49 protein-coding genes (2 of these 49 cut by a window edge) are annotated in these 57671 nt (G+C 35.4%); 21 read left to right on the top strand and 28 right to left on the bottom strand.

What is annotated here, in order from left to right; genetic code table 11:
• The 9 genes from HN014_RS06400 to uvrC all read right to left on the bottom strand — a co-directional run.
• Positions 1-904: the start of a TonB-dependent receptor gene (locus tag HN014_RS06400; protein WP_176028059.1), read on the bottom strand. The gene continues 1724 nt to the left of window position 1, outside the view; only the first 904 of its 2628 coding nucleotides appear in the window; it begins with the start codon at positions 902-904; the stop codon falls past the left edge of the window.
• 177 nt (positions 905-1081) lie between these two features.
• Positions 1082-2719: a glucose-6-phosphate isomerase gene (pgi, locus tag HN014_RS06395; protein ID WP_176028058.1), complete on the bottom strand. Its 1638-nt coding sequence runs from the start codon at positions 2717-2719 to the stop codon at positions 1082-1084.
• A 9-nt stretch (positions 2720-2728) separates the two neighbouring features.
• A complete protein-coding gene (locus tag HN014_RS06390; protein ID WP_176028057.1) occupies positions 2729-3979 on the bottom strand; it encodes a peptidoglycan DD-metalloendopeptidase family protein in 1251 nt (416 codons plus the stop codon).
• 4 nt (positions 3980-3983) lie between these two features.
• A complete protein-coding gene (locus HN014_RS06385; protein WP_176028056.1) occupies positions 3984-4952 on the bottom strand; it encodes a tryptophan 2,3-dioxygenase family protein in 969 nt (322 codons plus the stop codon).
• Positions 4953-5729 (bottom strand): DUF3108 domain-containing protein, encoded by a 777-nt coding sequence (locus HN014_RS06380; RefSeq protein ID WP_176028055.1) that lies wholly within the window; start codon positions 5727-5729, stop codon positions 4953-4955.
• A gap of 394 nt (positions 5730-6123) precedes the next feature.
• Complete coding sequence (gene hppD / locus HN014_RS06375; protein ID WP_176028054.1) at positions 6124-7263, bottom strand: 4-hydroxyphenylpyruvate dioxygenase; 1140 nt, start codon at positions 7261-7263, stop codon at positions 6124-6126.
• Between the two features lie 153 nt (positions 7264-7416).
• Complete coding sequence (locus tag HN014_RS06370) at positions 7417-8574, bottom strand: homogentisate 1,2-dioxygenase (RefSeq protein ID WP_176028053.1); 1158 nt, start codon at positions 8572-8574, stop codon at positions 7417-7419.
• Positions 8575-8738: 164 nt separating this feature from the next.
• On the bottom strand, positions 8739-11030 hold the full coding sequence (locus tag HN014_RS06365; protein WP_176028052.1) for a patatin-like phospholipase family protein: 2292 nt from the start codon (positions 11028-11030) through the stop codon (positions 8739-8741).
• A gap of 9 nt (positions 11031-11039) precedes the next feature.
• The gene (uvrC, locus tag HN014_RS06360; protein ID WP_176028051.1) at positions 11040-12839 is read right to left on the bottom strand and encodes an excinuclease ABC subunit UvrC; all 1800 of its coding nucleotides are present in this window, start codon (positions 12837-12839) and stop codon (positions 11040-11042) included.
• A gap of 162 nt (positions 12840-13001) precedes the next feature.
• On the opposite strand from uvrC, the gene HN014_RS06355 reads away from it, so the two are divergent.
• Genes HN014_RS06355 through HN014_RS06340 form a run of 4 tightly spaced genes read left to right on the top strand, consistent with a single transcriptional unit; the run spans position 13002 to position 15852 of the window.
• Entirely contained in the window at positions 13002-13439 is a 438-nt protein-coding gene (locus HN014_RS06355) for a RimK/LysX family protein (RefSeq protein ID WP_254884109.1), read from the top strand.
• Positions 13429-14301, top strand: a complete 873-nt coding sequence (gene rimK, locus HN014_RS06350) for a 30S ribosomal protein S6--L-glutamate ligase (protein WP_176028049.1) — start codon at positions 13429-13431, stop codon at positions 14299-14301. Before HN014_RS06355 ends, rimK begins: the two co-directional genes overlap by 11 nt.
• A gap of 5 nt (positions 14302-14306) precedes the next feature.
• A complete protein-coding gene (locus HN014_RS06345; protein ID WP_176028048.1) occupies positions 14307-15308 on the top strand; it encodes a succinylglutamate desuccinylase/aspartoacylase family protein in 1002 nt (333 codons plus the stop codon).
• Positions 15283-15852, top strand: coding sequence for a 5-formyltetrahydrofolate cyclo-ligase (locus HN014_RS06340; protein WP_176028047.1), 570 nt, complete (start codon positions 15283-15285; stop codon positions 15850-15852). Before HN014_RS06345 ends, HN014_RS06340 begins: the two co-directional genes overlap by 26 nt.
• A gap of 33 nt (positions 15853-15885) precedes the next feature.
• Here the strand turns inward: HN014_RS06340 and HN014_RS06335 are convergent, their stop codons facing one another.
• From HN014_RS06335 to ileS, 4 genes are all read right to left on the bottom strand, one after another.
• Complete coding sequence (locus HN014_RS06335; RefSeq protein WP_176028046.1) at positions 15886-16494, bottom strand: lipoprotein signal peptidase; 609 nt, start codon at positions 16492-16494, stop codon at positions 15886-15888.
• A 54-nt stretch (positions 16495-16548) separates the two neighbouring features.
• A complete protein-coding gene (locus tag HN014_RS06330) occupies positions 16549-17166 on the bottom strand; it encodes a hypothetical protein (protein WP_176028045.1) in 618 nt (205 codons plus the stop codon).
• Positions 17167-17275: 109 nt separating this feature from the next.
• The gene (locus HN014_RS06325) at positions 17276-17659 is read right to left on the bottom strand and encodes a TraR/DksA C4-type zinc finger protein (RefSeq protein WP_176028044.1); all 384 of its coding nucleotides are present in this window, start codon (positions 17657-17659) and stop codon (positions 17276-17278) included.
• A 4-nt stretch (positions 17660-17663) separates the two neighbouring features.
• Positions 17664-21068, bottom strand: coding sequence for an isoleucine--tRNA ligase (gene ileS, locus HN014_RS06320; protein WP_176031047.1), 3405 nt, complete (start codon positions 21066-21068; stop codon positions 17664-17666).
• A gap of 151 nt (positions 21069-21219) precedes the next feature.
• Here ileS and HN014_RS06315 point away from each other — a divergent pair, with 151 nt between their 5' ends.
• Positions 21220-22005, top strand: a complete 786-nt coding sequence (locus HN014_RS06315; RefSeq protein WP_176028043.1) for an amidohydrolase — start codon at positions 21220-21222, stop codon at positions 22003-22005.
• 15 nt (positions 22006-22020) lie between these two features.
• Here HN014_RS06315 and HN014_RS06310 read toward each other — a convergent pair whose 3' ends face one another.
• Positions 22021-23646: an Ig-like domain-containing protein gene (locus HN014_RS06310; RefSeq protein ID WP_176028042.1), complete on the bottom strand. Its 1626-nt coding sequence runs from the start codon at positions 23644-23646 to the stop codon at positions 22021-22023.
• A 55-nt stretch (positions 23647-23701) separates the two neighbouring features.
• Positions 23702-24382: a ComF family protein gene (locus HN014_RS06305; protein WP_176028041.1), complete on the bottom strand. Its 681-nt coding sequence runs from the start codon at positions 24380-24382 to the stop codon at positions 23702-23704.
• A gap of 80 nt (positions 24383-24462) precedes the next feature.
• Here HN014_RS06305 and HN014_RS06300 point away from each other — a divergent pair, with 80 nt between their 5' ends.
• The 3 genes from HN014_RS06300 to HN014_RS06290 all read left to right on the top strand — a co-directional run bounded on the left by HN014_RS06300 (position 24463) and on the right by HN014_RS06290 (position 30247).
• Complete coding sequence (locus HN014_RS06300; RefSeq protein ID WP_176028040.1) at positions 24463-25344, top strand: hypothetical protein; 882 nt, start codon at positions 24463-24465, stop codon at positions 25342-25344.
• A 141-nt stretch (positions 25345-25485) separates the two neighbouring features.
• Positions 25486-27021: a glycine--tRNA ligase gene (locus tag HN014_RS06295; RefSeq protein WP_176028039.1), complete on the top strand. Its 1536-nt coding sequence runs from the start codon at positions 25486-25488 to the stop codon at positions 27019-27021.
• Positions 27022-27250: 229 nt separating this feature from the next.
• Positions 27251-30247: a GEVED domain-containing protein gene (locus HN014_RS06290; RefSeq protein WP_176028038.1), complete on the top strand. Its 2997-nt coding sequence runs from the start codon at positions 27251-27253 to the stop codon at positions 30245-30247.
• A gap of 6 nt (positions 30248-30253) precedes the next feature.
• On the opposite strand, the gene HN014_RS06285 is transcribed toward HN014_RS06290, so the two are convergent.
• Positions 30254-30607, bottom strand: a complete 354-nt coding sequence (locus tag HN014_RS06285; RefSeq protein ID WP_176028037.1) for a hypothetical protein — start codon at positions 30605-30607, stop codon at positions 30254-30256.
• Positions 30608-30785: 178 nt separating this feature from the next.
• On the opposite strand from HN014_RS06285, the gene HN014_RS06280 reads away from it, so the two are divergent.
• The 4 genes from HN014_RS06280 (at position 30786) to HN014_RS06265 (ending at position 33713) form a co-directional block, all read left to right on the top strand.
• The gene (locus HN014_RS06280) at positions 30786-31070 is read left to right on the top strand and encodes a hypothetical protein (protein WP_176028036.1); all 285 of its coding nucleotides are present in this window, start codon (positions 30786-30788) and stop codon (positions 31068-31070) included.
• A 1-nt stretch (position 31071) separates the two neighbouring features.
• Positions 31072-31734, top strand: coding sequence for an ATP-binding cassette domain-containing protein (locus tag HN014_RS06275; RefSeq protein ID WP_176028035.1), 663 nt, complete (start codon positions 31072-31074; stop codon positions 31732-31734).
• Positions 31735-31943: 209 nt separating this feature from the next.
• Positions 31944-32708: an exodeoxyribonuclease III gene (locus HN014_RS06270; RefSeq protein ID WP_176028034.1), complete on the top strand. Its 765-nt coding sequence runs from the start codon at positions 31944-31946 to the stop codon at positions 32706-32708.
• Between the two features lie 45 nt (positions 32709-32753).
• Positions 32754-33713 carry an OmpA family protein gene (locus tag HN014_RS06265; protein ID WP_176028033.1) on the top strand — a complete coding sequence of 320 codons (960 nt, stop codon included), beginning with the start codon at positions 32754-32756 and terminating at the stop codon, positions 33711-33713.
• A 70-nt stretch (positions 33714-33783) separates the two neighbouring features.
• Here HN014_RS06265 and HN014_RS06260 read toward each other — a convergent pair whose 3' ends face one another.
• The 3 genes from HN014_RS06260 to HN014_RS06250 all read right to left on the bottom strand — a co-directional run bounded on the left by HN014_RS06260 (position 33784) and on the right by HN014_RS06250 (position 38411).
• Positions 33784-34176, bottom strand: a complete 393-nt coding sequence (locus tag HN014_RS06260) for a hypothetical protein (RefSeq protein WP_176028032.1) — start codon at positions 34174-34176, stop codon at positions 33784-33786.
• Between the two features lie 602 nt (positions 34177-34778).
• Entirely contained in the window at positions 34779-36182 is a 1404-nt protein-coding gene (locus HN014_RS06255; protein ID WP_176028031.1) for an HmuY family protein, read from the bottom strand.
• 90 nt (positions 36183-36272) lie between these two features.
• Positions 36273-38411, bottom strand: coding sequence for a TonB-dependent siderophore receptor (locus tag HN014_RS06250; protein ID WP_254884108.1), 2139 nt, complete (start codon positions 38409-38411; stop codon positions 36273-36275).
• A gap of 251 nt (positions 38412-38662) precedes the next feature.
• Here HN014_RS06250 and HN014_RS06245 point away from each other — a divergent pair, with 251 nt between their 5' ends.
• Positions 38663-38962: a phage repressor protein gene (locus tag HN014_RS06245; RefSeq protein WP_176028030.1), complete on the top strand. Its 300-nt coding sequence runs from the start codon at positions 38663-38665 to the stop codon at positions 38960-38962.
• A gap of 160 nt (positions 38963-39122) precedes the next feature.
• On the opposite strand, the gene HN014_RS06240 is transcribed toward HN014_RS06245, so the two are convergent.
• Entirely contained in the window at positions 39123-39440 is a 318-nt protein-coding gene (locus tag HN014_RS06240; RefSeq protein ID WP_176028029.1) for a hypothetical protein, read from the bottom strand.
• 379 nt (positions 39441-39819) lie between these two features.
• On the opposite strand from HN014_RS06240, the gene HN014_RS06235 reads away from it, so the two are divergent.
• The gene (locus tag HN014_RS06235; protein ID WP_176028028.1) at positions 39820-40851 is read left to right on the top strand and encodes an aldo/keto reductase; all 1032 of its coding nucleotides are present in this window, start codon (positions 39820-39822) and stop codon (positions 40849-40851) included.
• A gap of 172 nt (positions 40852-41023) precedes the next feature.
• Positions 41024-42166, top strand: a complete 1143-nt coding sequence (locus HN014_RS06230; protein WP_176028027.1) for a hypothetical protein — start codon at positions 41024-41026, stop codon at positions 42164-42166.
• A gap of 49 nt (positions 42167-42215) precedes the next feature.
• On the opposite strand, the gene radA is transcribed toward HN014_RS06230, so the two are convergent.
• The 5 genes from radA to panC all read right to left on the bottom strand — a co-directional run bounded on the left by radA (position 42216) and on the right by panC (position 47069).
• Positions 42216-43583: a DNA repair protein RadA gene (gene radA, locus HN014_RS06225; RefSeq protein ID WP_176028026.1), complete on the bottom strand. Its 1368-nt coding sequence runs from the start codon at positions 43581-43583 to the stop codon at positions 42216-42218.
• A 109-nt stretch (positions 43584-43692) separates the two neighbouring features.
• Positions 43693-44841, bottom strand: a complete 1149-nt coding sequence (locus HN014_RS06220) for an alpha/beta hydrolase (RefSeq protein ID WP_176028025.1) — start codon at positions 44839-44841, stop codon at positions 43693-43695.
• A gap of 40 nt (positions 44842-44881) precedes the next feature.
• Positions 44882-45847, bottom strand: a complete 966-nt coding sequence (locus tag HN014_RS06215) for a lysylphosphatidylglycerol synthase transmembrane domain-containing protein (protein ID WP_176028024.1) — start codon at positions 45845-45847, stop codon at positions 44882-44884.
• Between the two features lie 3 nt (positions 45848-45850).
• A complete protein-coding gene (panD, locus tag HN014_RS06210) occupies positions 45851-46201 on the bottom strand; it encodes an aspartate 1-decarboxylase (protein WP_176028023.1) in 351 nt (116 codons plus the stop codon).
• 19 nt (positions 46202-46220) lie between these two features.
• Positions 46221-47069, bottom strand: coding sequence for a pantoate--beta-alanine ligase (gene panC / locus HN014_RS06205; protein ID WP_176028022.1), 849 nt, complete (start codon positions 47067-47069; stop codon positions 46221-46223).
• A 110-nt stretch (positions 47070-47179) separates the two neighbouring features.
• Between panC and HN014_RS06200 the strand changes: the two genes are divergently transcribed.
• The 5 genes from HN014_RS06200 to HN014_RS06180 all read left to right on the top strand — a co-directional run bounded on the left by HN014_RS06200 (position 47180) and on the right by HN014_RS06180 (position 53601).
• Positions 47180-47989 (top strand): glycogen/starch synthase, encoded by an 810-nt coding sequence (locus tag HN014_RS06200; protein WP_176028021.1) that lies wholly within the window; start codon positions 47180-47182, stop codon positions 47987-47989.
• A gap of 17 nt (positions 47990-48006) precedes the next feature.
• Positions 48007-49662 carry a DUF4270 domain-containing protein gene (locus HN014_RS06195; protein ID WP_176028020.1) on the top strand — a complete coding sequence of 552 codons (1656 nt, stop codon included), beginning with the start codon at positions 48007-48009 and terminating at the stop codon, positions 49660-49662.
• Positions 49663-49681: 19 nt separating this feature from the next.
• The gene (gene glmS, locus HN014_RS06190; protein ID WP_176028019.1) at positions 49682-51529 is read left to right on the top strand and encodes a glutamine--fructose-6-phosphate transaminase (isomerizing); all 1848 of its coding nucleotides are present in this window, start codon (positions 49682-49684) and stop codon (positions 51527-51529) included.
• 257 nt (positions 51530-51786) lie between these two features.
• Complete coding sequence (atpD, locus tag HN014_RS06185) at positions 51787-53295, top strand: F0F1 ATP synthase subunit beta (RefSeq protein WP_176028018.1); 1509 nt, start codon at positions 51787-51789, stop codon at positions 53293-53295.
• A gap of 12 nt (positions 53296-53307) precedes the next feature.
• Positions 53308-53601: a F0F1 ATP synthase subunit epsilon gene (locus HN014_RS06180; protein ID WP_176028017.1), complete on the top strand. Its 294-nt coding sequence runs from the start codon at positions 53308-53310 to the stop codon at positions 53599-53601.
• 34 nt (positions 53602-53635) lie between these two features.
• Here the strand turns inward: HN014_RS06180 and HN014_RS06175 are convergent, their stop codons facing one another.
• Positions 53636-54532, bottom strand: coding sequence for a lysylphosphatidylglycerol synthase transmembrane domain-containing protein (locus HN014_RS06175; RefSeq protein ID WP_176028016.1), 897 nt, complete (start codon positions 54530-54532; stop codon positions 53636-53638).
• Positions 54495-55466 carry a glycosyltransferase family 2 protein gene (locus tag HN014_RS06170; protein ID WP_176028015.1) on the bottom strand — a complete coding sequence of 324 codons (972 nt, stop codon included), beginning with the start codon at positions 55464-55466 and terminating at the stop codon, positions 54495-54497. Before HN014_RS06170 ends, HN014_RS06175 begins: the two co-directional genes overlap by 38 nt.
• Before the next feature lie 183 nt (positions 55467-55649).
• Between HN014_RS06170 and HN014_RS06165 the strand changes: the two genes are divergently transcribed.
• Positions 55650-57329 (top strand): glycosyltransferase family 39 protein, encoded by a 1680-nt coding sequence (locus HN014_RS06165; RefSeq protein ID WP_176028014.1) that lies wholly within the window; start codon positions 55650-55652, stop codon positions 57327-57329.
• A 31-nt stretch (positions 57330-57360) separates the two neighbouring features.
• On the opposite strand, the gene HN014_RS06160 is transcribed toward HN014_RS06165, so the two are convergent.
• Positions 57361-57671: the 3' portion of an NAD-dependent epimerase gene (locus HN014_RS06160; RefSeq protein ID WP_176028013.1), read on the bottom strand. Its footprint extends 712 nt past the window's final position; the window shows 311 of its 1023 coding nt (coding positions 713-1023); the start codon falls outside the window, past its right edge; the stop codon is at positions 57361-57363.

Genomic DNA, 57671 nt, shown 5'->3' with positions numbered 1-57671 from the left:
CGGCAGAGAAGTAATAGTTTTGTCCTTGTCCGAAGGTTCCTTCTGCCCATTTTCTATGAGATTGCCAGTAATCTAATAAGACAGAAAAAGCCCAACCATTATCACTTAGACCGGTATCATATCCGATAGTCCCTTTGAAATAACTGTCATTTCCTCCTAGGAATCTAGCAAAACCACCTTTGGTTCTGTCAGCGGCTTTCATTACTATATTCACAGTACCTCCTACAGAAGAGATTGCTAATTTAGAAGATCCAAGACCTCGTTGTACCTGTACTGCATTGGCAATATCAGTAAGACCAGACCAGTTACTCCAGTATACACGACCATCTTCCATACCATTGATGGGCTGTCCGTTTAGAAGGATGGCAGTATTTGTATCGTCGAAACCTCTTATATATAAGGAACCATCACCAAAACCAGTCTGGTTGGATACGAATACAGAAGGCGTACTTTTTATAATTTCTGGTAATTCAACATTTCCGACAGCTTTTTCTTGAATCTCTTGCTCTGTTACTGTAGAAACTGCAATAGGAGTTTTTCTGTCTTCTGCAAGGTCAATAATTCCTGTGCTAACGATGATAACCTCGTCTAATGAGTTATCAGGAGATATTTTTATAATTCCTAAATCAACATTTCCGTTAGATACATCAAATGTGATGTTTGTGGAAGCAAATCCCACATAAGAAATGTTTAATGTACCTGTTGAATTCGTAGGTTTGATAGAGAATTTACCGTCAAAATCAGTAGAGGCTCCATTGGAAGTTCTTACTTCCAGTATATTGGCTCCCGGTAGTGGCGCATTTGTAGATGCGTCGTGTACTATTCCTGTAATTGTACCTTGTGCGAACATCCCGATGACAGGGGACAGGAGAATTACAAAAAATAAAAAAGTAACTTTTTTCATTAGTATAAAATTGATGTGAATTGTTTGTAGCAAAAAAACAAATCTTTGATCGGCTCTGTTTTATCAAAACGTTAAGAAATATGCTGTATTCTTTTACGGTTTTAGAGTAATACAGAAAGGTGATGTACGGATTTTATTTTTTTGCCTGGATTTATTGAATGTTTGTTAAATGTATCCTTAATTTATATATTCAGTTAGTAGGTTTGTAGTAGATTGGTCGTGCTTATTAACTGTTTTTGTGTTGATTTCTTGTTCTATTCTTATAGCCAATTGTTTGCCTAACTCTACGCCCCATTGGTCGTAGCTGTAAATGTTCCATATAATACCTTGTGCAAAGATACGATGTTCATACAAAGATACCAATGCTCCAATGCTTTTTGGAGTCAATTTGTTGATTAATATGCTTGTAGAAGGCTTGTTTCCTTTGAAAATTTTATAGGGGATTAATTTCGCTATCTGTTCTTCAGGTAAGGTTGTCGTATTTAGTTCTGAAGAAACTTCTTCTGTACTTTTTCCATTCATTAAAGCTTCTGTCTGAGCAAAAAAATTAGCAATTAGTTTATCTTGATGCTTTTCTTCCTGAAATAGAGATTCTTTAAATGCGATAAACTCAGTAGGAATTAATTTTGTTCCTTGATGAATCAGTTGGAAAAAAGCATGTTGCGCATTCGTTCCTGTTGCCCCCCAGATTATAGATCCTGTTTGGTAGCTTATAGGATTTCCATCTCTGTCTATGCTTTTACCATTACTTTCCATAAATGCTTGTTGCAGATATGCAGGGAGTTTATGAAGGTATTGTGAATATGGAATAATTGCTTCTGTTTCTGCTTCAAAAAAGTTGTTGTACCATATACTGATCAAAGCTAAGATCACCGGGATGTTTTCGTCAAAAGGACTTTCTTTGAAATGAGTATCCATCTCAAAAGCTCCTTCTAGTAAAGTATTGAAATGGTGATATCCTATAGATAAACTTATTGATAGTCCAGCGGAGCTCCATAAAGAGAATCGTCCGCCAACCCAATCCCACATTGGGAAAATATAATGCTGATTTATACCAAAAGAAGTGGTGTTTTCTGTATTGCAAGAGACAGCCACAAAGTGGTGAGAAATATCCTTTGTAGATGATTTTTGTAAAAACCATTCTTTGCAGGTTTGTGCGTTGGTGAGGGTTTCCTGAGTGCTAAATGTTTTGGAAACAACAACAAATAAGGTAGTCTCCGGGTTGAGTTTCTTTAGTGTTTGTTGTACATGGTCTCCGTCTACATTGGATATAAAATGAGAAGTTAGGTGATTCTGATAAAATGCTAATGCTTCAGTAATCATATGAGGTCCCAAATCAGATCCTCCAATTCCGATATTTACAATATCTGTAAAAGCTTTTCCAGAATAGCCAGTGTTTTTACCAGAAATAATGGCTTCAGTAAATTCTTTGATTTGTGATTTTACTTTTTTTATTTCTTGTGTAATGTTTTTTCCATCAACATGTATTGTTTTATTTGCAGGAGTTCTGAGGGCTGTATGTAATACAGCTCTTTTTTCTGTTTGATTTATAGGTGCTCCACTGAAATAGAGGTTGATGGCTTCTTTTAATTTTGTTTCTTCAGCGAGTTGAAGGAGTAGTTTTTTTGTAGTAGCATCTATTCTGTTTTTAGAATAATCGACGAAGAAATCATTCCATTTAATGGAGAGTTCGTTAGCTCTGTTTTTATTTTCTTTAAAGAAGGTAGTAAGATGTGTATCTTTTATGTTGTCAAGGTGTTTCTGTAACGCTTTCCAGGCAGAAGTTTTTGTTGGGTCGATTGAAGCTAATGACATTTGATACGGTTATAAGATTTCTTCTTCATCAAAGGTAAGGCTATCTAATTTATTTTTGAAGGGTTCTATGTGTTTAAAAAAAGCAGGGCGTTGTGCTTCGGGAAGAGGTTTAGAGGTAGGAAGTTCTTCTCGTAGCGGATCGACCTGTTTCCCGTTTTTCCAAAAGCGATAGCAAACATGAGGTCCAGAAGTATTTCCGGTCATTCCTATATATCCAATGACGTCTCCTTGTCGTACATAGTCTCCGACTTTTACTGCTTGTCTACTCATGTGTAGGTATTGAGTGTCATAAGTGGCATTGTGTCGTATTTTGACATATTTTCCGTTTCCTCCTTTGCGCTCTGATTTGGTGACGATTCCGTCTGCAGTGGCTAAAATAGGAGTCCCTATTGGGGCAGCAAAATCTGTCCCTCTATGTGGTCTTATTTTATTTCCGTAGAATTTGATTCTTCTCTTAAGATTAAATCGAGAGGAAATTCGGCTGAATTTTACAGGAGCTTTTAAAAAAGCCCGACGTAAGTTTTCTGCCTTCTGATCAAAATAATCGGCGGTGTTATGAATCGTGTCGTCTACAAACTGATAGGCATAGATAGGTTTGCTTCTATGTTCGAAATAAGCAGCTTTTATTTCCCCAATTCCTGCAGGGATGGTATCATCTATAAATTTTTCGGTATAGATTACTTTAAAACGATCCCCTGCCTGTAATCGAGTAAAATCAATAGTCCAGGCATAGATGTCAGCCATTTTATAAGCGACTAAAATACTTAGGTCTTTATCGTCAAAAGTTTTTGAGAGATTACTCTCAATAACTCCTGAGGCTGTTCTCTCTACTACGGATACCGGTTTTTCTTTCTTCTGAGCAATAATACTGTCAGTAAAATCGACCACAGTATATTCTATTTTTGAGTTTTGATAAATGAATACCTGTGCTTTTTCTGTTGTATCTTTAGATTTTAGTAGGGTGTAAGGTTTTCCTGCCCTTATTTTAGTGACATTAAAGGTGTCTTTAATAGCATTGGTAATCTGAAACACACGTCCTCTTCCTATACCATGACTATCCAGAATGGCTCCGAAACTATCTCCAGACTTTATAGTGTCTCTAACAACTGTGTAGTCGTTTAAATTATATCCGAATTCTTTTATGATTCGGGGAGCTGTGGCAACAGTTGCAGGAGGGGTTATTTTTTCTTCCTTTTTTTCTTTTTGACACGATGAACATATAACTGCTATAAGCAGTAAAAGGCAACCTAATCTATTCAAATTACTATTTTTTTTGGGGGTTAAACCTGTGAGTTACCCACTGTTTACCCCAATTCTCTTTTTCCTCTTGGGTCCAAAGATCGGGAAAAAACATAATTCTTTGAAAACTCGGAGGTAAAAAACTTTTCCAATTGGTTCCTCCGGTAGCGATTAGTTCTCCTTTGTTTTTATTCAGATATCGATAAGCAGCTCCTATATGCATTAGACACCATTCTATATTCGCATTGACATCATATTTTTTTAATTCTTTTATAAGAAGAGGGTTGTTTCTCTCTTTTTCGGGGAGTTGAAGGTATTTATGGTATACAGTGTTCCCCTGAACCTGATGTGCAATTCTCATCATTCTGGGAGTATATCTGTATTCGAACTGTTTTAACGTTAGGGTCTTTTCTCCTGTTTCGGAATCAGTGGCTCCGGATTTCCAATACAGGTGTTCGTATAACTCTTCTAAGGAATCTTCTGATGAGAGTTGTTCTCTTTTATTCGTATTTACCAGATGGAGTAAAGGAGCAGAGTAAATTTCAATAAGTCTGAATTGTACCGATTGGAATCCGCTGGCAGGAAGTAGTGACATTCGGTATTTTAAAAATTGCTCTTTGTCCATTCCCTTAATCATTATATCAAAGGAGTTGATCAGCACTCTGAAGTATCTGTTAATTCGTTCTAGTTTTGTGGTGAAAAACTTAGCTGTCTGAAGTTTATCATCAATAATTTGTTTGAGTTCGTGAATGATTAGCTTGAAATGAAGCTCTGTTATTTGATGGTAGGTGATAAAAATTTCTTCGTCCGGGAAATGGGTTCTGGGAATTTGTAAGCTTAGTAATGTGTCCAGATGGATGTAATCCCAGTATGTGAGATATCTGTCATAAAGAAGACCATCAAGGTAAGAGCCCAGATCTTGTCCGGAGTTTCTGAATTTTTTTTCGAGCTGATGTATTTTTTCAGCAATTTCGGGTTTTACAGATTCATTCATTTAATCTACAACTATTTTGAAAGGGTGTTTGAGACCTTTAAAAGCATCAAGGTCTGCTTGTATAGATCCTACTAAAATGTCTGCTTTGATTTTTACAGGCATTCTGTTATCGTCGTCACTTATCCATACAGTTAAGCTCTCTTCTTCTTTGAAAACTCTTTCTGCCTGGACATAGGGTCTGAATTTAAGACATTTTATTTTGCCCATTTTGGTTTTGATGGTCTCTCGACCTAGAAACTTGAGCTTAAACTTGTAATTTTCATTATCAAAAAACATATTGACATACTTCTCGTCTCCTTTTTTTAGAGAAGTAATATCAATGTTATTTCTCAGATAATAAAAAGAAGACATCATATCCTGAATATTTGATTTGGTATGAAATGTTTTTTTGGTGTTGTATTTTTTGTCAAAAACGAAAGCCTCATTTTTGGTGTGATCAAAATTGATTTCTATATCTTTTGTATGACCTCCTTCATTGATTTTTCGAATAAATCGGTAAGGAGATACTTTATTGCGGTCAATATAGGTTTCGTAATAGTCCTCTACTTTGAAAAAAAGACTTAAAACTCCAGAGGACTTTCCTGTTCCTACAACATGGTATACTGGTTTACTGTTCAGGGTTTCTGCTTTTACTTCCAGTGTAGCGTAGCTGGCAGTGAATATTCCATAATGTATTCTGAATCGAAACCATTCACCGGCATCAAACGATTTGTGTACTTCTTGTGCATGAGAGAAGTTGGAAGCGAGTATAAGGAGTATGATAACTATTTTTTTCATAATCATTAGAGGTCTTGATTAATTAATCGTTATGTGTTTGACTACCTGTTTGCAATATCTATTCCAAAAGTAATGTTTAATCCTTGTGATAAGAAAGTAATTCGGTGTTAAATGTATTAAAAAATAAACAAAAAAAGAGAGCCACCACAGCTCTCTTCTGTTTTTATTAACCAACTAAAAACTTAAATTATGAGAATAATTGTTGTTTTTGTATAAATGGTAACCAATCCACTTACATTTGCAAAATTCAACTTTTTTTAAATATTTATCAATCGAAAACGTTTTTTTATTTCAATTTTAACAAAAAATTAAGCCAAATTCGACAATTCAACAATATTCACAATGCTTTAACAAAAATGCTTCGAATATAAAATCATTCGATGCATAGGGTTGTTTAAAGTGTTCCTCTGCTTTCTTGTTCTCTTTCTATAGCTTCGAATAGCGCTTTAAAGTTTCCTTTTCCGAAAGACTGTGCTCCTTTTCTTTGGATTATTTCGAAGAACATTGTTGGGCGATCCAATACAGGTTTTGTAAATATTTGTAACAGATATCCTTCATCGTCTCTGTCAATAAGAATTCCCAGATCTTTTAATGGCTGTAAGTCTTCGTCGATTTCTCCAACTCTGTCTAGTACAGTATCATAATAAGTAGCAGGAACAGTAAGGAAATCAATTCCTCTTTGTTGTAATTGAGTTACAGTTTCTATGATATTATCAGTTGCTACAGCAATATGTTGTACTCCAGCACCATTATAAAAATCGATGTATTCTTCGATTTGAGATTTTTTTCTTCCTTCAGCAGGTTCGTTAATAGGGAATTTGATACGTCCGTTTCCGTTACTCATAACCTTACTCATCAATGCAGTGTACTCTGTAGAGATATCTTTATCATCGAAAGACACAAGTTGAGCAAACCCCATAACATTAGCATAAAATTCACACCAGGTGTTCATCTCATTCCATCCTACATTTCCTACCATATGGTCGATATATTTTAACCCGGTATCTTGTGTTTTGTATGGTTTATCCCAGGCTTTGAATCCAGGAAGAAATGCTCCGTTATAATTCTTTCTTTCGATGAAAATATGGACGGTTTCCCCATACGTGTGGATTCCTGATCGTACTACTTTTCCGTTTTCGTCTTCTTCGGTAACAGGTTCTAAGAAAGGCTTGGCTCCACGTTTTACAGTTTCTTCGAAACTCTTAGTCGCATCGTCTACCCATAGGGCTACCACTTTTACTCCGTCTCCATGATCATTAATGTGCTTGTTTATAGGACCGTCTTGTTTTAAAGGAGAGGTTAATACAAGGCGAATTTTTCCTTGCTGTACTACATAGGAAGTACTGTCCTGATTTCCTGTTTCTAATCCCGAATAAGCAACGGGTTGAAATCCCCATGCAGTTTGATAATAATAGGCAGACTGCTTTGCATTGCCTACGTAAAGTTCTACATAATCTGTTCCTAAAAGAGGTAAGAAATCTTCTGCCTCTGATACTATTTTTTCTAAATCCTGTGGTGTTTTATTTGTTGACATGTTTGTTGCTTTTATTTTGTTTTTATGAGTAATTATAATACGGTGCAGTATCCATTGATTGTATTTATGAATACATTGTTGATCTAAAAACCTACCACATAGCTCTTAGATGCGGATAAATATGTATGTCGATATTAAACATAGGTATATAAATTACTCTAACCAAGATTTATAGTATTTTTCATCTGCAATACCCATGGCTTCTTTCGTAACCATTAAGGGTTTGAAGGTGTCTACCATTACTGCCAGCTCGTCAGTTTTGGTTTTTCCAATACTTCTTTCTGCTGCTCCCGGATGTGGACCGTGGGGAATTCCTGCAGGGTGTAAGGATATGTGACCAGCATCAATATCATTTCTACTCATAAAATCACCATCTACATAATAGAGAACTTCGTCACTATCTATATTGCTGTGATTATAGGGAGCAGGAATGCTTTCGGGATGATAGTCGTATAGTCTTGGTACAAAAGAACAGACAACAAAAGTATCTGTTTCGAATGTTTGGTGTACTGGTGGTGGTTGATGAATTCTTCCTGTTATAGGCTCGAAATCATGAATAGAAAAAGCATACGGGAAATTATATCCATCATATCCAACAACATCAAAGGGATGTGTCGCATATATCATATCAAAAATTTCATCTTGCTTTTTAACTTTTATTAAAAAATCTCCTTTTTCATCATAGTTTTCTAATTCATAGGGCGCTCTGATATCTCTTTCGCAAAAAGGAGAATGTTCCAATAACTGCCCAAACCAGTTTCTATATCGTTTCGGAGTGTAAATAGGGCTTCTGGATTCTACAATAAATAGACGATTATCGGTAGTGTCAAAGTCTAGTTTATAAATAGTACCTCTGGGAATAAGGATATAATCTCCATATTTGAAATCGAGATTCCCAAGGTGACTTCTGAATTTACCACTTCCTTTATGGATAAATAGTAATTCATCAGCATCTGTATTTTTGTAGAAATAAGATGTTGTTGATTGTTTGGGTGCCGATAAAGAAATGTGCACATCACTATTGGTCAATACAATTTTACGACTTTCCAGATAATCATTTTCTGGAGCGATCTTAAAACCGTGTAAACGGTATGATTGAATATTGTTTTTTATAGCAATTTCAGGAGCGACATTGTAGCTTCCTGATATTTCTTTTACTTGTGTTGGGCGATGATGGTGGTACATATTTGTAGCCATTCCATCAAAACCAATTGTTCCAAAAAGTTGTTCGTAATAAAGGTTTCCGTCAGGTTTTTTGAATATGATATGACGTTTATGAGGGATGTTCCCTAATTTGTGGTAAAAAGGCATGATATAAAAGTTTACAAGTTTAACTAACTATTTGTTTTAAATACAGGAAATAAAACAATGCCTCACTCAGGGTTTCTTTTGATGAGGTAGTGCAGTAGAAGTAGTAAATTTTGCCAACTTGATTTCATGGTGTTACAAATATATAAATATTTTACAAACTATACTCAAAACCAAAAACCTACACTAAAATACCATTGGCTTTCTTTTAATTCAGGTGAATATGAATGTTTTACCTGTACGGGACCGGCAAAGGTGTCTATCCCATATCCAATAGCAAAACCAGAATAATCGATAGGTAAAGAAAAGACTTCTTTAGCACTACTGAATATTTTATCTCCTACATTGGCAGCATTTACAGAAAAATTCAAATGATTTTTTTTAGCAAATTCATAATCTAATGTTAGGAGTCCCTTTAGGAAACTTTTGGTTGTAAAAGAGATATAATCATATCCGTATAAAGGAATAAGATTATTAATTGTCTGCGCACCAAATCCTCCAAGAGCAAAATCAAGAGAAGAGATGTCGGTACTTCCTATGAATGATCCTGCTTCTACTTGCACATTCATAGAGAGTTTGGAAAAAAGAGGAGTGGCATACCCAAATTTGCTTTTTAAAATAGAATAGGGTTTAAAATCCTTTAAGAATAAAAAGTCTACATCAGAGACAAATAGGTATGTATGGATATCTGAGTCGAATAAGAGCCCTTTTGAAGGGAAGTATTTATTGTTGTACGTGTCTAATTTTAGATAACTAAACAAGCTCCAGTAATTTGTATTGTCAAAAACGGTTCTTGGGAGTTGGTTCTCGTCAGTTCCAATGGTCTCGGATACAATTACAAGTCGTTTAGCCTCTCCTCCGATTCCCAAAGAGAGGTTTTGATTAAGAAGTGTTTCTGCATATACTTGAGTATTGAAATCTGTATAGTCAATATCCACGGTGTTGATCCCGATTCCTGATATATCAGTATATTCTTTAATAAAATCAAAAGGAACCGTTTTTTTTAAGGTGTTAAAACGGTGTTTGATTCCTACACTCCAGTAAAAACCATTATCAATATAGTAATCGAGATTATACCGAATATTGTCTCCTAATGCCAGGTCAAAAGAAAGTACATCATTATTGAAGAGTATTTTTTTTCTGGTTACATTAATAAGAGCCGCAGTTTTGTATAGGTTGTCATAATGCACAGCAAAGCGCAACAGCATTTTGTTTTCACTTTCTTTTAGATCTAAAGAGAGGGTGTTGTCTGTCAGTTTATGGTTGATTCTGTCAAAATTCCCCGTGGCAGATAGGTTATTGAACCCCTGATTAAGTTTGTTGAATGTAGTAGTAGAGGGAGTTTTTAATTTCAATTTTCCTTTTATATAAGCTCGGGTATATTGTTTATTCCCTGTTATAGCTAAGTTTTCTATTCTCAGGGAATCGGTTCCTTTGGGAATGCTTATGCTAGGCTTTTTTTTGCGACGTTGTTGTTGTTTTATTTGTTTTAGTTGCTCTAATTTTCGCAATGCAGCTTTTTCTCCATTGGCGATAATAGCATCGCGCTGATCAAAAGATAAAATAGAGAATTGTTGTACATCGGGCTTAATGTATATATCAGTAGAAGATACTTTGCCTTTCATATCTTTGATGGTTCTGAAGTTGCTGATTTGCAGCATGATATTGGCTACAGAGTTAAGGTTTTTTCTGGACATGAGGCTGTCTTGCACATCTACTCCAATAACAACTTGAGCTCCTTTTTTCTTAATTTCTTTTATGGGATAATTATTCGCAACCCCTCCATCTGTCATCAGGATACCATTTAATTCTACAGGGTCGTAAACAGAGGGAAGTGCTCCACTAGCAGAAACGGCGTCAGGGAGGTATCCTTTATCCAAAAGCACTTGTTCTCCCGTTTCTAAATTAGCAGCCATACAGAAAAAAGGAACCGGGAGTTTGTCAAAATCTGTAATATGACTAACGTGAGAAGTAAGTTGTGCAAATTGATTGTATAAGTTTTGTCCTTTAGATAAACTTTTTGGGAGACCAATTTTAAACCGATCAAAAGGAAGAGAAATTGCGTATTTTTCGGCATCTTCTTTTTCATAAAAAGTTTTGGCTTCCCGGGGAATATTATCCTGAATCAGCATATCAAAATCCACAGATCGAAAAATAGAATCGAGTTCTTTGGCATTATACCCTGCAGCGTATAGAGAGCCGACAATAGCTCCCATACTGGTGCCTCCTATGTAGTCGATTCGTATACCAGCGTCTTCTATGATTTTTAAAGCACCAATATGAGCTAGTCCTTTTGCTCCCCCTCCACTGAGGACAACACCGACTTTTAGATCGTTTTCTGTCTGAGTACTGTCATTGGGTATGTTTAATGAGAGATCTTCTTGTGAGAAGCTTAAAAAAGGGACTACTAGTAGAACAATCCAAATAAGTGCTGATAGTGTTGTTTTTAGTAGTGACATTAGTACGGTTTATTCTTTTTTTGAAAGATAATAATTATAAACTTTTAGGGCTTTGGAATTTCCGATTACTTCGGAAAGTTCTTCTTTAGATGCTTTTTTAATGACGGCTAATGACCTAAAATGTTTCAGTAGTTCCACGACTGTTTTTTCTCCGATGCCGGGAATGTTTTCTAATTCAGTGTTAAGAGCAGCTTTACTTCTTTTTTGTCTATGGAAAGTAATTCCAAAACGATGGGCCTCATTCCTCAAGTGTTGGATTACTTTAAGGCTTTCTGATTTTTTATCCAGATATAACGGAATAGAATCTCCTGGATAATAGATTTCTTCCAGGCGCTTGGCAATTCCGATAATGGTAATTTTTCCTCGAAGACCTAATGTTTCTAAAGCTTTTAGTCCAGAAGAAAGTTGTCCTTTTCCTCCGTCTACAATGATTAACTGAGGCAAGGGCTGTTCTTCATCCAGTAATCTTTTGTATCTGCGATATACAACCTCTTCCATAGAAGCAAAATCATTAGGGCCTTCCACGGTTTTTATATTGAATTTTCGATAGTCTTTTTTACTAGGCTTAGCATTTTTAAAAACCACGCAGGCAGCTACTGGGTTTGTTCCTTGTATATTCGAGTTGTCAAAGCATTCTATGTGTGTAGGAGTAACCGGAAGTCGTAAATCCTTTTTGATCTGTGCTAATAATCGATTTACATGTCGATCAGGATCCGTTATTTTTATTTGTTTAAAACGTTCTTGACGGTAATATTTTGCATTTCTAACAGAGAGGTCTACTATTTTCTTTTTATCACCTAGTTGAGGAACAGTTACTTTTATGGTATCCCCTACATTGACCTTAATGGATGAAAAAATCTCTTTGGACCTGGAGTTAAACCGCTGTCTGATTTCAATAATAGAAAGCTCCAGAAGCTCTTTATCGCTTTCACTGAGCTTTTTCTTTATCTCCATGGTATGAGATCTGATAATTGAACCATGTGAGAGTTGGAGAAAATTGACATACCCATAAGATTCATCGGATATGATAGAGAACACATCTACATTATTAATTTTTGGATTGACAATGGTAGAACGTGCCTGGTAATTTTTTAGAACGTCTATTTTCTCTTTGATTTGCTGAGCTTCTTCGAACTCCATATTTTCGGAGTGAAGCATCATTTGTTTCCAAAACTGATGTAAGGATTCTTTGAAGTTTCCTTTGATAATCTGTCGAATCGCTTCTATGTTATTGATATAGGCTTCTTCACTTTGCATATCCTCGCAGGGGCCTAAGCAGTTCCCCAAATGATACTCCAGGCAAACTTTATATTTACCATTTTGAATTTTATGAGGTGATAAATCGTAATTGCAGGTCCTTATAGGGTATAATCCTTTTATCAATTCTAATAAAGTGTGAACAGTTTTTACGCTGGTATAAGGACCAAAATATTCAGAGCCATCCTTTATGAGATTTCTGGTTAGGAATACTCTTGGGAATCGTTCTTTTTTGATGCAAATCCATGGGTAGGTTTTGTCATCTTTCAACATGACATTGAATCGAGGTTGGTGTTTTTTTATAAGATTATTTTCTAGTAGTAAGGCATCTGTTTCTGTTTCGACTACTATGTGTTTTATGGTGTTAATCTTTTTGACCAGTACATTGATTCTGTAGCTATCATGGTGTTTAGTGAAATAAGAAGATACCCTTTTCTTTAGGTTTTTTGCTTTACCAATATATAGGAGTTTGTTGTCCTTATCATAATATTGATATACTCCGGGACTAGAGGGTAATGTTTTAATTTGTATGTCTAAAGAAGGTGTATCCATATTTCTAGGGTAAAAATAATGTTTTGACGTTATTTTGTAGTTATGAATACTTGTTTTTTGAATAAAAAGATACGAATATCTAATTAAGCGGGAAGCAAGCGAAATAAGGTGTTTGAAGCGTTGTGTTTTTTTTTATTTTAGTAATTTATAATTTGAATGTTTTTGGAGAATAAAAAAATTATAATAGGAAGAACAGATAAAGCAGATTTTCCGCTGTTGGAATTGTACGGTATTGATATAAAGATTGATACCGGAGCATACACCTCTTCTATTCATTGTTTACACATAAAAGAAAAGAAGAAAGAGCTTCAGTGTTGTTTTTTGGATCAGAGTTATCCGGAGTATAACGGGAAGCAATTTGTTTTTAAAAATTATGATATTACCGCTGTCAAGAGCAGTAATGGCGAAATAGAAGAACGCTATGTGGTAAAAACAAAAATATGTTTATTTAAAAAGGTTAATCCAATAACACTCACATTATCTTCGCGCAGAGATATGCGTTTTCCGGTTTTATTAGGGCGTAAATTTCTCAGTGGTAAGTATATTGTTGATACAGCATTAGAGGATCAATCATATAATTTCTGTACGAATGAATATTAAAATTCTATCGCGAAATGCGAGTTTATACTCTACGGATGTATTAGTGCAGGCGGCGATAAAACGAAAGCACAATGTTCAGGTAATTGATCCGCTGAATTGTGATTTGGTAATGGAGAAAAAAAAGCCGGAGATCTATTACAGAGGTAAAAAACTAGATCATGTAGATGCGATCATTCCCAGAATAGGTTCTTCTATAACCTATTATGGAACAGCGGTAGTGCGACAATTCGAAATGATGAATGTATTTACAACTGTAGAATCTCAAGCGCTGATCCGTTCCCGGGATAAATTAAGAAGTTTGCAGATACTGTCTAAAGCAGGACTGGGACTTCCTAAAACGGTATTTACCAACTATTCCAGGGATATTGATGGGGTGATTGCACATGTAGGAGGAGCTCCATTGATTATTAAGTTACTAGAAGGAACTCAGGGGTTAGGAGTAGTGCTTGCAGAGACAAAAAATGCAGCAGAATCCGTAATTGAAGCATTCAATGGATTGCAGGCACGTGTGATTGTGCAAGAGTATATCAAAGAAGCAAAAGGCGCAGATATCCGTGCTTTTGTTGTCGATGGTCAGGTGGTAGGAGCAATGAAACGACAGGGGAAAGAAGGAGAGTTTCGATCCAATCTACACAGAGGAGGAACAGCTTCTGTAATTGAATTAACAGATGAAGAAGAGGTAATGGCGATTAAAGCAGCTAAGGCTATGAAATTAGGAGTTGCTGGAGTAGATATGTTACAAAGTGAAAGAGGGCCTCTTATCTTAGAGGTAAATTCTTCTCCTGGCTTAGAAGGAATAGAAAGAGCCACAGGGAAGGATATAGCAAAAACAATAATTCGTTATATAGAACGAAGCGTATAAATCATATGAATAAAGAAGAAGATGTTCTTAATATCTTAGGTGAGCAAATAAAATTAGGGGTTAGTAAAACTATTAATTTTAATATTGCGAATCTGTTTACCTCTACAAAGGTCGAAATTCCGATTATCATAGAACGATCAAAAAATCCAGGTCCCACAGTTTTGATAACAGGAGGGATTCATGGAGATGAGATTAATGGGGTTGAAGTTGTGCGACAGGTAATAGCCAAAAAAATAAATAAACCAAAAAAAGGGACGATCATTTGTGTTCCCGTATTAAATGTATTTGGTTTTTTGAATATGAATCGATTCTTTCCGGATGGAAGAGATCTTAATAGAATATTTCCAGGAAAGAAAAATGGTTCTTTAGCGAGTAGGTTTGCCTATCAGTTTGTAAATGAGATTCTCCCGGTTGCGGATATCTGTCTGGATTTCCACACAGGAGGAGGAAGCCGTTTTAATGCACCCCATATACGTGTGGCGCCAGGAGATGATCAGCTAATCGCTTTATCTAAAGTGTTTAATGCTCCCTTTACCTTATTGTCTAAAAATCTTAAAGGTTCTTATCGGAACACCTGTACAAAGATGGGGAAAGATATTTTGTTGTTTGAAGGAGGAAAATCAATGAGCAGTAATAAGGATATTGCCAGAGAAGGAGTGTATGGTACGATTAGGGTATTGGATTACTTAGGGATGCTGGATACGAATTTTAAAATATCAGAAATAAGAAGAGAGACAATTGTAATAAAGAAGAGTACCTGGGTGAGAGCAAAATATAGTGGACTTTTACATGTGAAAATTCCTTATGGAAAAAAAGTGGTAAAAGATGAGGTATTGGCAACAATTACAGATCCGTATGGAAAAAAGAGATATGAAGTAAAAGCCCCTAATGAAGGGTATATTATTAATGTGAATGAAGCTCCAATAGTATATAAAGGAGATGCGATTCTTCATATAACCACAGAACTTTTAGAAAGTAAAAATGACGAAACAAGAATTACGAGTTAAATATAAATTACTTAGAGCAGCTATAGATGAAGAAGAATTGGAAGAGATGAGTATGGAAATTGCCAACAGATTATTGCAATTACCCATCTGGCAATTATCGACCTATCATCTTTTTTTATCTATTAAAAAACAGAAAGAAATCAACACGGAATTTATTCTCCATATTTTACAGGGTAAGGATAAGAACGTGGTCATTTCAAAAAGCGATTTTGAGCTATATACCCTTTCCCATATCTTACTCACTGATAATACTGTGATGAAAGTCAATAAATGGGGCATACCCGAGCCGGTAGATGGAATCAAAATGGATGAAAGACAATTAGAAGTAGTATTTGTACCACTATTAGTATTTGATGAACAAGGAAATCGAATTGGTTATGGCAAAGGGTTCTATGATCGGTTTTTAGCAAGTTGTAACTCCGAAACAATAAAGATAGGATTGTCTGTGTTTCCTGCTGAAGAAATAATAGAAGGAGTATTGCCTACAGATATCCGCTTGGATTATTGTGTTACTCCGGAAAAAATATATCAGTTCGAAAAATAAGAACTATGATCTTTCGGTAGCAGTGTAAACTTATTATGCCTCTTTTTTAGGGAATGCCTTTTTGTTGAAGATAATGAGAAGAAAAACACCAATGCTAATAGCTGAATCAGCAATATTAAATACAGGGTCAAAAAAGGAAAAGTGAGTGCCTCCTATAAATGGGATCCATTCAGGCAGGATGTCATTGTACAATGGAAACTGGATCATGTCGACAACCTTCCCATAGAAAAGAGTTTCATACCCTCCACCTTCAGGAAGGAACTGTGCAACTTGTACAGCAGTACTTTCATTGAATAATAAACCGTAAAAAAGAGAGTCTACAATATTTCCAAAAGCACCGGCAAAAATCAATGCAATACAAAAGGTAAGGATTGGAGCACTATTTTTGCGAATAGAGTCGTATAACCAATAGGCAATACCTGTAATAGCAACAAGCCTGAATAATGTCAGGATTAGTTTCCCGTAATTACCAGGGAGCTCTACTCCCCATGCCATTCCTTTGTTTTCTACAAAAATAATTCTGAACCAGTCAAAAACTTTTACTTCTTCATGCAGTGTAAAAGTAGTTTTGATGTAAATCTTGGAGATTTGATCTATTAACAGAACCAAAATTATAACTAAAATAGACTTCTTTAATGACATATATACTTTTGATTTAGACAAGTCAATAATTTGATGACGAACAAAAATAGTGTTTTATTTTATTTTGTGAATATTTATATTGCCACTTATGGATTTTAACAGGATTTGATGTTGTCCAAAAATAGGTTCTGAAGAGATATTCCCAGTAACAGAGCGGGAGGAGATCGTTGCATTTTTAGTGTATAGGGTAATGTCTCCTCTATAAGTATTAATAATAGCGTCTCCTACAAAAGATGTAAGGATGCAGGAACCACTATTCAGTTCAGTGAATAGGTGCTTAAAAGAGCCTTCTATAGCAAGTGTAGCTGTTGTTGATTTTGTAGTAACATAAAGATGTGATGGAAGTCGGATGCGGGTTTTTAACGAAAAGATTTTATGAGCACTTAACTTGTCATCTTCTATAGAGAGAAATGGTTGTAATACCTCAGTAACGTATAGCGTTTTATTTTTTTGCTCGATTCGTAATAATACATTGTTTTTATACTCTCCGTCTGCCATTGTTTCGATGTGCATTTTTACTTCTTGCGTATTTTCTATATGAATACTGTGGCTGTAATTCATGATGAATACAATGCTGTCAATACCGTTAAGAGCCTGCTCTTTTTCAGACCTGTATTGTCCCAGAAGTAAGGAAGAGTTTAGCAATAACAAGATGGAGAGCAGTAGTTTCACAAGTATACAGTAGAAAAGGAAGGGATATAAAAAAGTGTTTTCTAATAATCATATCAGAAAACACTTTTGTATAAAAATTATTCAGTAGCTGTTTTTACGCTGAGGTAGCTTACTTCTGCATATTTTTTGCCTCAATGCTTAGTGTGGCATGAGGAACTAACTTCAGACGTTCTGGATTAATTAATTTTCCAGTTACTCTACAGACACCATACGTTTTGTTTTCGATTCGTAATAAGGCGTTTTTTAAATCTCGTACAAATTTTTCCTGACGGATTGCTAACTGCGTATTCGCTTCTTTAGACATTGTCTCACTTCCTTCTTCAAAGGCTTTGAAAGTAGGTGAGGTATCATCTGTTCCGTTGTTACCATCATTTTTGTATGAGCTTTGTAGTAATTCCAGATCTTTTTTGGCTTTTTCCATTTTTTCGAGAATGATTTCCTTAAACATTGCCAGATCTGAATCACTGTACCTTGCTTTTATGTCTCCTGCCATGCTCTTAATGTTTTTTAATTAACAATTGGGTTGCGATGTCATCAAACGCAATTTCTGTACCATTTATTATATCTTCCGCAAAATCAATTGTTTTGGTTAAAGTTTCATTTTTAATGTACGCTTCATTAGTACTGATAGCGTCTCTGATGATTTCATTTTCCTGGAAAACGATTTCTATCTTATCTGTCACTTCAAAGCCACTATCCTTACGAATGTTTTGTATTCTGTTGATAAGCTCTCTGGCGATACCTTCCTTTTTTAGTTCCGGTGTAATCGTTACGTCCAGTGCAACGGTCAATGGACCAGAATTAGCAACCAGCCAACCTTCGATATCTTGTGAGCTAATCTCAACATCACTTGTCTCTAAGGTAATAATTTTATCATTAATTTCTATGTCAAAACGACCAGTTTGTTCTAGGGTTTTGATACTTTTTTGATCTAATTTTTGTATTTCACTGGCAATCAGCTTCATGTCTTTTCCGAAACGAGGGCCTAATGCTTTAAAATTAGGTTTTATTTGCTTAACGAGGATTCCCGAAGCATCGTCTATAAGTTCAATGTCTTTTACATTTACCTCATTTTTAATTAAATCAGCGATTTGCGAAATTTCGTCTCTTTCTTCATTTGTAAGGATCGGAATCATAATTCGCTGAAGTGGTTGACGTACTTTTATTTTTTCTTTTTGACGTAGTGAAAGCACTAGGGATGATATAATCTGTGCCTTTTGCATTTTGCGTTCTAAAGCCTTGTCTACAAATTTTTCATCAAATTCAGGGAATGTAGACAGATGCACACTCTCATGTGATTCTTTATTGGTGTATTTTGTCAAATCTTTATAAAGGCGATCCATAAAGAAAGGGGCTACAGGAGCTCCTAATTTGGCAACAGTAAGCATACAGGTGTATAAGGTCTGATATGCAGAAATTTTATCCTGTTGGTAATCTCCTTTCCAGTATCTTCTTCTGCTTAATCGAACAAACCAGTTGCTTAAGTTTTCCTGTACAAAGTCTGAAATGGCTCTGGTGGCTTTTGTTGGTTCGTAATCGTTGTAATACGCATCTACATTTTTGATCAGCGAATGAAGTTCACTTAAAATCCATCGGTCTATCTCTGGTCGTTCTGCTAATGGGACATCTTCTTCATTATAGGTAAAGTTATCGATGTTGGCATACAAACTAAAAAAAGAATACGTATTGTATAGCGTACCAAAGAATTTACGACGTACTTCAGCAATTCCTTCTGAATCAAATTTTAGGTTATCCCAGGGATTTGCATTACTAATCATATACCATCTGGTAGCATCAGGTCCGTATGTTTTTAATGTTTCAAAAGGATCGACCGCATTCCCTAGTCGTTTTGACATTTTCTGACCATTTTTGTCGAGTACTAGCCCGTTTGAAACGACATTTTTATAGGCAACATCATCGAAGATCATTGTTCCGATAGCATGTAGCGTGTAGAACCAACCTCGTGTCTGGTCTACTCCTTCTGCTATAAAATCGGCTTTTCTGTCTCCGGATTCTACTTTTTCTTTGTTTTCGAATGGGTAATGCCATTGTGCATATGGCATCGCTCCAGAATCAAACCAAACATCAATAAGGTCGCTTTCTCTCTTCATTGGTTTTCCTGAATCAGAAACCAGCGTTATATTGTCTACTACATTTTTATGAAGATCTATTTTATCATAGTTCTCTTCGCTCATATCTCCTACGACAAAGTCTGCAAAAAGATCACGATCCAATACTCCTGCTTTTACAGCCTTTTCCATTTCAGCTTTTAATTCCTCTACAGAACCAATGATGATTTCTTCTTTTCTGTCTTCAGTTCTCCAGATCGGTAATGGAATTCCCCAAAAACGAGAACGGGATAAGTTCCAGTCATTAGCATTGGCAAGCCAGTTTCCGAATCGTCCTTCTCCTGTAGCTTTAGGTTTCCAGTTGATTCCCAGGTTTAATTCGTGCATACGATCTTTAAAGTCCGTGACCTTTATAAACCAAGAGTCTAATGGATAGTATAGTATAGGCTTGTCAGTTCTCCAGCAATTAGGGTAACTGTGCACGTATTTTTCAACCTTGAAGGCCTTATTTTCTATTTTTAATTTGATTGCGATCTCTACATCGACTGATTTTTCCGGAGCCTCTCCCTCATTGTAGTATTCATTCTTTACATATTTTCCGGCAAACTCTCCAACGTGTTTTGTAAACTTACCTTGCAGGTCTACAAGTGGTACCAGGTTTCCGTTGTCATCTTTTACTAACATTGGAGGAACCTCAGGAGTTGCTTGTTTGGCAACCAGGGCATCGTCTGCACCAAAGGTAGGAGCTGTGTGAACAATTCCTGTTCCATCTTCTGTAGTGACAAAATCTCCTGTAATTACTCGAAAAGCATTTTCAGGAGTATCGTTTGGTAATACAAAATCTAAAAGTTGTTCATATCTGATTTCTGCTAAATCTGCTCCTTTACATTCTTTGGTGATAATGTAAGGGATTTTCTTATCTCCTTGTTTAAAATTAGTAAGAGCTTCTTCTGATTCGGCAAGGACAAACTTTCCTGAAAATTGTTTTCCAACCAGGTTTTTAGCCAAGATTACCTGAATAGGTTCAAAAGTATATTGATTATAAGTTTTTACAAGCACATAATCAATTTTTGGTCCTACGGTAAGGGCTGTATTAGAGGGAAGTGTCCAGGGAGTCGTGGTCCAGGCAAGGAAATGAATGTCTCCTTCTACATCTGCAAATAGCGAAGGAAGTGTTTCTTTTTTTGCTTTGAACTGAGCGACAACAGTAGTGTCTGTTACATCCTGATATGTTCCGGGTTGATTAAGTTCATGAGAACTTAATCCTGTCCCTGCTTTTGGAGAATACGGTTGTATTGTATATCCTTTATACAGTAGTCCTTTTTTGTATATCTGAGAAAGAAGCCACCACACACTCTCCATATATTTGGACTTATAGGTAATATATGGGTCTTCCATATCAACCCAATATCCTATTTTTTCTGTGAGATCATTCCAGATGTCGGTATAACGCATTACCGCTTTTTTACAAGCTTCGTTATATTCTTCTATACTGATTTTTTTGCCGATATCTTCTTTGGTGATTCCTAATTCCTTTTCTACACCAAGTTCTACAGGAAGACCATGTGTGTCCCATCCAGCTTTTCGCTTTACCTGATATCCTTTTTGTGTTTTGTATCTACAGAAAATATCTTTAATCGCACGAGCCATAACGTGGTGAATACCAGGAAGTCCATTTGCCGATGGCGGTCCTTCAAAAAACACAAAAGGTGCTGCGTTTTCCCGTTCGGTGATACTCTTTTCGAAAATATTATTTTTCTGCCAAAAATCAAGTATGTCTTCTGCCACTTTTGGCAAGTCAAGTCCTTTGTATTCAGTAAACTTAGTGCTCATGGAATCTTTCATTCTGTTAAGGTTGCGAAAATAAGGATTTTCTTGAAAAATGTCGAGGGATTATTGATAATACATGTGCTCAATTAAAATCCTTGAGAATAATAAAAGATTAAGTATCTTTCTCGGAGAAAATCATTAGTGTTGTTTTTATATGAATAATATACTTCATCTTGCGTTATTTCAAAGTCACTTAGCATGGGAGAATCCAGTTCAAAACAGGGCAGTTTTAGGTAAAAAAATACATGCTGTAAATGAAGGAATAGATATTGTCGTCCTTCCAGAAATGTTTACTTCTGGATTTACGATGAATCCATATGAAGTAGCAGAAGCCCCAGAAGGAGAAACTATTAAATGGATGAAGCAGTTAGCTGGAGAAAAGAAGATAGCTATTTGCGGAAGTTTAACCGTTATAGAGGAGGGAGCGTATTACAATCGTTTTGTATTTGTAGAACCCAGTGGAAAAATGCATACATATAATAAACGACAATTATTTACGCTGGCAAAAGAACATCAGGTATATAAAGCCGGATCGGATCAGTTAGTAATAATGTATAAAGGGTGGCGAATACGACCATTGATTTGTTATGATCTAAGATTTCCGGTATGGGCGAGAAATACTCAGGAATATGATGTGCTGCTATATGTGGCAAGTTGGCCTAAAATCAGAATTGAAGCCTGGGATACTTTATTAAAAGCCAGAGCAATTGAGAATATGTCATATTGCATCGGGGTTAATAGGGTCGGACTCGATGGGAATGGATATGAATATAATGGGCATTCCCGGGTATTTGATATGCTTGGAAAAGAGTTGTCAGATGCCAGTTTGCTGGAAAAAGAGAGTGTAATTTACACATCTCTTGATAAAAACCATCTCGATAAGACTCGAAAAAAATTCCCGTTTCTGGAAGATGCTGATCGTTTTACGATTCATCTTTAAATGCTTTGTAGCCTTTTATTCGTCTTCGTTTTGTAAAGTAAATATTTGTTTTAGCTCCCAGTTAGCTCGTACATCGATCACCTCCGGATAATGGTGTACCTTTTCTGGTTGTAGTTGCTTCAGGAAGTTACCAGTATCCCATTTTTCATTTTTATTCTCATCAATAATAACCCGAATATTGTATTTATTCGGTAACAGGTTTTCGAAGACAATAGTCTTATCATCAGAAGCTACTTGTTCTTTATAAACAATCCCTTTTTCGTCTGTCAGTTGTACCAAAACAGGATATTGCTGTACTTCTTTTAGTGTTAGAAAGATTTTTCCGTAGTCAGAATATTTTTTTGTTCGAATGGCGAATGTCAAAGTATCATTGACATTGCCAATAAAATCGGATACAGCTTCTGGTAGTAAGGTAATTGTATAAAAATCGTTTTCAGCTTTTTCAAAAGTAAGGGATGCATTGTTGGATATGCTGTCCAAATGTGCTTTAAAGGGAACAGAAGTGGTATCTTTATCTGTAATTGTAATTCGTTCTTTGTCTATTGATGTCAAGGGGGTATTGGCAGAAAAAGAAAAATGTTTGTCAAAGGGAATATGTCCCTGGATATCACTTTTTACCATTAAAGAATCCTTGTACTGGTCTTTGAACCGGGTAAGTAAAGTATCTTTGTAATTAGGAGCATTCGTAACCTGAAATTTCAAAGAATCCGTTTCAAAAAAAGGAGTAAACCAATATTGCACGGTGTCTTTATCTTTTACAGGGATTACTTTGCTTACAAAATCTTCGGGAGTTTCCGATAGTAGTTTGATTTGTAAACTATCTGCTGCTCCTTCATAACCAAAAATAAAGGCGTTTTTAGAAATCTGTTTCGGTTTTAATGCTTTGAAATCAAGGATTTCCTTGAAAATATTGATGTTAAAGGCTGTACTTGTGTCTGCAGGAAGGGAAATATTTTTTTGATAAAAACCAATCATATCTTCCTTGGGCTGATATGTGTAATTTGAAGATTTATCTTTTAAAGCAACCAGCTTGTATGTTCCTTCCTTTAGGTTGTCGAATTTAAACCCTGTGCTGTCCAGTGTATTGGTAATATATCGCGGAACCTCATTATAAACAAGGGAGTCTGTATAATTTTCATCAACAGGGTATAACGCTACTGTAACAAAAGAAGTTGTTTTTTTCTGTAAGGCATCAGTAATAGTCCCTTGTAGCGATAGTGAATCTAAGGTTTTTCCGGTAGAGAATACATATCTAAAATACGGTAGAGGATTTCCTTCGTTGTTATCTACAATGCTTTGTCCGAAATTAATGCTATACGTAGTATTGGGAATTAAAGAATCCTGAAATTTAATTCGGATATACTTGCTGGCAGTACCCAAAGGAGTAATGATAGGTTTGGTGTTCATAGGAGGAGAAATAACAATCTGTTTTTGATAATCTTTTAATTTGATATATTCATCAAAATAGATTCGGATTTCTCGTTTGTCAAAAGACGTACTGTAATTTGCCGGTAGTGCTTTTATAAATTCTGGGGGAGTTACATCTTTTTCTCCTCCCGAAATAGATCCTTTTTTAGCACAATTTGCTAAAAATAATAAACACAATACAGCTATATATAATAGAGTAGGTCTTTTAAACATAACACCTTTACAATTTTGAGACACAAAGAAACAACTATTTGGAACAAAGAAAAAACTATTCTGCAATTGCAATTGTAGCGATACTTATTTTAATTCCCTCGATGGATTTGAGTTTATTAATACAAGCTTCTATTGTTGAACCTGTTGTTACAATATCATCGACTAATAATATATGTCGGTTTTTTAATAAAGACTCTTTTTGGATATGAAATGTTTCAGCGGTATTTCGCCATCTGTATAGTCTTCCTTTTTTTGATTGTTTCGGAGTGTAGGAACTTTTTTTTAAGACCGTATCAATATAGGTAGCATCAAGTTTTTTTGCGATTTCTTTTCCGAATTTTTCTACTTGGTTATAACCTCTTTGTCGGAATCTTTTTTTGTGCAAAGGTACAGGGATAATGGCTGTAATGGTTTGATAAGAAGGGATATGTCGTAGTTCTTCTCCCAGCCATTTTCCTAGCTCTTTTCCGATAGATTCTCTTCCTCGGTATTTTAAATTATGCAGCAAATTCTGGACCAAACCTCCTTTGTGAAAAATGAATAAAGAAGTTGCGTTTTCAATTTTAACACGTCCGTAGAATACTTTTTCTATACTTTTGGCGTTTACGTTATGGAAATTGCCCAGCGGGAGTATATGGCGACAAGAGGTACACAATACCCTTTCGTTTTTATGAAGAGGTGTATCGCAAGCAGCACAATATATAGGATAAAAAAGATACGCTAGATCGCTTAGCATAGCATAATAGAATTAGCATTAATTACTAAATTTAATTTATATTTACTTTTTATCGTAACCATCAAAATTAAGAAATTATTATGACGAACCAGAACAATAACCTGACCCTCAAAATTCTAATAGGAGTTTTAGGAGGATTGCTATTAATTTTAGGGATTTTTACGTACAAGTTTTACAATGAAGAAAAACGAAATAAAGCCATCCTACAGCAAGAAAAAGACCTTATAGAAAGCGAATTGGGCGAATTAATAACCAAATATGATAATGCAATTGCTCTTAATGAGGTAATGGATGACCACCTGCTAAAAGCAAAGGAGAGAATTGTAGTTTTGTTGGATAGCGTAAAAGACAATGAAGCAAACCTAGCTTTGATTTCCAGATATAGAAGAGAAGTTGGAAAATTGAAGAAAGAGAGAGAACGCCTGTTTAAATTAGCAGATAGCTTGACAGCAGCGAATACTCAGCTGGCAACTGATCTTGATAGTACTTCTACTGCATTGAATGAGCGAATCATTCTGGCAGACTCTCTTCAGTCTCAAAACACAAAATTAGCAGAGATTGTAGAAAGAGGTTCGACTCTAACGGCTGCGAATATCAAAGTAGAAGGAGTTAAAGTTCGTAATAGTGGTAAAATTGTGAGCACTTCCAGAGCTTCTAGAGCTGAGAAAGTAAGAGTATGTTTTACATTAGCACCGAATAAACTGTCTAAGAAAGGAGATAAAGACTTATTTGTACAGGTAATTAACCCTCAAAACAATCTGATTGGAGATAAAATCTCAGTTAATTTTGATGATGCAGTTCTTACATATAGTGGAAAGAACAAAGTGTTCTATGAGAATTCTGCACTGGATGTTTGTATCCTTGTTGATACAGCAGAAGGAGAAATTACAGAAGGAAACTATGTAGTGAATTTATTCTCTGGACCAAAAATGATTGCAAATACGAAATTTGAACTTAGATAGTTCAGTATATAACGTATCAAGATATAATAAAAACCACCTATCTAGGTGGTTTTTTTAATTCTCTTTTTTAGAATACATCAAGGTGTTTATTAATTAAATAATTTCATTTTTAATTCATGTAAATTCGATTATTTTTGTGTCATGGCAAATCAAGAAGATAAATTTAAAAAGGTTATTGCCCACGCTAAAGAGTATGGGTATATTTTTGGTTCTAGTGAGATTTATGACGGGCTTAGTGCTATTTATGACTATGGACAGAACGGAATCGAACTAAAAAAGAATATACGAGAGTATTGGTGGAAGAGTATGGTGTATATGCACCAGAATATTGTAGGGTTGGACGCTGCAATATTTATGCATCCTACCACCTGGAAAGCATCCGGTCACGTAGATGCATTTAATGACCCTCTGATTGACAATAAAGACTCTAAAAAGAGATATAGGGCTGATGTTTTGGTTGAGGACTATGCAGAGAAATTAAATCAAAAGGCTCAGAAAGAAATTAAAAAAGCACAAAAGAGATTCGGGGACTCATTTGATGAAGCTCAATTTGTAAGTACTAACCCAAGAGTAGTTAAATACCTATCTCAAAAAGATGAAATTCTTAAGCGTCTGGCAAAATCCTTAGAAAATGAGGACTTGGAAGATGTAAAAGCATTAATAGAAGAATTAGAGATAGCGGATCCGGAAACAGGGTCTAAAAACTGGACGGATGTTCGGCAGTTTAATCTGATGTTTGGAACAAAACTTGGCGCTTCTGCTGATTCTGCAACTCAATTATACCTTAGACCAGAAACAGCGCAAGGAATCTTTGTGAATTTCCTAAATGTGCAAAAAACCGGGAGGATGAAAATTCCTTTTGGAATTGCACAAACAGGAAAAGCCTTTAGAAATGAAATTGTAGCAAGACAATTTATTTTTAGAATGCGTGAGTTCGAACAAATGGAAATGCAGTTCTTTGTTCGTCCAGGAGAAGAAATGAAATGGTATGAGTATTGGAAAGAAACAAGACTAAAATGGCATTTATCCCTTGGATTAGGAGAGGAAAATTACCGTTTTCACGATCATGAAAAACTGGCGCATTATGCAAATGCAGCAGCAGATATAGAATTTAATTTCCCATTTGGATTTAAAGAATTAGAAGGAATACACTCCAGAACAGATTTTGATCTTAAAGCACATGAGGAGTATTCAGGTAAGAAGCTACAGTTTTTTGATCCAGAATTAAAAGAAAGTTATGTGCCGTATGTAGTAGAAACATCCGTAGGACTGGACAGAATGTTCTTGGCAGTGTTCTCTACGGCGCTTCAGGAAGAAAAATTAGAAGATGGTACGACAAGAACCGTATTAAAACTTCCTGCTGTAGTCGCTCCTGTAAAAGCAGCTATCTTACCATTGGTCAAGAAAGATGGACTTCCAGAAATAGCACAGAAAATAGTAGACGATCTAAAATGGAAATTTAATGTAGTCTATGATGATAAAGATGCGATTGGTAGAAGGTATAGAAGACAAGATGCAAATGGAACCCCTTATTGTATAACAATAGATCACGATACGCTGAAAGATCAGACAGTAACCATAAGAGATCGAGATACAATGGAACAAAAACGAGTATCTATAACTGCCTTAAAAACGATAATCTCAGAAAAAACAGATCCGGAATTCTGGTTGAAATAAATTAGGATAAAAAGATTTAATAAGTATACTGAAGCTGCTCTGTACAGAGCAGCTTTTTTTGTTAAAAAAAAGAAGAAAAAGTTTTGCAAAAATAAAATGTATACCCAAAGCAGATAATAAATTACCCCCTTTTGGTGTTTTAATTGAAAGATATTAAGTAAAATAGACTTGTGCTATATTCAAGTTTAATTGTATTTTAGTAGCTCGTAAATTTTTAAAATCAACAGTTATGTTGTTAAAAAAGATAGTAATTTTCTCTTTTTTGCTTTGTACAGCAATCGCATTCTCTCAAAAAAAAGAGGAAAGAAAAGCTACATTAGTAACAACAGCTAAATATATGAGAGAGGTTACTCCGATTTCCGGGAAAAAATTAATTCCTGAGAAACCGAGGCAGGGACCTATCAACCCCAGAAGAACAGATGGGAATAAGATAGTGCCGGGAAAAGGGTATCCGGTTGGACAGGATGAACTTATTCTGAAAAAACGCAGATCAAAATCTGCACAACGAAGGGGAAAATCTCCTTCTGTTGTTTTTGAAACAAATACCTCGTCAGCAGCACCATCGGATCCGACAGGAGCTGTTGGTCCCAATCATTATGTGAGTGCAAAGAACTTTGCTTTTACAATTCATGATAGGAGTGGGAATGAGTTAGTTGCTTCTACTTCTTTAGAAAATATATGGCCGGGAGAATCTGCAGGGGATCCTATTGTACTATATGATAATTTTGCAGACCGCTTCGTTATCACACAATTTTCTGATACACCCAATGGATTTTTAGTAGCAATATCCAAAGGACCAGATCCGGTTAATGATGGTTGGTATACCTATAGGTTTGAGACAGGAACCTTCCCAGATTATACTAAATTTTCTATTTGGTCAGATGGATACTACGTTACCGCTAATAAAGATCAAGGAACATTAAATACTTCTGAAGTTGTATTTGCAATCGAAAGAGACAAAATGCTTGTAGGAGATCCGGATGCTCAGATGGTAGGATTTCCATTGCCTGGAGCAAAGATCGGAGGTTTTTATAGTCCGGCATCGTTTAATGCGACAGGGGTGGTATTACCACCAGAAGGAAATGCAAAGATTGCCTACTACCATGATGATGCATGGGAAGGAGTTGCCGAAGACGCGATAAAACTATGGACAATTAATGTGGATTGGTTCAATCCGGAAAACTCGACTATCGAAGAAGCCGAATTATTAACGGTTAGTAATGGAGATATTACTGCTTTTGATTCTGTTTTTGATGGAGGTTCTTTTAGTAATTTACCTCAACCCGGAGGAGAAGGTCAGGATATAGATGTACTACAAGGAGCCTTGATGTTTGCCAGTAATTATCGGAGATTTTGTAGTTATAACAGTGTGGTAATGAATTTTGCAGTAGACATTGATGATCGACCGGATTCGGATAATATAGCAGCAATACGATGGTATGAGCTGCGACAAAATGGAGATGATCAACCCTGGACAGTATACCAAGAAGGGACTTATGAATCTCCTGATGGAAAAAGTGCCTGGTGTGCAAGTATGGGAATGGATCGATATGGGAATATTGGAATGGGATATACAACTATGGGAACAGTGGAAAATGGCGCTACAGAAAATAGTTATCCTTCGATACGATATACAGGACGTTTGATGAATGATCCCCTTGGGACAATGACGATAGTAGAACAGGATATTGCTATTGGTACAGATGTACAGCGAAATGGAGGAGAGCGTTATGGAGATTACGCTCAATTGACAATAGACCCAAGAGATGATCAGACCTTCTGGCATATTGCAGAATATTTTAAAGGTGTAGGGGAAAACTCCAGGAATGTAGTAGGTGCATTTAAAGTAGCGGAAGCAATAACGAACGATATTGGAGTAGTGAGTATTCAATCTCCCGGTGATAAAACTTTTACAAGTTCAGAACAAGTAACTATCATTCTTCAGAATTTTGGGACTGCTTTGCAATCGAATATACCGGTTTCTTATAGTGTAGATGGAGGAGCGGTTGTAAATGAGATTTTTACAGGGACATTGGCAGCAGGAGAACAAGCTTCTTTTACTTTTGATGCAACAGCAAACCTGGCAGGAGGAAAAACATTTACAATTCAGGCAGAATCAAATCTTGCAGGTGATGAAATGACAGAAAATGATTGTGCAACAGTGATTGTTCACAATCTGTTTGCTAAGGATGTTGGAGTGTCGGGACTGGTATCTCCGGTTACAGGAGGAGGACTTTCTGCCGAGCAGGAAATACAAATAAAAATAAGAAACTATGGAGGAGAAGCTCAATCAAATATTCCGGTTTTTTATAGCGTGAATAATGGAGAGCGAATTAATGAAGTATATACAGGTACAATAGCCCCTGATGAGACCGTTACCTATAGTTTTACCACTACAGCAAATTTATTGGAATTTCAGGTATATGAATTCGAGTTGGGAACAGTGTTAGAAGGAGACGAAGACACAGAAAATGATATTCTTTTAAAGACAGTAGAGCATATGTTGTGTTCTCCAACCTCGGATTGTGAGAAATTTGGAGATGGAATTACATCATTTGAGTTGGCTAATGTGTCGAATATGGAAATTCCTTGTGATTCCGGCTATGAAGATTTTACCAATCTGGTGATTAATATAGATAAGGCAGTTGGAGCTTATGTTATGACGGTTAAAGCGGGTTATGCTTCAGATACAGCAGAGCGACTGTCATTATGGGTGGATTTTAATGATAATGCACTATTTGAAGCATCAGAGATGCTATTAGATAATGAAGTTATTAAAGAAGGAGATACAGCGCAGGATTTCTTGATTACATTTGGAGAAAATGCAGTAGAAGGAACACATCTTTTGAGAATTCGTGCAGGAGATACTGAGACGAATGATGGAGGTAAGCTGAATGATGCATGTGATTCTATGCAGTTTGGAACTACACATGATTATTCTATAAAGATTGGAGAAAATACGGTGCCAACAACAGACTTAATTGCTGTTGATCAATCCAATGATAAATTCTTGATAACAATGAGTGACTCTTCGATTGAAGAAGAAGAATTACGAATCTATATTTTTACCATTTTAGGGCAGATAATTGCTTCTAATAAGGTCAGAAGAGATGCCAATGCACGCTTTTCATATGAAATAGATATGTCTTATCGCAGATCGGGAATTTATTTCGCTCGTTTAGGAAATGAAAAAGATGGTAAAGTAGTTAAGTTTGTTGTTCAATGATGAGATCTAATGTTCTCGTATTTTGATCTCATTAATCAAAACTGGGCGTGCATCAGCACATCTGCTTTTTCTTCGTAAACTACTGTATTTAACCCAAACTAGAGCGGGAGGATTTTTTTTGTAAAAATCATTCAGGTTTATAGGGTCTAACTGATCTTTAAATTCTTCGACAGTTAAGACATACGGACATTGTGCATTTTTGTTTGTAGTAATACTTCCCTTACTATATCCTTCTTTCTTCATCTGAGAAACTAAATTTTCTTTAGACATTGTAGCGCTAAGTTTGTTTTTATGTGTGTTCTTCCCTGTGGTACATCCGAGTATGATCATCAATAAAACAGAAATACATATATTTTTCATGTGAATTAGGTGTTAAGTACATACCGTCGTATAAAAATACATTATTTTTTATGGTTTTATGCTTGTAAGTCAGTGTTTATAAAGGGGGTAAATAAGTTGCTGATTATGGGGCGTGCAGAAAGCCTTTGCAACAAACCTGCTTTTCTGAGGTATTTAGTATTGAAAAGCAATACCATATATGAAATATTATAGGGCCATTCTGAAATATTATTATGAGATTAATCTATTTAACCTTCTCTTTTGCTTGTTAAGCGGATACCTGTTTGGCGTTTTTTGGGCAATACTATTCTTTTTTACAATAGGGATTGTTATTGGATTGATCGGGTTTCAAATATTTAAAAAGCAGGAATATTATATGTATTATAATTTGGGGTTTACCAGAACAGATTTATTAAAAAAAGTACTTCTGCTACATGGATGTTTGCTTATTCCTTTTACTGGTATAACCGTAATTTTTATATAAGATGAATCAGGCATTGTTTATAGGAGGGATGCATAAATCGTTTAACAGAGTACCTATATTGAAAAATATCTCTTTATGGTGTTATTCTGGAGAGATTATTGGTTTATTTGGCAGAAATGGCTCCGGAAAATCTACGCTGCTTAAATGTATTTATGGAGTGATTAAAAAAGATGAAGGACAGGTGTTAATAGATGGTAAAAGAATGACCTTTCAAAAAATAATCAGAGAGAAAAAGATAGGGTACTTGCCGCAAAATTCTTTTTTGCCAAAAGAAAAAAGTGTCAGGAATCTCATCCCTTTGTTTTTCCCGGAAGAAGCGAAGCAAGATGCAATATTTTATGCTCCAGGAGTACATAAACTCGAAAAAACGAGAGTAGGAAAATTATCCTTGGGGTCGCTACGATATCTGGAGGTTCTTTTTTTAATGAACTGCGATCATCCTTTTTTGATGCTGGATGAACCTTTTTCTATGATTCAGCCATTGTATAAAGAAAGAATAAAAGAATTGTTATTGTCCGCCAAGAAAGAAAAAGGAATCATTATTACCGATCATTATTATGAGGATGTATTAACAATATCGGATCGTAATATTTTGGTAAAAGATAGAAAGTTGATCCCAATTAATTCAGCAGATGATTTGAAAATAGCAGGATATCTTCGGTAGTCAAATAAGACGTGATATTCGCAGGTTACTTCTTTGGAAATATAGTAGCTTTTAGAATATCTTAGCAATTAGGAATGTGGTATTAGATGTCTGTTAATTTTGGACTACAGTTTAATTTTGTTTAGGATAAAAATAGTCACTCAATAGACATTCCAGTTGTTTATTTATAATGTAGATGCACTTAGTTTGTAGTGATAAAAAAGAAATCAATGAAGATCATATCGTATAATGTAAATGGAATTAGAGCTGCCCTCAAAAAAGGATTTATAGATTGGTTGCAACAGGCAAATCCGGATGTTATTTGTCTACAGGAAATCAAAGCGACAAAAGACCAGTTAGATTTGGAAGTTTTTAAAGAAGCAGGATACCCGTATACATATTGGTATAGCGCAGAGAAAAAAGGATATAGTGGAGTAGCGATTCTGTCAAAAACAGAACCCACTCATGTGGAGTATGGTACAGGCATCGATTATATGGATAGTGAAGGTCGTAATATACGGGCTGATTACGATGGAGTATCTGTGATGAGTTTGTACCTTCCCAGTGGGACGAATGTTGCCAGAATTGAACACAAACTAAAGTATATGGCAGATTTTCAGGAGTATATTAACTCCTTAAAAAAAGAGCTGCCGAATCTTGTTATTTGCGGAGATTACAATATTTGTCATCAGGCAATTGATATCCATGACCCGGTTAGAAATAAAAATGTCTCAGGTTTTTTGCCGGAAGAACGAGAGTGGATAGGTGCTTTTATAGACAGTGGGTTTATAGATTCATTTAGGTATTTTAATAATGAACCGCATCAATATTCATGGTGGAGCTATAGAGCAAATGCTCGAGCAAATAATAAGGGATGGCGTTTGGATTATGGGATGGTTTCAAAGCCTCTAGAAGAGAAACTCTCCAGAGCAGTTATTCTTTCGGAGGCAAAACACAGTGATCACTGCCCTATAGTAGTAGAATTATCAGTGTGATAAGAGGTGATTGAAAAAACAATAAAACAATAAAACAGAAGAATAATGATTAGAAGATGGCTGGTGATTACAATGATTGGCGCATTAGCGACATCGTGTGTCTCAACAAAAGTACATAGAGAACTGGAGAATAAATATGCGCGATTAAAGCGAGATCATAGAAAGCTGAATGATAAATATGCATCCCTGACAGATGAGAATAACAGGGAGAAAGCAAATTTAGAAAAACTAAGAGGCGATTTTCGAAAATTACAAGAAGAAAGAGATGCATTACAACAACAATATGATAATGCTACAGCAAACTATAAGAAGCTGGAAGATTCTTTTGATGCACTAGGAAGGAATAGTTCTGAGGCGATGGCGGAAAACAGTAGGCAGCACAGAAAATTACTGAAGCAACTGGAGGAGAAAGAAAATGCATTGGCAAAAGAACGAACAAGATTAGAAAAGCTTCAAAAAGATTTGGCATTGAGGTCAAAAAGAGTGGATGAACTAGAAGGGTTAATTGCAGCAAAAGATGCCAAAATGCAGGCGTTAAAAGCATCTATTTCCAAAGCTTTGAGAAATTTTGAAGGAAAAGGACTTACAGTAGAAGAAAGAAATGGAAAAGTATATATCTCCATGGAGAACAAACTGTTGTTTGACTCAGGAAGCTGGGCAGTAGGAGGAAAAGGAAAACAGGCAGTGGATCAATTAGGAACTGTATTAGGGCAAAACCCTGATATAGCAGTACTGATTGAAGGACATACAGATAATGTTCCTTATACCGGAAATGGACAACTAAAAGGGAACTGGGATCTTTCTACTAAAAGAGCGACAGCAATTGTAAATATTTTATTGCAAAACAAAAAAATAGATCCACAGAACCTGACAGCAGCAGGAAGAGGAGAGTTCTCTCCGGTAAGCTCGAATACCAGCACAGATGGAAGAGCTAAAAACAGAAGAATAGAAGTAATATTGACACCTAAGCTGGATGAAATTTCTAAACTGTTGAACGATATTTAATACGATAATGATCATATAAAAAAACGCCTTGGAGAACCCAAGGCGTTTTTTTATGCTGTAAGTAGGAAGTTTATAAACTGTTAAGTATACTCTCTACTTCTTTAGAGTTATTTTCTTTCAGACTTTCCTTCACTCGCTGGAGTACAACCTGAAACTTTTCGATGACTTTTTCAGATTGCATTTTGTCTAATTTAATTTCTTTTCCTGTAGTAGTTACAAGTACATACTCATAGAATTCAATAGGAACGGACTTATCTCTCTTTTTTTGTAGGGATACAGTTCCGTTTTCTTTAACAATGGAAATAACATTTCCTTTTGCAATAACTTTGTCTGTTTCTTTTCCAACATCTGTAGCAACAGAATATACCTGATCAAATACCTCCATTAAGGTAGACCAGTTCTCTTGAGCTTGGGAAGTAAGTCCCAAAGTAAAAACAAAACAAAATAGAAAAATTTTCTTCATGATATTGAGGGTGTTATAAAATGATTAATAAAAACTACTACGATCAGTTTCACGCATTTCTAAACGGAACAAAGATCCTTTTATTGTTAATTATGTAGGTTAAACATGATGTAAAGTAGTTAATTTATTTAACAAAAACCAAAAAGTATGCCATGAATTGAAAAATATAATGAAAGGATTTTTTGTATTAAAAGATTTTCAGGATAATACAGTACTGGTACTATAGTTTTTCGTGATAAAAAGAGAAAGAGATCTTTCTCATGTTTTTATTTTTTACAAATGTATTAGGGTGGATTCGTTAATTTCTATGAATAATTAGCAACAAACATGAAACATAGATATAAAATACATTTTAAAAAAAGGAAAAAACAGATAAGATCTCTTTTTGATATTCTGGCTAATAAAATTTCATCGTATGATCATATAGAACTGTTTTGAGGGTTAAACGATAGTACATTTTTATTTGTGTGCTGGGTTTAGTTTTTTGTATAAATGCAGGAAAAGGGGGGCGATTTGGGGTATCAATTAACAAAACATCGGTTGCTCGAGATTAGTTCTTTTTTTACCCTTTTCCTGCTGTCATAGATGAAAGGTGTTATAGTTTATTGTAATAATTTGTATTCGAATTCAGGGTAGCCTCTAAGCCCATCACTATTGGTTAAGGCTGTAAATCTTATTTTATAGATATTGCCATTAGCATCTTTAAGGATGTAATAACGATCTGAATGTGCCACTTTCTTAAAAACACTTCTCCAGCTACTTCCAATAGCTGTTTGGTCTTCGGAGAAAAGAGTATCCTCTACACTCGTTAATGTAAAGTCTTCATAAGGAATATCTTCCGTATTGACTCTATAGGCAGTGACACTTCCTTTTCTATTGTGAATGATAAAATCCGAAAACCCATAAGAACCATATCCGGTAATTGCATTGGTGAATACGGTAAATCCTACATCCCACTTAGATGCTTCCGGTTCTACAGGAACTACTGCATTCTTTTCAAAGCTAAAAAAGGTAAAGTTATAAGCTGCATTCTTGCTGATTCGGATTTGTTGATGGGTAGTGTCATTTAAGTTTGCGTATTGAAGAATATATTCATTCCCTTCTCTGGTAATTCTTATCTTTTTCCAGCCTCTTTTCCCTCCAGAGATACTTACGCTTCCAGGTTTAGGAGTTTCTGTGCTAACTTCGCTTCCTAAATTAAGAAGGTATACTTTATTTTCAGAAGGTGTAACAGAAATTTCTGCAATGGCAGTTTCTAGTATATTTCCGTTAGGAGCGTCAATATATGCAATATTATCTGCCCTGAAAGTCCCTACAGCAACTTCTGGTTGTATAGCAATGACAGAAGCTTCATTGACACTATCGATATCGTCAGTATCTAAGGCTTTTGTAGCCATATATAGAGCTCCGTTTATCGTAACTCTGAAGTGTGCTCCTCCGTAGAAACCTAAATCCCAGGAATCCCTTCTTGGAGTAGTGGCAATTCCGCTACTAAGATCAATAAAAGCTTGATTGGGTTGATTGGGACCCCCAACATTAACTTGTATATTTCCTCCCAGAGAGGGAGATGTTCCTAGGGCATATTCAATATTCCCTTGTATATTAGATCCGTTATAACTGATGTTCGCGATATTAAGTTTGATATCCGTAGTTTCATCCATATAAGGACTCAATTTTTTGAAGACAATTTTACTGGCAGTTTCTCCAATAGTGATAGGTAATTTAATCTGATTGTTTACAGCTTCAGGAACCGTGGTGAAATCAATACCGTAACGTGCATTTTTGGCATCTATGGAAATAGTAAAACTACCGTTTTCTTCAGCTACCTCAGAATATACAAGTTTGATTTCTGTTTGATTGGGAATCTCCGAAAGATTTGAGGAGAGGTTTTTAAAAGCAACAACAAAAGGATCAGGAGTAAGAGTCTCATCATCACTACATGCCTGAAATAATAGTAGTGTTATTCCATAAAATAGAACAAAGGTTATTTTTTTTATGAGTTTCATCTGTTAGTTTTTTATGAGTTGTCAGATGCAATCAGTCATTCTTTTTATCATTGGTTATATCGAAATGATCGAATGCTTTTTGTCTTTTTATTAAAGGTTGATATCGTATGCTAGTTTTAAGAAATAAGATCTTCCATAAGCAATCGGAATGCTTGTAGGGCGACCACTATGTGCTCCTCCGGAAAGCGCATTGGTATCTATAGATCTCACATCAAACAGATTGCGGATTCCGAATGTGGCATGTATTTTATTCGACAGAAAGGACTTTCTGATGGTCGTATTCATCCAGCTATAGGCATCAGTAGTTCCTTTTACAAATACTTGATTCCCTTCTTCGTTGGTTTCTTCACGAAATTGATGTTGCTGACCAATATGCTTGAAATAAACACCGAATACAGTTTTCCATTTAGGAACCGAATATTCCAGGTTTGCATTTAATTGCAGATTGTATAAGAAATCATCTTTGGAGTTTACTTTGCTGTCCAGTATCTTGGAAATTCCAAGAAGAGACCCTCCTACCTGAGCAGAGAAAGTTCCATATCTTAGGGTGTTTTCAGAAAATACACCAAAAGATTTATAACTGTCAATGTTGTTATATTGATATGCTAGAGGGGTTCTGTTTACAACAATTAGTTCTATTCTGTCTTTTAATCCCAGATATGAAGCACTTATTTTATTGCTCAATATTAATTTATCATTTGCTAACCAAGATTGTTTTTTAAGGTGTATAAAAGCAGATACTCCTTGTTCAGGATCTAGACCTGGGTTTCCTTGTATATTGTGATTAACATCTACAAAATATGTAAATAGTTCATTGTAATTAGGTGTTCTGTTAGCAGTACCAATAACAGTTCTTAGTTCTATGTTATTTTTGAATAGGTACTTGGAGCTTAAAGATCCGGTATATTGATTTTCGAAAATACTGCTAAAAGAAATACGTGCTCCCGGACGAATAGAGAATCGATCCGAAAGGTTGATTTCTGACGAGGCAAATATGTCATAGTTATCTAAGCTTCTTTTTACTTCTTCTTGCCCTGGGGCAATTGTGATAGCAAATGGAGAACCATTTCCTTCCTCTAAAGTAAGTTCATATCCAGCTTGAAGCGAAAGGGTATTCGAACTTATAATGTTATTAAAGGTACCTCTGGAGAACAGTGCAGATCTTTTTAGGTATTCCTGACTATCTCTGTTTAGCTTTTGATCTTTTCTGATTCGATATGTATATCGTTCCAAGTCTTTTTGCTGTTGCTGGTACGAAACAGAGATGTTGTAATTGGCTTGACCGGAAATCGTTCCAAATCCATTGATGTGATGGTAGTATCTGTTATTTGTAAAGATCTCATCTAACCCTACAGGATCGATTGTTTGCGTTGCTGCATTAGGGTTAAGGTTTACCGTTTTATCAAATTTTTCAATTCGTTCATTAAAATAATTAAACTTATAGAAGAAACGATGGTTCTCTCTGCTTAGGTTGACTAGTAAATTTCCGTTATGTTGTTCTTTAGGGAGCCACTCATGCCCTCTCAATCCATCATCTTTATCGTAGTTTTTTCCTTGATGATCGTTCCAGAAACCTCCAAAATCGTTATGAGTATAAGAGGCATTCCAATAGATTTCATCTGTGAGATTATGACCGATTTTTATAGATTGAACATGTCGCCCTTTATCGAATAATTCATATTCTTCTCCGACAGTTTCTTCCTGAATATAAGCGTCAATTTCCCAGTTGTGTATGGATTGTTTTTTGGTAATAATATTTATAATTCCGGAAACAGCATTAGATCCGTATTGTACTCCCATGGATCCTTCGACAATTTCTACGCGCTCTATATCGTCTAGATTTATTAAGGTAAGATCGGTGTTGTTTCCTACTCCCTCTTCATTAATGACAGGAATATTGTCAATAAGGACTTTAAAATATTGCCCGTCCAGACCAAAAAGGCTTACTCCCGATTTTCCGGAAGATGTATTGGGGATGATATTTAGATTGAGGGTGGTATTTAATATGTCGGCAAGATTATTCCCCGCTTGATTTTCTATTTCGGATCGTGTAATTGTTTTTACTTCAAATACTGATTTTTTTGCTGATTGAGGGTTGTACTGACCTGTCACTACAACTTTGTCCAGACGTTCGATGTTTAAAGAATCTTGGGGTTTATTTTCCTGAGCAAACAAAGGAGCTGTAAGTACTCCCAGGCTCAAGAATAGATATGATTTTAAACGTGTCATTAGTTTTATTCTTTGTTTTATGATGCAAATATATATCTTATTTATATTAAGTCTAAATAAAATTAATGTTTTTAACGTATCGGATTTGTGGGAAAATTCCCTTCTCTTTTTTTGGCAGGGAAGTGAGTTTTTTGAAAAATGGTATATTTGTCGGTAACTAGAAAAGATTTTCTAGTTACCTGTTCTGGAAGAATGAAATTTCTTTGTACTCCATAGTTTTTGAATTAATGTTTAATTTTTAAAACTATTTTATGATGAATTGGAAGATTCAAAAACTATTGAATGGAGAAACGATTATCTCCAAAGAACCAGGAAATTCTATGTTACCTATTTTGAAATCTAAGCAAGCTGTTGTCTTGGTACCTGCTGACTGGATGGATTGCGAACCAGGAGATATTGTTTTTTGCAAGGTAAGAGGTACTTGTTTTACGCACCTGGTAAAGGCAAAGAATATAAAAAGAGGCGTTTTGATAGGTAATAATAAAGGACATCTTAATGGATGGACGAAGAATGTATATGGAAAAGTGGTCGAGATTTTACCACTTTCATAAAAGTAGCGCGGATAGCGCTTTTTTTATTTCACAGAGTTAATAAATTTCATTCATCAATAGCATTATACATGGAGAGGTGTAAAGAAGATATAAACTAAAAAAGAACTTCGTCAGAAGTTCTTTTTATAGGTATTAAGAATAGCTTGGTTTATAAGAGTTCTTATTTACTATTAGGGTTGAACCATTCTCCGTTTTTATTAGCGTATACTGTTTTTGTTTCTTCGCCTATCACTAGAACTAATTTGAAGTTTCCTTCTTCATCCTGGAAGGCTTCTTTTATTGTAGCTCCTTCAAAATCTTTTTCTACCGCAGCTTTTACTACATTAGAAACCTGATCAGTTGCTACTTTTGTATACTTTTCCTGAGCTACCTCTATTACTGCTTCTTCTATAGCAGGTGCAGTCTGAGATCCCTGAGCTATGATTGTTGAAGAGAAAGAAACAACAAATACCGCGATTAAAATGCTTAGCTTTTTCATAAGTCTTGAAATTTTTAATTATTAGGTTAATTCGCTTATATCAGAGAAAGAACTGTTCCAAAAGGAAGAATAAAGTAGTTGCAACACCCATCTTTCTGTTTTTCAGTTAATTAGTGTTTTTTGGGTTTTTTAATGAATTAAAATTTATTGTGGAAAGAATCATGTAGTTGTGGAATTTCTTCCCAAAAAAGCAATCAACTGCCTTGGAGTAGTGCTACAAAGTATTCAAGGGAAACTACTATAAATTTTTCGGTACAAGTGTCGAAGTTTTTAAATCTCACTAAGTGCATAAAAAGGGGATTTTTTTATAGGTACCCCCTAAAAGAGATTATGTATTTTTGGGAAGACAAAATTGATATGATTACTTAATTCTATAGAGATGAGATATACAAAATTGCCGAATACAGATATTAAGGTGAGTAAAATTTGCTTAGGTTCGATGACCTGGGGGGAGCAAAACACAGAAAAAGAAGGGCATGAACAATTGGATTATGCCATGAGTCAAGGGGTGAATTTTATTGATACCGCAGAATTGTATTCCATTCCTTCCAGAAAAGAAACACAAGGGAGTACGGAAAAAATTATTGGTTCATGGTTGCAAAAGAACAAGAATAGAGATCAGCTGATAATTGCTTCTAAGATTGTTGGTCCTGCAGAGTTTACAGCACATATAAGAGAAGGTAAGTTTGTGAAATCTGAGTTCGAAGACGCTATACATAAAAGTTTAGAAAGGTTGCAGACAGACTATATAGACTTATACCAATTGCATTGGCCGGAAAGAAATACGAATTTTTTTGGCAAATTAGGATATAGTCATTACGAAAAAGAGCTTTGGGAGGATAATTTCGCGGCAGTATTACAAAGTTTGGAAGGATTTATACAGTCTGGTAAGATAAGGCATATAGGATTGTCTAATGAGACACCTTATGGGGTGATGCGTTATATTGAAGAAGCCCGAAAAGGTGCTCCGAAAATGATTACGGTTCAAAACCCATACAGTTTGTTAAACAGAAAAGATGAAATAGGGTTGACTGAGGTGTTGCATAGAGAAAATGTAGGACATTTGCCATACTCTCCTTTAGGCTTTGGACAATTGACTGGAAAGTATTTAGACGCCACTCCTGAAAATGCAAGAGTTACACTATTTCCTCAATATTCCAGATATCATAATGAGAATTCATTTAAGGCGACGCGTGCCTATAATGAGATCGCCAAAAAATATGGGATTAGTCTTACGCAGATGTCTTTGGCATTTGTTACAGACCGACCTTTTGTAACAAGTAATATTATCGGGGCAACATCTGTAGCACAATTAAAAGAAAATATTGATAGTATTAATCTAACATTGTCGAAAGAAATTCTAAAAGAAATTAATGCAGTACATGCGGATAATCCTAACCCAGCTCCTTAAAAATATCTTTTTTGAAGGAGGTATAATGTTGGAATTGAACGAGAAAATATGTTTGTTTATAAATAGACAAGGTTGTTTACTGAAAAGACTGCAAAAAGAGAGAAGATTGTAATAAAAGAAATTTGAAGGACTGTATATTTCGTTTGAAAATTTTAAAAATCAATCGAATATTATGAGAAAACAGTTACTGATTAAGATGTTTTTATTTGTTTTTGCAGGAGTTTTATTCTCGTGTTCTGAAGATGGGGCAGATGGAAAAAATGGTAAGGATGGTATAGACGGTATAGACGGCAAGGATGGAAAAGATGGAGAAGATGGAAAAGATGGTGAGGATGGAGAAGATGGGGGCTCCTCTACCTATATTGTGCTAAGCGGAGATATTACAGATGATGCTGCGGCAAAAAAACTGGAAGATATTAATGAATATACGGAAGTAATATTAATAAAAAACACGAGTAATCTAACCAGATTGCACATTACAAAAGCAGTTGACTTAGTTCGTCTGGAAATTAACAATAATGAGAAGTTGACCTCTATTGAGATAGAAGGCTTAGAGGAGGTGTATGACTTTGTGAAAATAAACAAAAACCCATTGTTAGAGCAGGTTAATATGGCATCTTTATCGTCGGTAGAAAGTTTTCTTTTTACGAATAACAAGAAGATAACAGCACTCTCTTTAAACTTAGAAGAAGCATTTGGAACAGTGTACATCGATAATAACGAAAAACTGGAAAGTGTTTCTTTTCCTCGTTTAAAAGGGAACCTGGAAACCAGTATAAGCATTAGTGATAATATGGCGTTAATAGCTATGGAGTTTCCGGAACTTTCTCGAGCGAACTCGATAAGATGTTATGATAATGTTGCGATAGAGCAATTAGATTTTCCAGCGTTGATAACTCTAGAAGATGGGATTCATATTAGTAATCATCAAAGCCTTTTAGGGGTTTCTTTTCCTGTATTAGAGACTGCTAAGGATTCTTATATTTCCAGAAATAATAACCTGCAAGACATTGATTTTTCTAAATTACAGTCTTTAGAAGAAGGGTTTTCTATATATTATGATTGGATCAATGGTGTTCCTTATGATATAAATAGCCTGAAATTATCATCGTTAACAAGTTTTGAAAGGGTTAATATTTCAAATGGACGATTAAAAACAGCAGATATAGATGCTTTTTTGGCACATTTAGTATCGATTACTCCGGCTATAACTGGGAAAGATATTTCTATGGTGGGGGCTCCTTCAGCGCAAGGAGAAAATGATATACAAACGTTAGAAGATAATGGAAATACTGTCAATATATATAACCCATAAATACGAAAGAAAAGAAGAGATGCTTTTAGGCATCTCTTTTCTTTTTTTATTATCCAAAAAGATAGGCGGCTATATCTTCGATTTTGGCCACTAACTGAATTTCTATTTGGGTATTTTTTAGGGAAATTTTATTGTATTTTGAAACAAAAATGGTAGAAAACCCTAATTTTTCTGCTTCCTGAATACGTTGTTCTACTTTGCTCACAGGTCGAATTTCTCCCGCTAAGCCAATTTCAGCAGCAAAACAGTATTCCTTAGGAACAGGAATGTCTTCGTTAGAAGAGAGAATGGCTGCTACAACGGCTAAGTCAATGGCTGGATCATCCACAGAGATTCCCCCGGTGATATTGAGGAAAACATCTTTGGCTCCAAGCCTGAAACCAGCACGTTTTTCTAGTACCGCCAGGATCATATTTAATCGTTTTACATTATAGCCTGTACTGCTTCGTTGCGGGGTTCCGTATACTGCTGTACTAACAAGTGCCTGTATTTCGATTAATAGGGGACGCATTCCTTCTATTGTGGCAGCAATGGCAGTACCACTTAAGGCTTCTTCTTTTTTGGAGATTAATATTTCGCTAGGGTTTGTTACTTCCCTTAATCCATTTCCGAGCATTTCATAAATACCTAGTTCAGAGGTAGACCCAAATCTGTTTTTTAAAGATCTCAGAATCCGATATACATGATTTCTGTCCCCCTCGAATTGAAGGACTGTATCTACCATGTGTTCTAATATTTTAGGTCCTGCGATATGTCCATCTTTGGTGATATGTCCAATAAGGATGACGGGAGTTGCGGTTTCTTTGGCGAATTTGATAAGCTCAGTAGTACATTCTCGTATTTGAGAAATACTACCTGGACTACTTTCTATGTAATCACTGTGAAGTGTTTGTATTGAGTCAATAATCAGGATATCGGGGTTGATTGCTTCTACCTGTCTAAAAATTTGCTGTGTTTTTGTTTCCGTGAGAATCAGGCAATTATCAGTTTTGGCAGTAATACGCTCTGCCCTCATTTTGATCTGTTTCTGACTCTCTTCTCCGGATACATATAATGTTTTGAAAGGAAGCCTGAGGCTGATCTGTAATAATAAGGTGCTTTTTCCTATTCCAGGCTCTCCTCCTAATAGCGTTAAAGACCCGGGAACAAGTCCGCCTCCTAGAACTCTGTTTAACTCTGCATCATTCGTATTGTATCTCGCATCATGAGAAGTATCGATCTCTGAAATCTTTAATGGTTTGGAAGAACGTTTTGTTTTTTTTGCATTTTCAGGGGTTTTCCAGTCATTTTTTTCTGCTTTCTGTACCAGCTCTTCTGCGATAGTATTCCATTCTTTGCAAGAAGAACATTGTCCTTGCCATTTGGAGTATTGAGTTCCGCAATTTTGACAAAAAAAAGTTGTTTTAGTCTTAGCCATAAAAGAATTCTGTTGTGGGTAAAAATACTACTATTTCTTTTTGATAAGGTGTTTCCAAATAAAAAGGCTCTATAATTTAGAGCCTTTCTTTAAACTTATCTTGATTTGGTTACCAACCAAAATCTTCCTTAATTTTATTTACTTTTTCCAGCATAAAGTCTTTTGTCAAAAACGCGACTTCACTTTGTAGGAAACCATTTTCGTATGCTCTCATCGCTTTTTTGGGTTCCCCTATTTGTTCGTAATACATCCCTAAATAGTAATTGCCAAGCATAGTATCAGGGTGTTCTTTTCTGGCAAGTTTTCCTAAAGGTTCTAGCTCTTCCCAGTTTTTATTTTTCTCTATAGCTGTTGAGATAGCAATAAAATCATTGATCCGTATTTTTCTTTTGATACCATATAATTCTTCTGTTGTCTTGTATAGATCAGTAAGATATTCATAAGCGGATGTTTCCAGATGTAGAATAACCTCTTTGTATTTCTTTTTGCTGATTGGGCGATACATTTCAAAGATAACTTCTAATGCTCTGGGAATTGCTTTTCCTACCAGTGTGTAGTGAGTGGATTCTTCAAAATTGTCAAAGAAATATTTTACATTGTCATTATCGATTTCTTTGATTTTTTCATCTAAGCCGACAACATTGTTTCTTATTTTTTCTACATCCTGTGTTCCGGTTGCCATATAGAACCAGGTATCTGATGTTCTATTAGACAAGGCAGCTATGATGCGGTCTTTCATGTTAGGTGCCAAATCTGGGCTTAAGTTAATGTACCCGTGGAAGATGGGGTTTTCTTTAAAAAGAAAATAATTGATGAAGTTGGCAGTATGGTCATGCCCAACAATGATTTTTAATTGTGCTGTTCTATATGTTTGATCCAAATAAGGTAATAACTCCTGACCAATAAATTCATAAAACTCGGCGCCTTTGTTTACAGGAAGGAAATCAGCTAAGTCATATCGGGAGTCTTCTTGTCTTGTTTTGTCTTGGTTTATTCCTACTACAATTGATTCAGGCATGTCCTCCCAATAAGAGAAGTAGTCAACATTTCCTACTACAGGCTCAAATAAATAATCACCATCTAATACAATAATAAGCGGATAGATTTTATCTTCGTTCTTTTTATAATTTCTGGGTAGTTGGATTTTTAATTCCCGGGTTTGATCTAATTTTATAGATTTAAACTTTTCATAGATTACCTGGCCATATGAGCTGGCTGTGATAATGAATGCTAGAAGTAGGATAATACTTTTTTTCATGAGTAGACAATTAAGGTTAAGCACGGAGCAAGATAAGAAATTATTTCCCTCGGTTTAATATCGGAAGAAATAAAAAAGATAACGCTCCGGTAATAATATTTATTGCAGTTTGCGATCCCCATAAAATCCACCCAAAAGCTTCGCCAGCAGGTTTATCTACATTAAAAAGCAATAGTACAGAGGATATTGCCAGGGGAAAAGCTCCAATACCTCCATTGGTCGTGGACATTGCTAGAGACCCGGCAACAAAAGTGACCAAAATAGGTCCCAGGGATAAAGAAGCAGTCTCAGGAATTGTGTTTTTTATGACAAAAAACATAGAAACATATAAGACCCATATCAAGAGTGTATGGAAGATAAAAGCAGGTTTTTTTTTGATTTTTGAGATGCTTTTGACACCTTCCATAATACCATTGCCAAAATCTCGTATTTTGATAATCAATTTATTTTCAGACTTTCTGGCTAGTCTTAAAAAAATAATCCCGGATAAGATTAGTGCTAATAAGATACCAAGTGTAATAAATGGATTGCTTATTTTGTTGCTTAAAAAATGGACTAAATATGTTGATTGATAAAAGAATGCAATACATATAATTAAAATAAGCATTAGTAAATCAATAACACGTTCAGAAATAATGGTTCCAAAAGCTTTTTTGAAAGGAATGTTTTCGTAAGAAGAAATAATACCTCCTCTTAAGAATTCTCCGGATCTGGGGATTCCCAGATTCGATAAATACCCCGCCATTACCGCCATGAAACTATTGGCTAGTTTTGGGGAATACCCAAGAGGTTCTAGTAAAAATTTCCAGCGATATGCTCTGGATAGGTGAGAGATAATTCCGAAAAACACCGATATAGCAATCCATTTCGGATTTGCTTCAGTAATGTATTGTAGGGTTTTTTGTCTTTCTTCAGGAGAAAGAGAAGAAATAGAATACCAAATTAAAAAAACTCCCAAACCAAGAGGGAGTATGATTTTTAAAAGCTTACTAAGATTTGGCTTCACTATTTATTTTAATAAATTGTTTTCTTCGTTAGGGAATACTAAAGAAGGTTTAAACTTTTTGGCTTCTTCAATATCCATCATGGCATAAGTGATAAGGATTAATACATCTCCCTTGGCAACTTTTCTGGCAGCTGCTCCGTTTAATGTGATTTCTCCACTGTTTCTTGGACCAGGAATAGCATAAGTCTCTAAACGTTCTCCATTGTTGTTGTTTACAATTTGAACTTTTTCTCCTTCTACAATATTCGCAGCATCCATAAGATCTTGATCTATGGTAATACTACCGATATAATTGAGATCCGCTCCGGTAACTTTGACTCTGTGTATTTTTGATTTTACAACGTGTACATACATGTTACAAAGGTAATTTTTTTTAATTAAGGGCTATGTTGTCTATAAGTCGTACTTCTCCTGCAAAAGCAGCAATAAAAGCGCGATATTTTGTGTCAGGTTCAATTTTATGTGCCGATTTTAAGTCTTCGACAGAAGCTATCTCGAAATATTCAAGAGATAAAGTATCATTTTTTTCAAATTGTTGTGACACCCATTCTCTTAATGTTATAACATTTTTTATGCCAAAGTCCTTTTTGACAGCCTGAAGTGTGTCGTAAATGAAGGGGGATTCTTTCAACTGTTTTTCCGTAAGTCTTTTGTTTCTTGAGCTTAAGGCAAGTCCGGATGTTTCTCTGTAAATCGGACATCCGATAATATTTACTGACAAATTTTCTATAGCGACGAGCTTTTTTACAATTTGCAGTTGCTGAAAGTCCTTTTCGCCAAAATAAGCATTTGTAGGATTAACGATTGAGAAAAAATGTTTTAAAACAGTTCCTACTCCATTGAAATGATCTAGCCTGTATTTACCTTCCATTTCGTTTTCTAGTCCTCCAAAATCATATTTTGTAGAAATCATAGTACTTCCATAAACCTCTTTCGCTGTTGGAGAAAAAATAATTATGTCAGAAGATACTTCCGATAATAATGCAATATCTGACTGTAAAGTACGAGGATAGAGAGCCAGATCTTCGGAATTGTTAAACTGAGTTGGATTTACAAAAATACTAACAATAACCGTGTCGTTTTCTTCTAAGGCTCTCTTAACCAGTGCTATGTGCCCTTGGTGGAGTGCGCCCATAGTTGGAACAAAACCGATTGTTTTTTGATTCGTATGTAAAATTGCAACATCGGATTCTATATCCCGTCTTTTTACATGTACTTGCATTTGTCTGAATGTTAAAGGCGTGCAAAAATAAGATATTACTAGCAGACTGCATAAATTTTCGTAATTTTGCCAAAAATTTATTCTAGAGGGACAAGAAAATTATCGATTATATGAAAGATAAGAGGATATTGTATGTATCATCAGAAGTAATACCTTACTTACCAGAAACAGAAATCTCATCCATGTCTTTTGAGGCGCCAAGAATGGTAAATAGCAAAGGAGGGCAAACAAGAATCTTTATGCCCCGCTACGGGAACATAAATGAGAGAAGACATCAATTGCATGAAGTGATCCGTTTGTCTGGTATGAATTTAGTAATTAATGATTTAGATATGCCTCTTATTATAAAAGTTGCTTCCATTCCCAAAGAGAGAATGCAGGTGTACTTTATAGATAATGAGGAGTATTTCAAAAGGAAAGCTACATTGACAGATGAAGACGGGAATCTTTTCCCTGATAATGATGAACGTGCTATCTTTTTTGCTAAAGGGGTTATCGAGACAGTCAAGAAACTGAACTGGTCTCCTGATATCATACATGTGCACGGTTGGTTAGCTTCTCTATTGCCGCTATATCTTAGACATTACTACGCAAATGAGCCTTTGTTTACGGAAAGTAAAATTGTAACTTCTGTATATGGTCATGGCTATGAAGGAGCATTAGACAAGAATATGCAGGAAAAAGTAAAGTTTGATGGAATTCCTGAAGAAAAAATCAGTGTGCTGGAAAACCCAACGTACGATAACTTGATGAAAGTTGCGGTGGATAATTCAGATGCAGTGGTTGTAGGATCGGAAGAAATTTCAGAAGAACTAGTAAAGCATTTAGAAACGATTGATCAACCTGTATTAGATTACAAAAGACCGGAAGAGTTTGCTACAGCTTATGAAAGCTTTTATCAAACAGAGGTTTTTGTGTAAGGAACTTTGTTTAAATTATGAATTGGAATAACAGTTTTAAGAAACTAACAACTTTTGTAGTTGTTTTAAGTAGTGTACTTGTATCTTGTGATGACGAATTTAGTACTGTAGGAAGCAATATTATTGGAGATGTCAATTTTAATGATAGTTCCTATACGGCAATTCCGAAGGCATACTCAAAACGTTTTGAAAGAGTGCAGGTCAATAATTTACCTAATAACTTATTAGGAGTTTATGAAGATACATATGGTACATCTACCTATACTGTTTTATCCCAAATGCAACTGGGGACACAGAATCCGACCTTTGGAACAAATGCGGAATTAGATAGTGTCGTATTAACAATTCCATATTTTAGTACAGAAACAGAAAGTACTACCAATGATGAGGGAGAAGTGGAAAAAAAATATCGCTTAGATTCTCTATACGGTACAGATCCTGTAAAGTTATCGGTGTATCAATCTAATTATTTTTTAAGTTCTTTCGAGACAAATGGTTCTCCGGATGACCGAAAGGTGTATTATGCGGATGATATAAAAGCAAATAAGACGTTAATTGAAGGGACTTTATTAGCAGAGCAAGCAGTGTTTTATCCACAAAAAGATGAAGTGATCTTGCGAGTGAAAGATGGAGACGATGAAGGAGATGAATTAGATGTGGTTAGGCAAGCACCAAGACTGAGATTAAAGTTGTCTAAAGAGTATTTTAAAACATTAATCCTGGATAAAGAAGGAATGCCGGAACTCAGTAATTCGAATAATTTTAATAATTATTTTAGAGGAGTTTATTTCAAGGTAGCACCGATTAATGGCAAAGGTTCATTGCTTCAGTTTAATATTAATCAGGCAGATATCACATTGTATTATACATACGACAAGGAGCAGACTACTAATGGAGAAACGACAACAGTACAAGAAGATAAAGAGTTTAAGCTTAATTTTGGTAATAGCGGAATAATACTTAATGGAATAGAGAATGATTTTACTGAAGGGATATTGGTTGGAGAGAGTGTTGTAGATGGTCTTATTGATGGAGAGGATAATTTATTCCTAAAAGGGGGGCAAGGATCTTATGGGATTCTGGAGTTCTTTATGGGGATTGCTAAAGATGCAGAAGGGAATGAGATTACAAACGGAGCAGGAGAGCCTATGACAGAGTTAGAGTATCTCAAGGAGCAGGAGTGGTTGATTAATGAAGCGAATATTAAGTTGTATATTAATCAAGATAAGATAAACTCTGGAGAAGCAGAGCCGGAACGGGTATTTGTGTTTGATGCTGATACAGGAGCAGTTCTGGTTGATTATATTGCCGACAGAACCAATAATGATAATAATCCGGTAAACTCAAGGATTAGTCATTTGGGAAGAATTACCAGAGATACTGACGATAAAGGAGAATACTATAAAATAAGAATAACACAACATATTATCAATCTCTTAAATGGAGATACAGAAAACATTAAGTTAGGAATATCTGTGTCACAAAATGTGAATGAACGTTCAATACGAGACGCTTCTGTTACCCCTACATCCCCAGAAGATCAAAAAGATATTGTACCGTCGTCATCACTGATTTCTCACGAAGGAACAGTGTTGTACGGATATGGAGAAAATGTGCCAGATGATAAACAATTAAAACTGGAAATTTTTTATACAGCAGCAAAAACGAACTAATCAAATATAACTTAAAACTATGTGTGGAATTGTAGGGTATATTGGATACCGTGATGCGTATCCAATAGTATTAAAGGGCTTAAAGCGATTAGAATATCGCGGTTATGACTCTGCAGGAATTGCACTTTATGATGGGGAAGACATTCGATTGTCTAAAACCAAAGGTAAAGTTGCTGATCTAGAAGAAAAACTAGAGAAAGAAATATCAACTTCAGGAAGTATAGGGCTTGGTCATACACGATGGGCTACTCATGGAGTTCCTAATGATGTTAACTCACACCCTCATTATTCTAATTCTGGTGATCTGGTAATCATCCATAATGGAATAATAGAGAATTATGAGTCGCTTAGGAAGGAGCTGATAAATAGAGGGTATTCATTTACTTCAGATACGGATACAGAGGTATTGGTGAACCTGATAGAAGATGTAAAGAAAAATGAAGATGTTAAGCTTGGAAAAGCAGTTCAGATAGCTTTGAATCAGACAGTAGGAGCGTATGCAATTGCTGTTTTTGATAAGAAGAAACCAAACGAAATTGTAGTGGCTCGATTAGGAAGCCCTCTGGCAATAGGTGTCGGAGAAGGAGAATTTTTTATCGCTTCAGATGCTTCTCCATTTATTGAGTATACGAACAATGCTATTTATCTGGAAGATGGAGAAATGGCGGTGGTAAATAAGAAGAAGGATATTAAAATCAGAAAGATTAATGATGATAGTATCGTAGCTCCTTATTTACAGGAATTAAAAATAAACCTTGAGCAGATAGAAAAAGGAGGTTATGACCATTTTATGCTTAAGGAAATTTACGAGCAGCCTAATGCAATATTAGATACCTATAGAGGTAGGATGAGAGTTGCAGAAGGAATCATAAAAATGGCAGGGATTGATGATAATCTGGCTAAATTATTAAATGCAAAACGAATTATCATTGTTGCTTGTGGTACTTCCTGGCATGCCGGTTTGGTGGCAGAATATATTTTTGAAGAGCTCGTTCGTATTCCTGTAGAAGTAGAATATGCATCTGAGTTTAGGTATAGAAACCCTGTTATTCATCAGGATGATGTGGTGATTGCTATTTCTCAAAGTGGAGAAACGGCAGATACCATGGCGGCAATAAAATTAGCAAAGGAAAGAGGAGCATTCGTATTTGGAGTGTGTAATGTAGTAGGATCTTCTATTTCTAGAGAGACTCATGCAGGAGCTTATACACATGCAGGACCTGAGATAGGAGTTGCTTCTACAAAAGCATTTACTACTCAGATTACAGTGTTGTCTCTTATTGCGCTTAAATTAGCAGAGAGAAAAGGAACAATTTCTAATGGGGATTTCCATTTCTATCTTCAGGAATTAGAACGTATCCCTGAAAAAGTAGAAGAATCCTTAAAGTCTAATGAGCATATTAAGTTTATAGCTGATACATATAAAGAAGCGAAAAACTGCTTGTATCTCGGAAGAGGATATAATTTCCCGGTTGCATTAGAAGGAGCACTCAAATTAAAAGAAATCTCTTATATACATGCAGAAGGGTATCCTGCAGCAGAAATGAAGCACGGACCAATTGCTCTTATAGATGAGCATATGCCAGTAGTGGTAATTGCTACCCGAAAAGGACATTACGATAAAGTCGTAAGTAATATTCAGGAAATCAAATCCAGAAAAGGGAAGATTATAGCCATTGTTACCAAAGGAGATGATACGGTGAGTAATCTTGCGGATCACGTTATAGAGGTGCCGGAAACAGAAGAGTTTTTAACTCCGTTGTTGACGACCATACCGCTACAGTTATTATCGTATCACATAGCGGTAATGTTAGGGAAAAATGTTGATCAACCGAGAAACCTGGCGAAGTCAGTAACAGTAGAATAATAACATTTTTTATTATAAAAATAAGAACCTGTGATTAATTTTTAGTCACAGGTTTTTTTGTAAGAAAACACGTAGTTGAGGGGTGAGAGCCATATTTTTAGAATGCTTTTTAGAAAGGATATAAAAAACAAAATAAAAGAGGTTATTTTATCATTTTAAAAAACTATATTTGCACCCTGAAAACGACTTGTACTTAATTTAATAACATGAAAGTCGTTTTTTAAGTAGAAAAATACTAAACATTAAATAGTTATATAATGTCTCAAGTTACGGGTAAAGTATCACAAATTGTAGGTCCGGTAATCGATGTAGAATTCGCTGCCGGTACTGAATTACCAAAAATTTACGATTCGTTAGAAATAAATAAGACTGATGGAAGCAAGCTGGTATTAGAAATCCAGTCTCATATTGGAGAAGATACTGTGCGTACCATTGCGATGGATTCCAGTGATGGATTAAGTAGAGGAATGGAAGTGGTTGCGACAGGAGCACCGATCCAAATGCCAATAGGAGGAGATGTATATGGACGTTTATTTAATGTAATTGGAGATGCAATCGATGGATTAGGAGATTTGCCTAAAGAAGGAGAAAGCGGATTGCCTATTCACCGAGCTGCGCCAAAATTTGAAGATTTATCAACTTCTACAGAAGTTTTATTTACAGGGATCAAAGTAATCGACCTTATCGAGCCTTATGCAAAAGGAGGTAAGATTGGATTATTTGGAGGTGCCGGAGTAGGAAAAACAGTATTGATTCAGGAGTTGATTAACAATATTGCAAAAGGACACGGAGGACTTTCTGTATTCGCAGGAGTAGGAGAAAGAACTCGTGAAGGAAATGACCTTCTTCGTGAGATGTTAGAATCAGGAATTATCAAATACGGTGATGACTTCTTACACTCTATGGAAGAAGGAGGATGGGATTTGTCCAAAGTAGATAAAGAAGCGATGAAAGATTCTAAAGCTACTTTCGTATTCGGACAGATGAACGAACCACCAGGAGCTCGTGCTCGTGTTGCACTTTCAGGTCTTACTATTGCAGAATATTTCCGTGATGGAGCAGGAGACGGACAAGGAAAAGACGTACTTTTCTTCGTAGATAACATCTTCCGTTTTACACAAGCAGGTTCTGAGGTGTCAGCTCTATTAGGACGTATGCCTTCTGCGGTAGGATATCAGCCAACATTAGCTACTGAGATGGGGGCGATGCAGGAGCGTATTACTTCTACTAAGAAAGGGTCTATTACATCTGTACAGGCAGTATATGTACCTGCGGATGACTTGACGGATCCAGCACCGGCAACAACCTTTGCTCACCTGGATGCGACAACTGTATTGTCTCGTAAGATTGCTGAGCTTGGTATTTACCCAGCGGTAGATCCGTTAGATTCTACATCAAGGATTCTTACAGCAGACATTTTAGGAGATGATCACTATAATTGTGCGCAGCGTGTAAAAGAGTTGTTACAACGTTATAAAGAATTACAGGATATTATTGCCATCCTTGGAATGGAAGAACTTTCTGAAGAAGATAAATTAGCAGTAGCACGTGCAAGACGTGTACAACGTTTCTTATCTCAACCTTTCCATGTAGCAGAGCAGTTTACAGGAATTCCTGGAGTATTGGTAGATATTAAAGAAACCATTAAAGGATTTAATATGATCATGGATGGTGAACTAGATCACTTACCTGAAGCAGCATTTAACCTGAAAGGTTCTATCGAAGAAGCTATAGAAGCTGGAGAAAAAATGTTAGCAGAAGCTTAATACCATTTATATATGTATTTAGAAATTGTAAGCCCGGAAGCTGTATTATTCTCATCAGAAGTTGATTCTGTTGTAGTGCCTGGTCTAAATGGAGAATTTCAAATGTTGAGTAATCACGCACCTGTTGTTTCTATTTTAGTCGAAGGAACAGTACAGATTCATACTCATACAAAGCAACATTTAGAATTAAGTGAGCTTTCAGGGAAATTAGTTCCTCATGCAGATGATGATAAGATTTTAACTTTAGCAATCAAATCTGGAACACTAGAAATGAAAGATAATAAAGTAATTGTTTTAGCAGATTAAGCTAATAATTCTTTATCTATAGATATAAAAAGCCTCAAAGCGGTATGCCGCTTTGAGGCTTTTCTTTTATATGTATACTGGTATCTTTTCTAAAAATATAGAAGCATCCAAATATAGAGATGAAGGCTGTTAATATAGAGAATAATGTGCCTATGGATACACTTTTTGCCGTGTCTAATGAAAGGATAACTGAGGCTTGATAAAATATAAGTTCTCTAACACCTATTCCCGAAAAAGAAAAGACAGAAAGGATCGAAGAAACTAAAAAAATAAGAATGTAATGAATATAATTGTCGGGGATGGACATGCTTTTGGCAATAAAATAAATGCTTAAGCACTGAAATAGCTGAACAAAAACAGAAAACAACAGTGTTTTTGTATAGTAGCTTTTAAACGATGGGAACAAGTAATATGTGAGCAGGTATCCAGCGGATATCATTAATGGAAGACAGCCTATAGTAAGTCCTTTTAACAAGAAGCTGGAGCTCTTAAAAACAGGAGTGAAAACAGATATTATTACAATTAAGATAAGAAGACCTCCTAAACCGATACAACGATCAAAAAGAATGCATGAAGTAACTTTTTTTACTGACCATTGTAGTTTTTTTTGTAGTAAATATACTTTATAAGCATCTCCTCCAATCCCTCCTGGAATAAAGAAGTTATAAAACATACCGACGAGATATAACTGATAATTACTTTTAGGAGATAAATAGAAAGAAATTGATTTAAAAATTTCTAGTAACCTGTTTGCAGAAATCCATTGGGAAATAATAAAGCTCAGCAACCCAATCAACAAAAAGGAAAGATTTGATTTTCTAAGGATTTCTATTGTTTCGTAAAAAGAGATCTTAGAAAAAACAAAGTATAGGAATACAATAGTGATAACTAGTTTAAGAAACGTGTAAGCTAGGTTCTTTTGTTTTTTCAAATGTGATTGTTTTTCTTATTTTATAAGGTGTTTTTTCTTGAGATTCATAGTATGTTCTCATAAGAAGATCCGTGACAATACCAATGGTAAAAAATTGAATTCCCACGAGAATTAATAATGTTCCCAAAAGTAATAAAGGTCTGTTTCCTATATCACTCCCCAATAGTTTAATAAGAAGGAGGTATACGTTAATGAAGAGTCCTGAACAGAATAATATCATACCTATATTCCCGAATAAATACAATGGTTTTTGAAGGTATTTTTTTTGAAAAATAATAAGCAATAAGTCATTGATAACTTTAAAAGTCCTTCCTAAACCATATTTTGATGCTCCATATTTTCTGGCATGATGCTTTACAGGAACTTCTGTTATTCGGGCGCCATCCATATGTGCATTTAAGGCAATAAACCTGTGAAGTTCCCCATATAAAGGAATACTTTTAGCAGTTTCAGCAGTCATAACCTTTAGTGCACAACCGGCATCTGTAATATGAAGATTTGTACTTTTTCGTATAATATAATTAGCAATCTTAGAAGGGAGTGTTCGGATAAAGGTATCTTTTCTTTTTTGTCTGATTCCTGTAACTAAATCCCACTGCTCGTGAATGGCAATATTGAGCATCATTTTAATGTCAGAAGGATCATTTTGTAAATCTCCGTCTAAGGTAATAATATAACTGCCTTTAGCTTGTGCAATTCCAGCTGCTAAAGCAGAACTCTGACCGTAATTTCTTTTTAATTCAATGAGGACAATGTCAGGGTTATTCAGTAGTATAATTTCTTTTTTGGTATTGTCAGTGGAGCCATCATCTATAAAAATGATTTCATAACGATATCCTTGAAGCGAGGTGGTAATAGCTTCGGTTAATAAGTGAACATTTCCTTCTTCATTATAAACAGGAATTATCAAAGATAAAAAAGGTGAAAGATACATTGTATGTATTTTTTAGAGACTAAATGTATATGTTTAATGTCAAGTTAATATTCAATTAAGGATAATAAATTGATAAGGTATCTTTTATTGATTATGAAATTGTTAAGGGGGGGGATTATGTGTTTTTTTCTATAACTGTTCTTTTACTTTTGTCAGTATTTGTTATGGTGTAAAATTGTATGTATGGAGACCCTTGTTTTAAAAAAGGATTATATAGTACTGTATGTTTTATTAGGGATAGTATACTTATCAGGGATGTATTTGCCACTTATGGAGAATGATTCTGCTCAGCACGCAGTAATGGCAATGCGAATGTTCTTAGAGAATGATTTTCTTCATCTGTATAAAGGTGATGCATTGTATCTGGATAAACCACATATGCATTTCTGGTTAGCCGCTATATCGTTTAAAATTTTTGGAATTTCGCATTGGGCATATCGGTTACCTGCTATATTCTTTACGATAATAGGGGCAATCTCTTGTAATCGGTTAAGCAAAATATTTTATGGTAATGAAGCAGCTCATATTGCTTCGTTAGTATTTCTTTCTTCTCAGGCGATTGTCTTGGCAAATCACGACGTAAGAACAGATGCTGTATTGACAGGAGCTACTATTTTTGCTGTTTGGCAACTGGTGTTGTTTGTTAATAAAGTGCAATTGGTGCATGGTATATTGGGGGGGATAGGATTGGGAATTGCTTTTTCATCAAAGGGACAATTAGCTGTTTTTGTTGCAGGGATCTGTGTCTTAAGTCATATTTTTTATACCAGAAAGTGGAACGTTATAGTTCAGTGGAAGACGATTGTAAGTGCCCTTTTTTTTGTAATTGCAATAAGCCCTGTTTTGTATGCGTATTATATTCAGTTTGATCTTCATCCAGAGAACGTTGTTAATGGAAAAACCAATGTTTCGGGATTGCGTTTTATTTTATGGGATCAAAGTGTGCATAGGTTAACCGCTAATGGATTTAAAGAAACAAGTCCGGATTATTTTTTCTTTTTTCACACCCTTTTATGGGCATTTTTGCCTTGGTCATTGATTGCTTACATAGCTTTGTATCAAAGATGTAAGCAGCTTGTAAGAATCCGGTTTAGGTATGAGAGAAATACGGAAATGCTTACTTCGATAGGAGTTCTTGTAGTATTGATTGTTATTAGCTTTTCAAAATTCAAACTACCACACTATTTGAACAGTCTTCTTCCAATACTGTCAGTACTGGTCGCAGGATTTTTATTAGACCTGTACAATAAACATCGAAGAAAACTAATCAATGGTTTACTTTTTTTTCAGATAGGAGTGTTGATGTTAGGAAGTGTGTTGTTACTCTTTTTAATCTTTTGGATATTTCCAATACCCCATGTAGGATTGATGTTGTGTTATTTATTACTAATTGTAGGGGGGATCATTATTATGACAATCTCCATTAATAAAATGAGGAAACTGATTGTTGTTTCAGTCTATTTTATGATCTTGATTAACTTTTGTCTGAATACTCAGTTTTATCCAAATTTGTTATTGTATCAGGCAGGAAATAATGCCGCAAAAATTATTGATCGTGAAAAAATCAACCCTGAGAAAGTGTTTATGGGGGAAGGACGCCCCAGTTGGTCATTAGACTTTTATACACAGAGGATTACTCCTGGAATATCACTGAAAAGAATAAAAAACACATTGCATCATCACGATTGGTTATTTGTATATCAGCATCAATTAAATGAATTAAAAGAACAGCAGTTGGTTTGGGATAAAAAATATGAAATTAATCATCATCGAATAACGAGGTTGACCAAGAAGTTTTTAAATCCAAATACGAGACATACTGTTTTAGAAAAGGCATTCTTACTTCGGATTAAAAAAGAATAAAGGTGCAGGTATATTGTCTTTTTGCTTTTATCTATACAACTATTCTTTCTTTATAGGAAATATACCATGTTACAAACTTCTTAATCCCCTCATCGAGGTTAGTTTGAGGAGTGTACTGAATATGTTGTTTTAGAGAAGAGATGTCTGCAAAGGTTTTAGGAACATCTCCTGCCTGCATAGGCATAAAATTCTTTTTGGCTTTTGTTCCTGTATGATATTCTATAGATGCAATAAAATCCATCAATTTGATAGGGGTGCTGTTTCCGATATTATGGATAGCGTATGGAGGTTGTTCTCTGGAAGGAGGAGTATTGTTAACTCTAATAACCCCTTCGACAATAT

This window comes from Aquimarina sp. TRL1 (assembly GCF_013365535.1).
Classification (GTDB): domain Bacteria; phylum Bacteroidota; class Bacteroidia; order Flavobacteriales; family Flavobacteriaceae; genus Aquimarina; species Aquimarina hainanensis.
Note: the sequence above shows the minus strand (reverse complement) of the source record. Positions and strands in the feature narration are given on the sequence as shown.

Bases quoted from the DNA above. Each gene is read 5' to 3' on its own strand.
- pgi (WP_176028058.1), bottom strand. From the start codon at position 2,719: ATGTCATTAGCTTCAATCGACCCAACAAAAACTTCTGCCTGGAAAGCG.
- HN014_RS06385 (WP_176028056.1), bottom strand. From the start codon at position 4,952: ATGAATGAATCTGTAAAACCCGAAATTGCTGAAAAAATACATCAGCTC.
- HN014_RS06380 (WP_176028055.1), bottom strand. From the start codon at position 5,729: ATGAAAAAAATAGTTATCATACTCCTTATACTCGCTTCCAACTTCTCT.
- hppD (WP_176028054.1), bottom strand. From the start codon at position 7,263: ATGTCAACAAATAAAACACCACAGGATTTAGAAAAAATAGTATCAGAG.
- HN014_RS06370 (WP_176028053.1), bottom strand. From the start codon at position 8,574: ATGCCTTTTTACCACAAATTAGGGAACATCCCTCATAAACGTCATATC.
- HN014_RS06365 (WP_176028052.1), bottom strand. From the start codon at position 11,030: ATGTCACTACTAAAAACAACACTATCAGCACTTATTTGGATTGTTCTA.
- uvrC (WP_176028051.1), bottom strand. From the start codon at position 12,839: ATGGATACACCTTCTTTAGACATACAAATTAAAACATTACCCTCTAGT.
- rimK (WP_176028049.1), top strand. From the start codon at position 13,429: ATGAATATTAAAATTCTATCGCGAAATGCGAGTTTATACTCTACGGAT.
- HN014_RS06345 (WP_176028048.1), top strand. From the start codon at position 14,307: ATGAATAAAGAAGAAGATGTTCTTAATATCTTAGGTGAGCAAATAAAA.
- HN014_RS06340 (WP_176028047.1), top strand. From the start codon at position 15,283: ATGACGAAACAAGAATTACGAGTTAAATATAAATTACTTAGAGCAGCT.
- HN014_RS06335 (WP_176028046.1), bottom strand. From the start codon at position 16,494: ATGTCATTAAAGAAGTCTATTTTAGTTATAATTTTGGTTCTGTTAATA.
- HN014_RS06325 (WP_176028044.1), bottom strand. From the start codon at position 17,659: ATGGCAGGAGACATAAAAGCAAGGTACAGTGATTCAGATCTGGCAATG.
- ileS (WP_176031047.1), bottom strand. From the start codon at position 21,068: ATGAGCACTAAGTTTACTGAATACAAAGGACTTGACTTGCCAAAAGTG.
- HN014_RS06315 (WP_176028043.1), top strand. From the start codon at position 21,220: ATGAATAATATACTTCATCTTGCGTTATTTCAAAGTCACTTAGCATGG.
- HN014_RS06310 (WP_176028042.1), bottom strand. From the start codon at position 23,646: ATGTTTAAAAGACCTACTCTATTATATATAGCTGTATTGTGTTTATTA.
- HN014_RS06305 (WP_176028041.1), bottom strand. From the start codon at position 24,382: ATGCTAAGCGATCTAGCGTATCTTTTTTATCCTATATATTGTGCTGCT.
- HN014_RS06300 (WP_176028040.1), top strand. From the start codon at position 24,463: ATGACGAACCAGAACAATAACCTGACCCTCAAAATTCTAATAGGAGTT.
- HN014_RS06295 (WP_176028039.1), top strand. From the start codon at position 25,486: ATGGCAAATCAAGAAGATAAATTTAAAAAGGTTATTGCCCACGCTAAA.
- HN014_RS06290 (WP_176028038.1), top strand. From the start codon at position 27,251: ATGTTGTTAAAAAAGATAGTAATTTTCTCTTTTTTGCTTTGTACAGCA.
- HN014_RS06285 (WP_176028037.1), bottom strand. From the start codon at position 30,607: ATGAAAAATATATGTATTTCTGTTTTATTGATGATCATACTCGGATGT.
- HN014_RS06280 (WP_176028036.1), top strand. From the start codon at position 30,786: ATGAAATATTATAGGGCCATTCTGAAATATTATTATGAGATTAATCTA.
- HN014_RS06275 (WP_176028035.1), top strand. From the start codon at position 31,072: ATGAATCAGGCATTGTTTATAGGAGGGATGCATAAATCGTTTAACAGA.
- HN014_RS06270 (WP_176028034.1), top strand. From the start codon at position 31,944: ATGAAGATCATATCGTATAATGTAAATGGAATTAGAGCTGCCCTCAAA.
- HN014_RS06265 (WP_176028033.1), top strand. From the start codon at position 32,754: ATGATTAGAAGATGGCTGGTGATTACAATGATTGGCGCATTAGCGACA.
- HN014_RS06260 (WP_176028032.1), bottom strand. From the start codon at position 34,176: ATGAAGAAAATTTTTCTATTTTGTTTTGTTTTTACTTTGGGACTTACT.
- HN014_RS06255 (WP_176028031.1), bottom strand. From the start codon at position 36,182: ATGAAACTCATAAAAAAAATAACCTTTGTTCTATTTTATGGAATAACA.
- HN014_RS06250 (WP_254884108.1), bottom strand. From the start codon at position 38,411: ATGACACGTTTAAAATCATATCTATTCTTGAGCCTGGGAGTACTTACA.
- HN014_RS06245 (WP_176028030.1), top strand. From the start codon at position 38,663: ATGATGAATTGGAAGATTCAAAAACTATTGAATGGAGAAACGATTATC.
- HN014_RS06240 (WP_176028029.1), bottom strand. From the start codon at position 39,440: ATGAAAAAGCTAAGCATTTTAATCGCGGTATTTGTTGTTTCTTTCTCT.
- HN014_RS06235 (WP_176028028.1), top strand. From the start codon at position 39,820: ATGAGATATACAAAATTGCCGAATACAGATATTAAGGTGAGTAAAATT.
- HN014_RS06230 (WP_176028027.1), top strand. From the start codon at position 41,024: ATGAGAAAACAGTTACTGATTAAGATGTTTTTATTTGTTTTTGCAGGA.
- radA (WP_176028026.1), bottom strand. From the start codon at position 43,583: ATGGCTAAGACTAAAACAACTTTTTTTTGTCAAAATTGCGGAACTCAA.
- HN014_RS06220 (WP_176028025.1), bottom strand. From the start codon at position 44,841: ATGAAAAAAAGTATTATCCTACTTCTAGCATTCATTATCACAGCCAGC.
- panD (WP_176028023.1), bottom strand. From the start codon at position 46,201: ATGTATGTACACGTTGTAAAATCAAAAATACACAGAGTCAAAGTTACC.
- panC (WP_176028022.1), bottom strand. From the start codon at position 47,069: ATGCAAGTACATGTAAAAAGACGGGATATAGAATCCGATGTTGCAATT.
- HN014_RS06200 (WP_176028021.1), top strand. From the start codon at position 47,180: ATGAAAGATAAGAGGATATTGTATGTATCATCAGAAGTAATACCTTAC.
- HN014_RS06195 (WP_176028020.1), top strand. From the start codon at position 48,007: ATGAATTGGAATAACAGTTTTAAGAAACTAACAACTTTTGTAGTTGTT.
- glmS (WP_176028019.1), top strand. From the start codon at position 49,682: ATGTGTGGAATTGTAGGGTATATTGGATACCGTGATGCGTATCCAATA.
- atpD (WP_176028018.1), top strand. From the start codon at position 51,787: ATGTCTCAAGTTACGGGTAAAGTATCACAAATTGTAGGTCCGGTAATC.
- HN014_RS06180 (WP_176028017.1), top strand. From the start codon at position 53,308: ATGTATTTAGAAATTGTAAGCCCGGAAGCTGTATTATTCTCATCAGAA.
- HN014_RS06170 (WP_176028015.1), bottom strand. From the start codon at position 55,466: ATGTATCTTTCACCTTTTTTATCTTTGATAATTCCTGTTTATAATGAA.
- HN014_RS06165 (WP_176028014.1), top strand. From the start codon at position 55,650: ATGGAGACCCTTGTTTTAAAAAAGGATTATATAGTACTGTATGTTTTA.